The organism is Paenibacillus vini (genome assembly GCF_018403325.1).
Taxonomy (GTDB): domain Bacteria; phylum Bacillota; class Bacilli; order Paenibacillales; family Paenibacillaceae; genus Fontibacillus; species Fontibacillus vini.
Genome location: NZ_BOSL01000016.1, coordinates 1 through 57,671, shown reverse-complemented (window position 1 = coordinate 57,671; position 57,671 = coordinate 1). Strand labels below are relative to the sequence as shown.

Here is a 57,671-nt window from a genome sequence, read left to right as displayed (position 1 = left end):
GCACAAAATATCGCTCGACATGTCCGCAATCAAAGGCACGCTTCCGGTATCCGGAAAGCTTTGGAATTGAGTTCCTTCGATCGTTTCATTGGAAGTAACATGCAGGTAAGCTGCGTTCTCAGGAAGGTTCAGCTTGCTGAGATCCGGTACCGACATATATTTATCTTCTTCCGAAGAAGCTGCGACAAAAGTGTCCCCGATCAGCTTGGCTTCCTTGAGCGCCTTGTTCGCCCAGCTTCCCGTCTTCACGTAGCCGGCCGTTTTGCCTTCCGTCAAAAGGTTCATCGGAAGCATAGCGAATTGCGTCGTAGCTCCGCCTTGCAGGAACAATACCTTGTATCCCTCCGGATTCCCCAACAGGTTCAGCAAGCGGCTTGAGGCTTCATTATGAACCTCTTCATATACCTTGCCGCGGTGCGACATCTCCATAATGGACATTCCGGTACCTTTAAAATCGACAAATTCCGCTTGCGCGCGTTCCAGAACAGCAAGTGGCAGGGCCGCCGGTCCTGCGTTAAAGTTGTAAGCTCTCTTGCTCATTGCTCCCCCATCCTTTCTCCTCATTGTCTAATATGGTTCGAAGTTTTAGATAAGGATTATCATAGCAACTATTCTTTTTTCCAGCAAGCTGATATTTCGTCAAAACCCGCAGTTTGCAGAATTGACACATTAACGCTTCATCCCGTCAAAGGACCTAGTCCGGTTTCGTGAAAAATTCATATACTCTCGACCAGGTCTTTTGTTCGCCGGGAGCCAGTTTCACTTCAATAAACATTTCCGGGGATACGACATGGCCGATTCCCCAAACCGCCGCAGCCGAAACATGGAATCTGCTGATTTCACGGACGCCTGCTCCACTCGGGTGGTGCAGCAGTTCCCAGACCCAAGGGTATTTATTTCCATCGAAACCCGGAAGGCGGAAATAAAACGGGTCTTTTGGCGTATGGTCCCAGCGAACTTCGCCGGCATCTCCCTTGCCAAAGATCAGGCCGGCAAGCGTTTCCTCTTCATCCGCCCAGGGAAACAATTCAAACGGAAACTTCAATACGTAATTCGGACCTATCGGATAACCGTCGATTCCAAAGAAATTATGACAATATTCCTCGGTAAGGATAGGCTTCGTCCCTGTATTGTGAAGCAGATACTGTACCGTAAGCCGATTTTCGTCTATCGAAACCGATTTGGTAACGGCAACCGCGTATCCACGGCAATCTTCCGGAGTTATCCGAAACGTAATTTTCCGGGTGCCTTCCATTTCGATTTCAGTAGCAAAAGGTTTGATCGGATACGCTCGCGAGAAGTCATATTCCCGGTCATCCGGCCGGGTTAGCAGCCCGACGCCGAGTTTGGGAAACGCTCCACCTACTGGCGCGTCCTCGTAGCCGATCGGTTCCTTAATTCCGAACTCATTGCACAGGCCCGCGCCTCCGGTGCCCTGACCGGGCACCAGGCTTTCGGGAACGCAGTATGAGTGATTTCCATCGAGTAATGTAACGTCCGTAATAAATCCGTTCCAATCAAAACGGGATCCCCGATAATCTCCGGGCTCAGCGATTTCAATCACCAGTTGTTCATTCTTAAGTTGATAAGCCATTGCTGAAATGCCTCCCAAAATCACTAACGGGCTTTATTGCCCCAATACAATTTCAAGCTCATGCAATCCGTCTTCCGAAAGCTTTTCGATCGCGCTCCGTTGAATCAGGCAGCCTTCTCCCGAAACGACGAAAGGAAGCGACTCCCCGTTCAAGGTAACGGATTGAATGCGATATGCTCCGTAATCGGCTCCTTGAGGATTACAATAAACGAGACGCAGCATACGTCCGGCAAACAACGTCTCAACGGAAGCTTTACCGTCCACGTCAAACTGCGGTTTCATCAATTTCGGCTCCAACTGCAAATCGCCGTAATAGCCCTTGACCCCGAACACTTCCGTCAACTGGGTCAGCAACAGCCAACTGGCCGATCCGGTCAGATACGTGTACATGCCGCGTCCTTTTTCGTTGATATACTCCGGGATTCCCGGATACATGCGGCTTTGCTCAAAGTCGGCGGACAGTTTGTATATGGAGTCCAGGACGTCGAAGCCCTCCTTCACAAAACCGCGCTTATACAATGCGTTCGCATACATCACGGTCATATGACTGAACATTGCGCCGTTCTCCTTATGTCCGAAGGCGAAGCCAAACGCCCGTCCCAGATCCTGCTGAATACCACCAAACCGGGAATTCAAACGGTATCCGATCTTGTCGTCTTTCAAATAACGGTTCACGGCGGAGGATATTTTACCGATCTGTTCTTCAGTGGCGACGCCGCCCATGATCGTGAACACTTGGCCCGTCAATGTCATCCGTACCCCGCTAGGCTGATCTCCCTCTACCCGCTCGGCATGATCGTTATAGTACCCGTTAAACCATTCATGGCCTTCCTTGTTCTTGATCCATTCGTTCCGGCGCAGATGCTCCATCGCCCATTCGCCCTTACGCTTCAAGTCTTCAGCGACCTGACGGATATCCAGCTTCACCTTCGCTCCGGAAACAGAAGGAACAATGGAATCGTAATAACGCTGCAGCAAAGCCCGTTTATCGGCAATGCTGTCGTAAGCTACCGGATTACATAAGGTGTCGAACAGAACCGCCATTTCTTCGGCGATCTCCACGGAATCCTGGCCGGTCTTCTCATTCATCTCTAGCAACAGCTCAGAAAGCTCAAGCAGATTGCTCGCATAGAAAGCCGTAAACGCCACGCTTTCGCCGCGGTTCGGCGCCAAGTCAAGGCCGTCGTTCCAATCGGCGCCCTCCAGCAGGATGTTGCCGTGTTCTCCAACATGGAAGAACGGAGTCACATTTTGCAGCAGGATATGCTCCAGGATCGTTCCTTCATAGACTTTCCCGTCCCCGGTCAGCAGCTTGTTTCCTTGCTCCGGAGTCCACGTCAAATCACGTTCCTTGCAGCGTTTGACGAATACGTCGCGGAAATAGGTCTGCGGTTGAAGCAGCAGCTCCAAGTCCCCGCTTTGATGAATGTACAGCAGCGTCGTCAGCAGCGGCCAAGCCCCATGATCCATCCAGACGCGAGGAATGTTGTTGCGGTCCGCTACGAACTCGCCGGGTTTCGATCCGATAATGGTCGCGTTGCTGCCATCCATCCGGACACCCGCATAGTTGTTAAGCAGCAAGTTCCGGACCTCCGCAGGCTCCATGACCATAAGGGCCAGGCAATCCTGCCACAAATCGCGCCAGCCTCTTCCCCCACGGCCATAGTCATGGTAAGGGAGGAAGGAGTTGCCGTAGAGACGCCGCAAAATCGGCTGAAGGGTTACCCATTTCATCCACATATCCTGCTCTTTATCGCCGGTATGGAAGGTAACCGTATCCAGCTTGGCCTGCCAATAGGCTTCATTCTGACCAAGCAGTTCATCGAAACGCGCTTCCGACAAATAGTCGGCGGCAATCCGCTCCTGATCGATCCGGTCATCGGCGATGATCATCGCGATAACATAGGACACAGCTTGCCCCGGAGCAAGGGTAACCTCTTCGAAACGAAGAGCCCCGGTCGCTTCAAAGCCTTCGAGCTCGGCTCCGGCCTTTACAGCCGGTTCCAGGTTTGCTACTACGGCTTCCGGCCAATCTAGGGCACCGCCCTCACCTGTAAAGCCTTCGGTTTCCGGGAAGAAGCCTACAGGGACCTCTCCGCTTGCACCGGCGCCGAACACGCCGTAAGTCATCTTATTGACGCGATGTCCCCGCTCGTCAAAAGAAAGCGCCGGCTGGACTTCGACACCGTGTTGCGAAGTGAAGGTGCGATGCAGCAAGGAAGTAACGTGACGATGATCGCGGAGGTCATCCGCCGACCGCCCATAGATCGGAATCGCCGCAGTCGGAGTTAGCCGAAGCGGGGATGTTCCTGTATTGGTCAGCTTCACTTTCATAAGTTCGATTTTGTCGTCCGTAACAGGCACAAAATTGACCGTTTCGGCCCGCAAGCCGGCAGTCGCATGCTCCCGGGTTACTTTATGCCAAAGAAAGCCTCCCTCAAGTTCGCTCTTCTCTTCGCTACCGGAGAATAACGCAGCATTTTGCTTGGCCGAATTCCCACTCACGGACCAGGCACCGCTTCCCTCCAGGTACACCCAAAAGTTTCTTGAAGCTTTGGAATTATGAAGATCCAGCACCGATACCGGCTCCATCAAAAACGAATTGTGGCCGGAGGTCATTTCTCCGTGTAAATTAGGCGTGATAGCGGACATCATTCCCGCTTCGTTGACCAGCGGAAAATACAAATAACTGCTTTTTTCCGGCTGCTCCAGCTTAAATTGGCCCTGACTACCTAGAAACTCCCACTTTTTGCTCTTCATGTGATTCTCCCTCTCCCTTGGATATCGTAAACATTAAATCCGTCCATATCGGCCGGACTCCTGTTTCAGGCAAAAATGAATCCCGCTCTACGAAGGTATGCGGGATTCTGTTCCGTGGAACAACTTCAGGATTTAACCGCTCCCGCAAGCGCTCCGTCCACGAGATATTTTTGAATGAAGGTATACAGCACGATTAACGGGGCTGCCACAATGGTGATACCGCAGGCCAAGAGCGGCCAGTTGTTGCCGTATTGACCTTTGAATTCCTTCAGACCGAAAGTGATTGGATAGTTGACTTTACTTGGCAGATACATGATCGGGCCGACAAAGTCATTCCAGATACCGATAGCCGTCAAAATAACGCCGGTAGCGATAACCGGTTTCATCAGCGGCAGAATCATTTGGAACAAATAACGGAGATAACCCGATCCGTCCATCCCGGCCGCTTCATCCAGTTCCCGGCTGATCGATTTGATATAACCGACAAACATCATGAAGACGACGCCGGTACCTGACGTTTTGAGAATGATATATCCCAGCTTGGTGTCATAGCCGAACATGTCCAGACTTTCGCGCATCGATAACATGAGCTTATACTGGGCAACCATCGGGTTGGGCAGAAATTGGGACAACAGGAAGAACAAATAGATGAACCCGGCCCATTTGACATAACCGCGGGCTACCGGGAAAGCGCCCATAACAGACACAATGATGGTCAACACGGTTGCCACCCCGGTATAGATCACGCTGTTCAGGAAATAGTTAGCAAAATTCCCCTCTGTCCATGCGGTAGCGTAATTGCTCCACTGGATTTCTTTGACGAGGCCGATCGGATTCATCAAATATTCGGGGTAGGATTTAATGGAAACATTGAGTACGAGAATTAGCGGTACCACATATAAAACCAGCAATAAAGCAATGACAGCGTAGGACAGGACTGTAAACGATTTGGAATTTTTCATGATTAATATTCCACCTCTCTCTTACGCGTCTGTCTCACCGCAACAACGACGAAGACGAGAATGATCAGGAACTGAACGACAGACAATGCGGATGGAAGTCCCATCTCAAGGCTGCCTCGGAAGGTTTCTTTATAAACGTCATAAGCCATCGTTCTTGTGTTAAATCGTCCATCCGTCGTAGCCAGAATGATATCGAACGTGGACATCGCGCCGATAATCGAAAGCAGCATGTTTACGGTAAAGGAAGGAGCGATCAACGGGAATGTGATATGACGGAAAGATTGCCATTTGTTCGTACCGTCGATATAACCGGCTTCATACAAATCCTTCGGCACCGACTGCAAGCCAGCCAGGAAGATCAGCATGGAGTAGCCCATGTACATCCAGATTTGCACAAAAATAATGTATCCGAACGCATGCGTAAAGCTGGCAAAAAACATATCTTTATATCCGAACAGCCACTCGTACAGCATATTTACCGGACCGCTCATCGGGTCGAACATCATGCTCCAGATCAGAGCAACGACAGCTACACCCAGTACGACCGGCAAGAAGAAGACGGCACGGTAGAAATAGTCGCCGCGAAGCCGTTGGTTAATCAGTACGGCAATGAACAAAGCGACTCCGTTCTGAACGATGGTAACGATAAACATGAAGATTAATGTATTAATAATGGAGCGCCAGCGTTCTCCAGAGTTTCCGGAGTAAAATAGATCATAATAATTTTCCAGGCCGACAAATTTCATGGAACTGCCGGGGATGTTTTTTACGTCGGTAAAGGAATAAATCACGGTCATTACGGAGGGTCCAAAATAAAAGACAAGGTACAATCCCATAGGGATCAGCAGTAATAAAAACGGTATATATCTTGCAAAGCCTTTGCCAAATGGATACATCTCTCTCACCTCGCAGGTCCAAATCAAATAAATGATCGGGGTCTGCCTACGCAGACCCCGAGGGCAGTATGTTCTTTATAATTGTCTCTCTAAGTTATCTTGGAGCTGCTGCTTCCCATTCTTTTTGTTGCACATCAGCCAATTCCTTAGCGGTCTTAAATTGTCCGCCCGGTGCCAGATATTCTGTATGCACGCCTTCTGCAGCAAGATGTTCGCCCACGTTTTCGCGGTTGATCATCATGATTTCGTAAGCCAATTCAAAATCGCCCAGGTAAGGAGTCAGTTCGTTATCGATAAATTCGCTGTCCGTGGAAATATTGTCTTGGGTAGGAATAAAGCCTGCCGCTTTGACGAATTTAGTGTAGTTTTCAGGCTGCGAGAAGAATTCCAGCCATTTGAGTCCGCCTTCTTTGTTCGGGCCTTTCTCAGCAACATACCAGGTTACATCGTATTTACCTACGAAAGAAGCGTTTTTCGCAGCATCTTCAGTAGCCGGAACCGGGAAGTATCCGAATTTCAGATCCGGGTTAGCCGTAGCGATTGTAGGAGCATCCCACGATCCGTCAGCGAGCATAGCTACTTTACCTGTAGCAAAGATCGCAGGAGCGGAAGCGTAGTCGATTCCCATGAATCCATCGATCATGTAGTTGTCTTGGATCGTTTTCATTTTGTCGAGTACTTCAACGGCTTCAGCGTCATTGAACGCTGTTTCGCCCTTCCAAACGCCTTCGATCCATTTTTGTTGGTCGCCGCCACCGAGGATTTTCGCTTGAAGCGCAAATACCGGCAGTTTCAAAGGCCATACGTCCTTACCGGCCACCCCGATCGGAGTGATTCCTTTAGCCTTCAAATCCTCGCAAAGCTTAAGGAATTCAGACCAGGTTGTAGGCACTTTCAAACCGTTGTCTTCAAAAATCTGTTTATTGTAGAACAGACCCGACATGGCCACTTTACCGGTAGGAACGGCATAAACCTTGCCATTATATGTACCGGCTTTTTCGATATCGTTCGCGTTCCAGTTCTTCACCAGCTCTTGACCCGAAAGATCAGCGATCAGGCCGGAATCGATCCATTGCTGCCAATCCGGAGTTTTCGCGCCTGGTGTCCAGTCTTGCGGCGAAAGTCTCATGCCCGACAAGTCGGCCAGAACGTCGACATCGTTAGCTGTGATTCTGGCTCTCTGTGCTTGTTTATATTCGTCATCCGGACCTGTAGTCGTGTATTCGACTTTATATTCCGGATATTTCTTTTCGAAATCAGCGTTGATTTCTTCCATCGCTTTATTAATGTTTTCTTGCTTCCAGTGGAGAATTTTCACGACTTTCTTCTCACCGGATGATTTGCTTCCGCCTTCATTGGAAGGTGCTGCTTTGTCGTTATTGCCGCCACATGCAGCAAGGCTGAGTGTTAGAGCGCCTGCCAGTACCAAGGCTGAAATTCTCTTTACCATGTTGTTACCCCCTAATTTGGTAATTAAATTGACTGCTCTTTCGGGCGTGGTTTGCGATTAATCTACGAAAATTTTCGTTAAAACTGTGCTGTTGTTTCGCAAATCCTCATTTTTCTCCGAAAGCGGTTTCGTCAAAACACATTATTGCATCATTCCAAACGTTTGTAAAGATATTTTTTGTAACTGGTTTCATCCTGCTTAAGACCGCTTGTCCTTTCGGGAAAGATAGCGCTTCAATCCTTATCCCATCAACAGATATAGTTCTCCCCTTAAGGAATATAAACATCGTTTTTTAATTGACTTGCTTAAAGGTAGCCTGTAAACTTAAATTACGAAAATAGTTTCGAAACCTATTTCGCAACAAGAATAACCCGATTTGATTCTCTTTCAAGAGAGGGGGCAAAATTTTTGTCGGTCAATATAAAAACGATTGCGGAAATGGCGGGAGTTTCAGTATCTACCGTATCCAAAATCATTAACAACTATAGTGACATTTCCGTAGAAACCAAAGCGAAAGTTCACGAAATCATGAAACAGACAGGGTATGTCCCTTCCAACTCAGCGAAAACACTGGCCACCAAGAAATCCAGTCTGATCGGAGTGATCTTTGCCGGTAAACTGAATATCGACTTTACCCACCCGTTCTTTGTTGAGGTGCTTAACTCCTTTAAGAAACAAATGGGCTTTCTGGGCTATGACCTCCTGTTCTTCTCCAACGAAAAATCTCATGCTGTTGACGGTGATTATTTGGCCCGTTGCCGACACTTTCAAGTCGACGGGTGCATCATTGTTACAGGGCAGCAAGTGGAACCGTCGATCAGCGAGCTGGACCACAGCGAAATTCCATGCATTGGCGTCGATATCGAACTGAAGGGTAAAAGCTCCGGTTATATTATGTCCGACAATTACAAAATGTCTTATAAGGTAGTTGAACATTTCTACCTCCAGGGATATCGGGAGCTGGGATACATCGGAAGCACACTGGAATCGGATATTTCGAATATGCGGGAGAAAGGGTACAAGGACGCCATCGAAAGTTTCGGGCTTCCCGTTTTCGATAACTGGTTCGTGAATGGAGAGAACTTTTTCGAAGAGAGCGGTTATGAGGCTATTAATAAAATGATCGAATCCGGCAGCCTGCCTCGGGCCATCTTTGCCGCTTCCGACCTCATTGCCATCGGTGCCATGCGGGCATTGAAGGAACATGGATTCCGCGTTCCCGAAGACGTCGCTATCATCGGTTGCGACGACATCGAAGCTTGTAAATACACAAGCCCTGCCTTGTCCACCATAAGGCAAAATAAAGATAAGATCGGCAGACTTGCCGCCTCTTTATTGTTTGATCTGATGAATACACAGTCCGTAACCAGCAACGTGGTTGTGGAGCCGGAGCTTGTCATCCGGGAGTCCTGCGGGAATAAATTAAAAGTACAGCTTTAATAAAAGGCCGCCGAGTGTTTATCCGGGCGGCTTTTTATTATGATCGGCAAAAAAGCGATTGGACTGAGGGGTGAAATCCCCCTGGTCCAATCGCTTTTTTGATTCTAACCGGTTTACAGATCGTAATAAAGCCCGAATTCGTAAGGATGAACACGGATAGCTACCGATCTGGCTTCCGCCCGTTTTAAATCGATGAAATTATCGATGAATGCTTTAGTAAATACGCCGCCTTCCGTCAGGAATTCATAATCGGATTCCAGAGCGCTCAGCGCTTCGTCGAGTGAACCGGGAACACTGCGGATACCCGCCTTTTCTTCATCCGACAGTTCGTAGATGTTCTTGTCGAACGGTCCGTAGCCTTCTTTGGTCGGATCGATTTTGCGTTTGATTCCGTCAAGGCCCGCCATCAACATCGCCGAAAAAGCGAGGTACGGGTTCGCCGTCGAATCCGGAGTACGGAATTCGATCCGGCAGCCTTTAGGCGTTACAGCCGCAATCGGAATACGTACGGCAGCCGAACGGTTACCCTTCGAATAGACCAGGTTGACCGGAGCTTCGTAACCCGGAACCAGACGTTTAAACGAGTTCGTACTCGGATTCGTAAACGCGATCAATGCCGGCGCATGGTGCAGGATACCGCCGATATAATGCAGCGCCGTTTCGCTCAAGTTGGCATAGGCGCCTTTTTCGTAAAAGAGAGGTGTGTCGCCGTTAAAGATAGATTGGTGAACATGCATTCCGGAGCCGTTATCGCCAAAGAGCGGTTTCGGCATGAAGGTTGCTGTTTTGCCGAACTGGATGGCCGTGTTGTGCACGATATATTTGTAGACCATCAAATTGTCAGCCGTTTTCAACAAAGTATCGAAACGGAAGTTGATTTCAGCTTGACCGGCGGTAGCCACTTCATGGTGGTGACGCTCTACGCGAATGCCCGCCTCTTCAAGAAGCCGGCACATTTCGCTGCGAATATCCTGCTGCTTATCAGCCGGCGCTACCGGAACATAACCGCCCTTGACCGGAATTTTATAACCGAGGTTTCCCCCTTCTTCCGTACGTCCCGTATTCCAGAGTGCTTCCTCCGAATCAACCGAGTAAAAAGTTTTGTTCATTCCGCTCTCATACCGTACATCGTCGAAAATAAAAAATTCGGACTCCGGTGCGAAGAAAGCCGCAGTACCGACACCGCTCGCGTTCAGGTATTCTTCAGCCCGGACTGCGATGCTGCGAGGATCTCTTTCATATCTTTCCCCATCCGGCGTAAAAATGTCGCAAAATACATTCAGTGTCGGATGCGAGGTAAACGGATCCACATATACTGCGCCATGGTCCGGCATCATGACCATATCGGACTCTTCAATCCCACGGAACCCCGGAATCGAAGAACCGTCAAAAGCGACCCCGTTTACGAAAGTATCCTCATCGACCTCTTTAGCCGGAAGAGTGATGTGGTGTGCGCGACCGGATAAGTCAACAAAACGAAAATCGACCCACTCAATTTGTCTTTCCTGAATTGTTCTTAATACCAACTCTGCTGACATACAAATTCCTCCCAATCACGAACATTATGCCGAGAAATCCGTTCTAATGTTCACCCTTTTTGTTTATTCTGTCGTCATTATAAAACCGCACGGGGAAAGCCGTCAATAGCCATGTAAGGTATTTTTATATCAGATGTTAGGTTTTATGACATTGAGTACAAACTAATCGACAAAAAGTATAAAAGCCCTCCCGCTTTAATATGCGGGAGAGCTTTTATAGGATAGTAAAACGCTTATTTCCGGTTAAATTTGCACTGCTTCTTTTAGGGTATCAAAACGCTTGCCTACCAATGGTGCCAGCTTCTCCAAATCCCGCAGCAACGCTGCAAATTGGTCCGGGAACAGAGACTGCACGCCGTCCCCTGTCATAGAGTTGTCCGGATCGGTATGCATCTCGATGATAAGTCCATCCGCACCGGCAGCAACAGACGCTTTTGTCATAGGCTCAACCAATTCCCTGCGTCCCGTTCCGTGACTCGGATCAGAAATGACCGGCAGATGACTTAGACTTTGAAGAACCGGAATAGCGGACAAATCAAGCGTATTACGTGTATATGTCTCGAAGGTGCGGATTCCGCGCTCGCACAGCATGACATTCGGATTGCCGCCGGCCAAAATGTATTCAGCCGCATTCAAAAACTCGTCATACGTCGCGCTGAAGCCTCGCTTAAGCAGCACTGGCTTGCCGCAAGTACCAAGCTTGCGAAGCAAATCGAAGTTTTGCATATTGCGGGTACCGACCTGAAGAATATCGGCATATTCGGCACAGACATCCACATATTCCGGCGTCATCACTTCCGTAATGGTCAGAAGTCCATGTTTCTTGCCCGCTTCCGCCATCATAACGAGCCCTTCTACCCCGACGCCCTGGAAGCTGTAAGGCCCAGTACGCGGTTTAAAGGCACCGCCGCGCAGCACTTGACCTCCGGCGGCCTTCACCAAGCTGGCGATCTCGTCGATTTGCTCAGGAGATTCCACGGCGCACGGTCCGCCCATAACGACCAGGTCGCCGCCACCGATGTTGACATCGCCGATCGAGATGACAGTGTTCTCCGGATGAAAATCGCGACTGGCCAGTTTATAAGATTTTGAAATCTTAATGACGTTCTCAACATCCTTCATCTGACGTAAATGCTCAGCCAGCTTTGGCTCGATTGCGCCGATCAATCCGATGACCGTCCGGTCCTTGCCGCGGGATACATGGGTTTGCAGTCCTTCCTTTTCAATAACGGCGATAATTTCCTGAACGCGCTCCTCGGGCGTTTGATTCGAAGTAATAACGATCATGATTCATTCATCCTTTCATCTTAACGGAATATACCCCTAGTGGGGATAGCCAATTTATTAACATTAATAAGTTCACATGGAGTACGCTATCGCGCTTGAACGCTTGTTCGCTTTTATGCTTTTATCCATTAAAGTAAATATAGCTGTTTTTGCCCGTTTCGTCAACCCCTTACGTCATTCCTTTTAGCCGAATTGATTACCATGCCTAATTAATCTATCTAATTACTCTGTCTAATTACTCTGTCTAATTACTTTGCCTCTCTACTGGCAGCTTGATTGGATAATTGACGAGTTGATTGGAAAATTTCCAATTAGATTCAGCCCAATCTCATTTTCATTGACGCTGATTGGATATTATCCAACCATTTTAACAAAACCTTCGCCTTATCCGGCATACTTGGCTTTTTCATTGGATTTTATCCAATTAGCGATGGTCATACCCTCTTCTCCTGGAGTTTCATTGGAATATTTCCAATGAAGGCAGCCTTACCTGCCTATAATAAATAAAAAACGGCGCGGAAGTATCCGCACCGTCGTTCATATTCGCATTACATTGCATCGCATTACTTATGGCTGAACCAACATTTCCGCGCACAATCTCTTGCTTATCTGCCTACGAACTCTTGCGCCCAGTATCCGTTATAATAACCGACGCCGATCAAGTTGTAATTCGCATTCATAATATTGGCACGATGCCCTTCACTGTTCATCCAGGCTTTTACAACGTCCGCAGGAGTTTTTTGTCCCATGGCAATGTTCTCTCCAGCATAGCTGTAACTAATTCCAAACTTCTTCATCATATCGAACGGAGAACCGTAGGTCGGGGAAGTATGGTCAAAATAATTGTTTTGGCTCATATCCTTCGCCTTCGCCAATGCCATATTGTTAAGTTCGGCATTTCCCGCGAGCGGCTTCAATCCCTGCTTCGCGCGCTCCTGATTCACCAGCGTGATCACCTGGGTTGCAAACTGCGATTTATCGGTGCTGGCCCCCGTGTTTGGTTGAGTTGGTTGAGTTGGTTGAGTTGGTTGAGTTGGTTGAGTTGGTTGAGTTGGTTGAGTTGGTTGAGTTGGTTGAGTTGGTTGAGTTGGTTGAGTTGGTTGAGTTGGTTGAGTTGGTTGAGTCGGTTGAGTCGGTTGAGTCTGGGAACCGGAATTACTGTCCGGCTTAGTACCTGGCTGGCTAGTCTCATTTTGCGACGAACCATTCTGGGTTGTTCCATTCTGAGTAGAGCCATTCTGGAAATTCCAATTCCCGTTAGTTCCGTTTTGAGCCGGTATTTGCTTATATATCTCATTCCAAGGAATCGAGTTGAAATAAGTGTTCCAGTTCGAAGAGAACGTGGTCTTAGAAGTATAAGTTGTATACGTTGTATTCGATTGTGCCGAAGCCGGCACCACAAGTCCAGCGGCCAAAAGAGCAGTCAATCCGCCAGTCATCATAAGTTTATTGAATCGATTTGTTTTCATGCTGTCATCTCCTTGATAGCTAGATTCATATAGTGGTTGTTCAAAAAGTCATCTTTCCATGACGAAGGAGATCATGAAGCGGATTCGACGTCGAATCTTGAATTCAGACGGGCCTTCCGTTGCTCACGTACCCCATACGCAAATGCTTACGAAGTCGTTTTCTACGAAAACGTTTAGCTCCGCTACTCAGTCCCTATCTTCATCCAACCTTCTTGGTCCTGCAGACTGACTTTTTGAACATGAACATATAGTAACAATTTTGTAATCTTTCTATCAGGAGTATAACATGAATCCCGCCGCGGGGGACCCCGCAAAACTTGGAAATGCACCCTGTCCCTTCTCGGCAAACAAAAAAACAGCCGCCCTTCGAAGAACTCTTGGGACGGCTGTTGATCGATATGATATTAAAACTGCAGGTTGATCTGGCGGGTTCTGAACCGGTCAGCCTACTGACTAACCTGTTCGGTTTTGCTCTTTGCACCGGCTTTAACCGGAGGCAGCAGCTTTTGCATATTAACCGTACGAACGATCTCCCACGTTTCCGGGTCCTCAGCATCGTATTGCTCCAGATAGGCGATGACTTCTTTTGTAATCGGCGTAGGCGTCGATGCACCGGAGGTTACCGCAACTTTTTGAATGCCTTTAAGCCACTCGGTCTTCAATTCGGACACATCCGCAATACGGTAGGCTGTCACGCCTGCAATCTCTTCTGATACCTGAGCCAAGCGGTTCGAGTTGTTGCTTCGAGGATCGCCTACAACGATCACCAAATCCGCTTGACCGGCTTGTTCCGCAACCGCTTCTTGCCGCACCTGAGTAGCCAGGCAGATTTCGTTATGGACTTCGGCGCCCGGGAATTTCTCCAGCAATTTTTTCATGATATGCTTGATATCCCATTGGCTCATCGTTGTCTGATTCGTAATTACGATCTTATCCGCCGTAATTTCCAAGGCTTCGATCTCTTCTTCCTTCTCGATCAAATGCACTCGATCGGGCGCAACGCCAACGGCGCCTTCCGGCTCAGGATGTCCCTTCTTGCCGATATAGACGACATCATACCCTTCGGCCACCTTCTCCTTGATCAGAACATGCGTCTTTGTGACGTCGGGACAGGTGGCGTCCACGGTAGTAAGCCCCTTATCTCTGGCAAGCTTGCGAACCTCCGGTGACACGCCATGCGCCGTGAAAATCACGGTGCCGCTCTCCACCTGATTCAAAATCTCCATCCGGTTAGGACCATCCAGAGTGATGATGCCTTCGTCCTCAAAGGAATTCGTGACATGACTGTTATGGACGATCATGCCCAATATATAGATCGGGCGCGGAAGATCGAGGTTTTTGGCGGCCTGTCTGGCCAGTACCATCGCATCGACGACCCCGTAGCAATATCCGCGCGGCGAGATTTTAATAACTTCCATTGTCGTATCCCTGCTTTCTCGTTCCCGGTTTTCCTGACGGAGGGAACCTCCTCTATTATAGCTTATTCCGGCAAGGCGTTAAAGACGGCCGGAAGCCAGATAATAAATGTCGTTCCCTCACCAAATTTGGTCATGACCTCAACCGATCCGCCATGCTCATCGATAATCCATTTGGCGATCGACAGTCCCAGACCGATGCCTGGCGTTACGCCACGGGATGGGTCGGCCCGATAAAAGCGATCGAAAATATGAGGAACTTCGCTCCGATCCATGCCGATTCCGGTATCGGCGACCCGGATCCCGATTTGTTCTCCGGCCCGGATCGCATCGATCGTCACGCTTCCTTCGGCCGTATACTTGAACGCATTCTCAATAAAAATAAAGAGCATCTGCTGCAAATAGTCCTTGCTTCCGATGATGCTTGCCCCTTCAAGAACTTTTAGATCGCCCTGCACCCAAACTGCTTCCCGCGGCAGGAACTGAGCTCTGCGGACCACTTCTTCAACGAGAGGGAGAAGCGGCACCATGTTCCGTTCAATCGTCTGTCCGGCATCCGCCCGGGCAAGGGACAGCATGTCGTTGACGAGCCGGCTCATCCGCTGCGACTCATCTGCGATATCGCTCACCGCATCCAACGACAGACTGCGAAGCTGTTCTTCGTCCATAGGAGGGCGCGCCCCTTCTTCGCCGGACCATACCTTTTTCAGCAGATCGACATTTCCGCGAATCGTCGTCAGCGGGGTCCGCAGCTCATGGGAGGCATCCGACACAAACCGCCGCTGCGCGGAATACGCTTCATCCAGTTCATTATAGAAGCCTTCCGTTCTGGCGAGCATGCTGTTGACCGTACCGATTAGTCGTCCGATTTCGTCATTCGGACCGTCATAATCGATCCGTACGCTGAGGTCGTTCCCGGTCTGGATTCCGTTCGCCGCCTCGATGACCTTGCCGATCGGCGCCATCGATTTCCGCGCCAGGAATAGCCCAAACGTACTCGCCACTAACAAGGTTATAGACGAGCCGATCAACAGAATCGTTTTCATCCGCTCCATCAGCCGGTCCTCGGCGTTCGTATCCGCGGCTAGCTGGAGCAAGCCGACAATCGTATCATCCAGATAGACGGCCCGTTCGTACAAAATATATGAGTTTCCATTAATCGTAATCTTTTGGAACAGGCCTTTCTTGCCAATATCTTCGATAGCCGGTACAGGAAATGCAATGTCCCGTTCCTGCAATCCTTGCGAGCGGCGCATCAATCCCACCGCATAATTGTTGAGCTGCCAGAAGATGCGGGCATCCTCCAACCGAAGCGCCTGTTTGGGGGTCAACTGAAGATCCCATCCCTGCGTCAACGTGACATTTTGCGAACTAAGGATTTGATCGGCCTGATCATCGACCTTCTTTTTGACCTCTTCATAAGTATAATAACGAACAAATCCATAAATCGAAGCGCCGAACAAGATCAGCGTAACTGCCAAAATTCCCGTATACCAAGCGGTTAGCCGCCATCTCATGGACATCTTCTAGGAGTCTCCTCTCAGTATGTAGCCTGCGCCGCGGATTGTCTGGATCACCCTTTTGCCGCCATACTCCTCCGTTTTTTGCCTTATCATCGCTATATATACTTCCAGGACATTGGACTCTCCGCTGTAATCATAACCCCAAATTTTATCCATAATTAAGTCGCGGGTAAGCAGCCGCCGCGGATTTTGCATGAACAAATGAAGCAAATCGAATTCTTTGGCCGTCAGCTCCAAACGCTGTCCGGACCGCAGTACTTCACGGGAGTCCAGATCCATTACAATATCTTCAAATATCAGCCGATGATCGGCCGATTCTCCGGCCGGTTCTTTTCTCCGCAACAAGGCGCGTACCCGGGCGAGAAGCTCCTCCAGCGCAAACGGCTTGACCAGATAATCATCTGCCCCCGTATCCAGGCCCTTCACCCGGTTTTCCACCTCGTCTTTGGCGGTCAGCATCAATACAGGAACCGTGCTTCCCCCTTCCCGTAACCTGCGGCACACCTCAAAACCGTCGATTTGCGGCATCATCACATCCAGAATGATCAAATCCGGATCAGCCGTCAGAACCATCGACAAGCCTTCCGCTCCATTTCGGGCCGTATGTACGTCATACCCCTCAAATGCCAATCCCCGCCGCAGCATAGAGGTAATTTTCTCGTCATCATCTATAACCAGAATTGCGGATCTCATCTAACCCTCACTCCTTTAATCAGCAGATCATCATTCCTGCCGCCTTCAATACATCTATCTATATTCTAGCAAAAAGCACCGGGCTTTTCCGCTTCATCAGCGATTTGGATCAAAGCCCCCACAGCTTAGAAAAAGCGGCAGGCTATAGCCTGCCGCCTCTCTTCCAAGCCGGATTAACGGCTCTCCTTGCTATTCGAGATTCGCGAACTCATTTTTGTCGCCGATCGTAATGTCCAGATCCAGCTTCCGGCCGTCGCGAACAACGTTAAATGTCACCTTGTCGCCAACCTGCTGTTTCTGAATGTACTCGATCAAAGCTTCCTTGGTTGCAAACCCTTTGCCGTCCGCACCGGTAATGATGTCGTAAGGGCGAAGGTCGGCATTATAGGCCGGGGATTTGAATACGATGTCCGATACGACGGAGCCTTCCTTCACATCGGTCCCCATTTGCTTCGCAACTTCATCAGTCATCGTCATCAGCGTTGCGCCGATAAACGGAACCGGTTTTTTCGGGATTTTCTCATTGTTCTTCAGCTTGTCGAGCACTTCCGTGATCGTGCTTGTAGGAATCGCAAACCCGATGCCCTGAGCATCCGAGCTGACCGCCACGTTAATCCCGACCACTTCCCCGTTCAGATTCAACAGCGGGCCGCCGGAGTTGCCGGGGTTGATCGATGCATCCGTTTGAAGCAGGTGCTCATATTCGCGGTTCTTTTCGCCGTTTTCTCCGGCAATCGTGATGCCGCGTTCCTTCGCGCTAAGCACGCCGGCCGTTACGGTGTGGTCAAATCCTTGCGGGTTCCCGATGGCGACCAGCCACTCGCCGACTTCCGTACTATCGGAATTCGCGAGCGGGATCGAAGGGAAGTTGCCGTCGCCTTCAATCTTCAATACGGCCAAATCCAATTCATAGCTTGTGCCAAGCACCTTGGCTTCATACGGTTTATCCGTATCCTGCACCGTGACTTGAACGACATCGGCGTTATGCACGACATGCTCATTAGTCAAAATATAACCGGTCTTATCGAAAATAAAGCCCGAGCCAATGCCTGTTGGAACCAGTTGATCGGAGCCCGAGGATGATCCGTTGTCTCCCGAGCCGCTGCCACCGCCGGAGTATCCATCACCGAAGAAATAGCGGTAGAACGGATCGTTGCTGTAAGGACTCGTCGAGCTGCCCTGTTTGCTGGAGTTGACCAAGGTTTCAATCTTCACGACCGCAGGTCCGGCCTGCTGGACAACATTAGTTACATCACCGGGATTCGTAATCGGATAAAGCGCCTGCGTAGCCTTTGACGAAGAGGTACTGCTTCCGCTCTCCTTCGTACTGCTGCTGTTAGTAGAAGCAGGAGCGGATGCCGACACACTAGCCTCCGGCTGATCCCCTGTGAACAGGTTCTGGTGATCCGCATACACCATCGCACCTGTCATAATCAGCATTCCTGCCAGCACGCCGGCAATCACCGATTTGACCGAGGATTTCTTAGGCGGTTTGTTAAACTGCCAGTTTCCCGGATTTTTAGACGAAGCGGCTCCTCTTCCGTCCCCGTTCGCTCCGCCTCCGACTCCGCCCGCAGAGGAACGAATTTCATAAGAAGCGGGAATCGGGCGAACCGGTTGCGGTCTTGTGATTTCCACTTCTTCCGGCTGCCGGCGGTCATAAGAAGGACTTCCTTGATCGCTGCCTTCGCCGTTTCCATAGGATTGGAATGGTCCGTACGAGTAGTAGTATGATGAGCCCGAACCTTCCGATTCCCGGGACTTGTCGTAATTATTTTCATTTGCGTTAGTATTATTGCCATCCCCGAAAGGCTGACCTGATTTGTTTCTTTCCTCGTCCATGGTGATATTCCCTCCTTCCCCCGCACGGTGCAGGGGGTATCTTGTTTTCTTGTTCTTATTTTGTACTATAAACCTTAAGCGTACCTTAAAAACAATTAAAAAGAAGATAAAAGCGAAAGAATAACATATAAGATCAAATAATCAGAAATTAACTGCCGGAGACCCATCCTTGTCGATGCGCATGGATCGCCAGCTGTGTCCGGTCCTCCAGCTCACATTTCATCAGCAGATTGCTGACATGGGTCTTGACCGTTTTAATACTGATATGAAGTTCCTCGGCGATATCTTTATTGCTCTTCCCTTCGGCAATCAGCAAGAGCACTTCCTTTTCCCGCTCGGTCATGCCCGAATCGTCGCCCTGAACGCTCCGCTGGCGAAGCCCCCGGGTCAAAGCCTGGGCCACGTCCCCCGTCATCACCGGCATCCCCCGGTAAGCTCCTTGCAGGGCATAGATCAATTCTTCCGCGGACACGGTTTTCAGCACATAGCTGACCGCTCCCGATTCCACAGCCTGTACTACCAGGTCATCCTCCAAAAAGCTCGTCAAAATTACAATCTTCATCCCTGGGAAGCGGCTAAGCACTTCCTTGGTGGCTTCGGCGCCGTTCATAACAGGCATCATTAAATCCATCAGAATGATGTCCGGCTGTCCTTGAGGAATTCCCCGCTCCAATACGGCAACCGCATCCTGGCCGTTCGCAGCCTCGGCGATCACCTCGAAACCCGGATCAAGCATCAGATAAGTTTTAAGTCCCATTCGCACCATATCATGATCGTCAACGATCATTACTTTAATCTTATCGCTCATTCCCGTTCTCCCCTTTTGCTATCTTCGAACTTTGGAATATGTACCCTGATCGTCGTTCCCGCACCGGGTTTACTTATGATTTCCACATGTCCTCCGAGCTTTTCCGCCCGCTCTCTCATCGTGGTAAGCCCGTAGGAACCCTGCTTCTGATAAGTACTGCTGAATCCTTGCCCGTCGTCGCTGATACTGAGCACCACCTGCCTAGGCCCCTCGCGCAGCGACAAGCTTACCAGCTTGGCTCCCGCATGCTTGACGATATTGGCCATGGCTTCCTGCACGATCAGGAACAATTGATGCTCCTTCGCTTCGGACATGTCGCCATGCAAATCCATATCCTTGATTCCCTTAAGCCCGTTCTGCCTGCAATAGTCGGGGAACCACTGATCCAGCGCCTCCGCCAGCGTTTTGCCGACCAATTCCATCGGACGGAGCTGGGCGATCAAAGCTCGCATCTGTTTTTGGGCCGTGTTGGACATCAGGATCAGCTGGTCCATCACAAGATGAGCCTGCTCCTCGTTATTTTCCAGCACTTTTGGAAGGGAGGAAGCGGCCATATGAATCGCAAACAGCTGCTGGCTAACCGTATCATGCAGATCACGGGCCAGTCTCCTGCGCTCTTCCAAAACCGCCTTTTCCGCGGCCTGTTCTTTCTCCATAACTTCCTTCTCGCCCAATTGCTGCAGCAACTGCATCTTTTTCTCTACCGCATCCGTCATATTGTTGAATTCCTGATAAACCCCGGCAAATGTCTGATCGACAGTCTCCGGCATGCGTACGGATAAATTCCCCTTAGCCACTTGGAGCATGTTCAGGTGCATCGGATCGATCCGGCCTTGAATACGCCGCCCTGCGACATAACCAATAATGAGCGTCAAAACGACGACCCCCGCCACATCGTAAATCCATACCCGGGAGTCATGGACGACAATGACCCCGGTTATGGTTCCGATATAGAGAGTAATCGCCGCCAAACTGCCTGTCAGTAAGAAGAAAAGCAGAAGCTCCCATTTTGTATTCTTTAAAATCCGCTGTACTATCATATTCTTAGCCCACCATATTCACTTTTACATCGCCAATGAATACGCTCACGACCAGTTTTACCCGTTTGCTGGCCTCGCCGTAGTACGGAGATTGGGCATCGACATTGCTCATGAATCCGCCCTGCTTCTGGTTCAGCACCTTCAAATCGCCGATAAATGCGCTGGAATTTGCGGTAATTCCGATATCCATATCTTCAGGAATGAATACTTTCACGTCCCCGATAAAAGCGGATACGTTGATTTTCGTTTCACCATAAGGAATCTGTGCTTTCGTTAAATCGATGATCGTGTCCCCGATAAAATGGGAAATGTTCGTCGGATGCAGTTCAAAATAATCCTGCCCCAAGTGAACGTCTCCAATGAAACCCGACTTGTTCACGATCTCTGGCTTGCCGGTTGAACCGTTGCCCATCCCGAACGAGTCATAGCGCTGTTTCTCATGCTTGTATTTGAATTTGTCTTCTTTCTTCGCCTCGTCCTTCTCAAGCCCGCCAAAAATCGAATCCAGCGGGGATTCCATCTCCGGAATGTACTTATTATTCAGCGGTGGTACCGGTGGTCTCGATGGCGGCGGCGGTGGCGGTGGCGGAAAATTCCGATCACGGTCGTTTCGGCTGTGGCCTGGTTTAAACAGGACGAACAGTCCTCCGACGATAAGCGCAAGCGGGAAAAAGAATTTAAAGAAATCTCCCGGCGACAACGAGATCAAATCAAGATTATTGGCCAGAAAATAGCCCCCGATAACGATCAATATCGCGCTCCCGATGAAGCTCGATCCTCTCCACTGCCCATTTCCGAGCTGGCTAAGCCCGCCTAGTATTAAAAACACGGGCCAGTAGGTTGAGAAAAGATAACCCAGGCTCAGGTCAGTAATTCCTAATTGGTTCAATAAAAATATCCCGCCGACAGAGATCAGCACCAGGCCTCCTATCAGCCGTCCCAACAATCCGTTTCTCATTGCATTTCCCTCCAAATGGTTCATTCCTGAATCTGTTAAACCTATTGTAACGGATTCCCGGGAAGGGCAACAGCGGCGCGAGGTGGAACCTTGTCTCGGTCTCGGGACCGAGGGGTTTTACTTTTTTATCCAAATAAATAAAAAGAGACGCTTCCGGCCCACTTAAAAATGGGCGGAAAACGTCTCTGGATGCTTCAATATTATTGTTGTTGTTGTCCTGCACCCTTGTTCATTGCAGCATTACGGGATGCTTTTACTTTTTGAGCAATCGTTGCATTGGATTCTTCAGCGAACTCGGCATTATACTTCTCGTTCGGTGTTTTATAGCCAGGAGAAGCTGCCTTGTTTTTTTGATTCGGCATGAAATTTCACCTCCCTTTGCATAAAGCGCAGGCATTGGATATGCCTTGGCGGCCGTTTGTTATGGCCACGTCCCTTATTATGCTTACAGGTAAAGTGAAATATTCAGGCTCAGGTCTCTAGATCGCCTGGTCCCATACCTTATCGGAAAACTCCTTGTCGACTTCCATCGCTTTGCCCAATTTGTTAAGCATCGCTTCCGTCAGCTTGCCGTTTCCTTTACGAATAACCTGGACCTCGACTTCCTTCTTGCCCCATTCTTTGAATACCTGTTTGGTCGTTTTGAAGTAAAGGTCAATTTTGTTGCCTTTAATTGCCGATCCTTTGTCCGCGACTACGCCGTAGCCGTACCCTGGAATATAAAGAATGGTACCGAGCGGAAATACTTTTAAATCCGCGGCAATCGTAGATATCGTATCTTTATCCCGGCGAACCTTTACCCCGGAATACGTGATCCCGTATTGAGGATGACTCGGCTTCTTGCCTGTCGATTCAAACCCGGCTGTATAACCGGTAGCCATAACCTTGACCGTTTGAACCTTCTTTTTGGCCGCCTCGGGCTTGACCTCTTGGGTCTTCTTCTCCAGGAAAAGCGAGTGAATCGAACCGTACGCTCTTTCTCCCTCCGGCTGGATGTGCTTAAGTATTTCCTGCTGTCGGGCATGCTCCCGGTATTCCTGGAGCACATATTGATTATATTGACTCTTCGACATTTCGGCCGTAGTGGCATAAGTTGTACTCTCTGCGGCTATTCCATGGAGTAGAAAAACGACTACAAAACTTAGCGCAACTCTCCGCCACAAATTAAATTGACGCATATGAAAACCTCCCCCTTATTCCGAAGGGTTTCCACATGCGCCACAGTTTATACATTATAGATTGTGATCAAACGAAAAACTTCAAGATCAAAAGACGACTTTTTGAACTACCTTTTTTAAATCAATGTTCAAAAATCGGCTTTTCAGCACCGAGAAGGCTCTGCTGAATTCAAGATTCGATGCCGATTAAGCTTCAACGAATTACTTCGTGATCAAAAGCCGTTTTTTTGACTTCCGCTTAGATTACGTGATTGCGGATTTCGTCTTGGAGGAGTGCCAGCACCTCATCCAGTGCCTTCGCGCCGAGGTTCCCTTCGCCGCGTTTGCGGACGGAGACGCTGCCGCTGCTCTTCTCGTTTTCGCCGACTACGAACATGTAAGGGATCTTTTCCAGCTGCGCTTCACGGATTTTATAACCGAGCTTTTCGTTACGCAAATCGCTCTCAATCCGAATACCACCAGCGCGCAATTTGTCTTCAACAGCACGCGCATAATCATCGAATGCTGTAGATACCGGAATGATTTTCGCTTGAACCGGCGCCAGCCAGAGCGGCAGGTTACCTGCAAAGTTCTCAAGCAGGAAGGCCGAGAAGCGTTCCATCGTACCGAGGATGCCCCGATGAAGGACAACCGGACGGTGCTTCGCGCCGTCGTCTCCGACATACTCCAGCTCAAAGCGTTCCGGAAGCAAGAAGTCGATTTGAATCGTAGACAATGTTTCTTCTTTTCCGAGAGCTGTCTTAACCTGTACGTCCAGCTTCGGACCATAGAAAGCCGCTTCCCCTTCGGCTTCAAAGAACGGAAGCCCCGCTTCCTCTACTACTTCACGCAGCATGCGTTGAGCGGTATTCCACATCTCGTCGTTCGCAAAATATTTCTCCGTATCCTGAGGGTCCCGGTAGGACAGACGGAAACGATACTCTTTGATACCGAAGTCGCTGTAAACCTGCTTGATCAGATCCAGCACGCGTGTGAATTCGCTCTTGATTTGATCCAAACGGCAGAAGATATGAGCGTCATTCAAAGTCATGGAACGTACCCGGTGAAGCCCTGTCAAGGCGCCGGACATTTCATAGCGGTGCTGCATGCCGAGCTCGGCGATCCGGATCGGAAGATCACGGTAGCTTCTCATGTCGCTCTTATAAACCATCATGTGATGCGGGCAGTTCATCGGACGAAGCACGAATTCCTCCGTGTCGATCGTCATTTTCGGGAACATGTCATCCTGGTAGTGCTCCCAGTGTCCCGAAGTTTTGTACAGGTCCACATTCCCGAGAACCGGAGTGTAAACATGTTGATAGCCGAGGCGTTCTTCAATGTCAACGATATAGCGTTCCAGCGTCCGGCGCAGCGTAGCGCCTTTTGGCAGCCAGATCGGCAGGCCTTGTCCGACAAGATTGTTGAACGTAAAAATGTTCAATTCTTTACCAAGCTTGCGGTGATCGCGTTTCTTGGCTTCTTCCAGCATATGCAAATGATGATCCAGCTCCGCTTTCTTTACGAAGGCAGTTCCGTAAATCCGCTGAAGCATCTTGTTGTCACTGTTACCGCGCCAGTAAGCGCCCGCCACGCTAAGCAGCTTGAACACTTTGATTTTGCCGGTGGATGGAACATGCGGTCCGCGGCAAAGGTCGAAAAATTCGCCTTGATCATAGATAGAAAGAACGCTATCTTCAGGCAGGTCACGGATCAATTCCAGCTTGTACGGATCGCCAAGTTCGGTAAAGATCGCGACAGCTTCTTCCCGGCTGACTTCGCGGCGGATAATCGGCAGATTTTCTCCGATGATTCGCTCCATTTCTTTTTCGATCTTTTGCAGATCTTCGGGATTGAGCGGATGCTCCAAATCCATATCGTAATAGAATCCGTCCTCAATAACAGGGCCGATTCCGAGCTTCACTTCTTTGCCGCCAAACAGGCGTTTGACCGCCTGCGCCATCAAGTGGGCTGTGCTATGGCGCATAATTTCCAGACCGTCCTGGGAATCCAAGGTAATAATTTCTACCTTTGCCCCGTCTTCCAGCTTCGTATTCAAGTCAACGGCCTTACCGTTGATTTTGCCGGCTACCGCATTCTTGCGCAAGCCGCTGCTGATGGAGGCAGCTACATCCTCCAGAGTGCTTCCTTCAGCGTATTCCCGGACCGAGCCGTCCGGCAGCGATACATTAATTGCCATAGTTAATTCCTCCCGTAAATGATTAATGATTATAGTCCGGGAATCGGACAACAAAAAAAGCCCGCCCCGGAAAGGGACGAGCATGATTTACCCGTGGTTCCACCCTAATTCGGCGTCAGTGCTTCCGCAAAGACAACCCTTATTCGGCATTATGTAACGGTAATGAACCGGCGGTCCCTAATGTGTCCACAGGCAAGGACTGGTTCGGAATCGCAGCTACAAAGGGGTAAACCAAAACCGGAGCATAAGGGAATTTCAGCCGGGTTCCCTCTCTCTGCACTGTCCGTTGTTTCTGGTTCATGTCTTTGTCAACGCTGTTGCTCAATGTAAGCAAATTTGAATCACGTGTAATTATAAAACGAATACGTTGCCTCGTCAAGAACCCTATGTCCCTTGATCCAGTCGTCTTGATTCCTGATGAAACATCTGGCATGGAGGGCAGTGCAAACAAACCTCTGCACGGTCACCGAAGATGCGGCGGATCGTCGAAATGATCTGTGCCTCGGGATGAAGCGTGTGGATCATGATCCGATTGGGGGCCAACGAGATAAGGGTGCTGACGATCATATCCTCCATCTCCATCTCCTGATCTGCTATATTGGCCACCACCCCTCCACAAGGAGGCGCGCTGATCTTAGTGAATTCCTCATTCAGGATACTGAATTCATGATCTTGCTTATGCATCAAATGGATAAGCGGGGTTAGCGGTTCTTGAAAATGAACAAAATATTGCAGCAAATGGATGAATTCCTCGTACTGCTGATCCAGCAAATATTCCTCCATGGCGACATCCACAGTTTCGCGCAGCTTGTCCCTATAATCCTGAAGCCGGAATGCAATAAACCCGTCCAGATCCAGGTACGAGTTCTCCTGCAAATATCCCTTGAGAACATGATAAATCCCGTCCATCCGTCTCCGTCTTGCCGCTTGATCGCCCTCTTCCGGGCCCGCAAGCAGCTTTCGGCAGGACTCTTCCGCTGCAAGACCTTCATCGCGTGTAGCAAACGAATACTGGGCCCATGCGATTTTCAGGGCCAAGCTTTCCTCCAGCACTTCCACGATATATCTGGAGATCCCTCGAGCGAGTCCTTCCTTAATTTTATGATCCAGCTTCATATCGCCAGAGGGTCGGGATATCGTCAAATTCATTACGTTCCCTTCCGTGGTGTACCGGAGATCCCCCCGGGCGGCCGCTTTATGTAATGCACTTCCGGGTTCGCCGATACCGATATAATCAAGGAGCTGTTGTTCCGATTGTAAGCTTTTCATGTCCGCACGCAACGAAAAAAAATCCATAAGCTCTCCCCTTTCGCTTCCTTCCCAAAGTATATGGCGGGAGGGAAACGGATATACGGGGCGGGCCTATGGAAAGATAGCCAGCATTACCAAATGAATAATTAATTAATTTTGCATGATAAAGTCGCGTTCAATACTGGAGTCCTTATCAAATACGCGAAGGATTTCATATTTCGTATTCCGTTGGGCCGGCGTTTTGCCTGCCGAGCGGATGATCGACAAGATCGACTCGATGTTAACCTTGTACGTAGCACCGGCGGAGGATACGACATTTTCTTCAATCATCGTACTTCCAAAATCATTGCAACCATACTGCAGGGACAACCTGCCGACTTCTGGTCCCATCGTAACCCAGGAGGACTGCAGATTCTTAATATTGTCGAGGACGATCCGGCTGATCGCTACGGTCTTCAAGTAAGATTCCGGCGTCTGGCGGTCCACCTTGAGATTGGTGTTGTCCGGCTGGAACGTCCAAGGAATAAAGGCAAGGAAGCCTTCGGACGGATATCCGTTCTGAATGCACTCGTCCTGCGCTTCGCGGACACGAAGCAGGTGAAGCGCGCGCTCTTCCATCGATTCACCGAAGCCGATAACCATGGTCGCGGTTGTATTCATGCCGATCCGGTGAGCCGTCTGCATCACATCCATCCAATCGCGCCAGGAACCTTTCGCCCGACTGATTTTACGCCGGGTACGGTCATCGAGAATTTCCGCTCCGCCGCCGGGCAGCGAATCCAATCCCGCCGCATGAATCTCGCGCAGCACTTCCTCGAGAGAAAGTCCGTTAGAAACTTCCTTCATTTTCAAAATTTCCGCAGGAGAGAACGAATGCATCGTAATTTCCGGGAATCTGGCCTTGATGGCTTTCAACAAATCCGTGTAGTAGCTGAACGGCAAATTCGGATTGGTTCCGCCCTGCATCAGAATTTCGGTTCCGGCAACATCGATCGTTTCCTGGATTTTTTGAAAAATAGTCTCATCGGGCAGCACATAGCCTTCTTCCGAGCCCGGACGACGATAAAATGCGCAAAACCGGCAATACACGTCGCAAACATTCGTATAGTTTACGTTCCGTCCAATGACGAAGGTCGTCACCGGGTCGGGATGCTTCCGCTCCATTAAAATGTTGGCCACATGACCCATTTTCTCCACTTCGTCCGACTCAAACAGCTTGATCGTATCTTCAAGGTCGAGGCGCTCCCCTTGCAGCGCCTTGTCTAAAATATGATTAATTGCGGTCATTTGGCTGCCTCCTAGCGTTTTCCTAATAGTGTGAGTTCAAAAAGTCGACTTTTTGAACTACATCTGATAAATAATCAAAAAATTCCAAAACCATACCAGATAATCGTAACACAATCATCTTCATTATAAAATAACCTCCCGGAATTTAGAACAGCACCCGATCCAAGCTCGGGTGCTGTTAAGGAGGCGAATGTATTAGCTGTTCTTCAGCGCCTGTTCCAGATCGGCGATCAAATCGCCGATATCTTCAAGACCGACGGAGAAGCGCAGCAAGCCGTCGGTAATGCCGCGCTCATGCCGGACTTCCTGCGGCATGGACGCATGTGACATCATGGCCGGGTACGACAGGATGCTTTCGACAGCGCCAAGGCTGACGGCCACAAGCGGAAGCCGGACCTTGCTCAGCACTTGCTTCGCCCGCTCGCCCGAGCCGACGTCGAACGATACGACCGCGCCGTAGCCGGTCGATTGCCGTTCCTGAATTTCACGACCCGGGTGTTCAGGCAGGCCTGGATAAAACACGGCGTCAATATCGTCCCGCCGGCTCAACCAATCGGCAAGCTTGCGAGCACTGATTTCGCTGTGCGCCATTCGCGCGCCAAGCGTCTTCATGCCCCGCATCAGCAGCCAGGAATCCTGGGCACCAAGCACGGTGCCGAGACCGTTCTGCAAGTATTTCAGACGGTTCCCCAACGACTCGTTCCGGGCCACAGCCAGACCGGCCAGAACATCGCTATGCCCGCCCAGGAATTTCGTCGCGCTGTGCAGCACGATATCTACGCCAAGCTCAATAGGCCGCTGGTAGTACGGTGTCATAAATGTGTTGTCAACGATGCTGAGCAAGTCATTTTCCTGAGCCCACTTCGCGATCATGGAGAGGTCCGTGATTTTAAGGGTCGGATTGGACGGCGTCTCCATAAACACGGCCTTCGTATTCGGCTTCAGCGCCGCTTGAACTGCGGCAAAATCCGTCATGTCGACGAAGGTCGCCTCAATGTTCATCCGGCTTAATATATTGGTAAGCAACCGATATGTACCGCCGTATACATCTTCCGTCACAATCAGATGATCGCCGGCCGAAAACAGCATGAACGTGGTCGAGATCGCCGCCATACCGCTGGCAAACGCCAATCCGCGCGAACCGCCCTCGAGAACCGCTATATAATCTTCCAACGCCTGACGGGTCGGATTGCCCGAACGGCTATAGTCGTATTCCGGCGGGTTAAAGATGTCGTGATGATGGAAAGTGGATGCCTGGTAGATCGGGACGCTGGACGCCCCCGTAGCGGCGTCGACTTCATTTCCGAAGTGGATCAGCTTCGTATCGAATTTCTTGGCCGGTAATTCCGGCGATCCGCCTTGCTGAGATTGTCCGCTATCACTCATTCCCTTGACCTCCTTCGACTTCCAGCCGAGCTGCCTCGAGTGCCTGACCCAGGTCCGCGATCAAATCCTCAGCATGCTCAATACCTACCGAGAAGCGGAGCAACCGGTCGTCTACACCGACCGCTTCGCGGATTTCCACAGGAATGTCGGCGTGGGTCTGAACTGCCGGATAAGTCATCAGCGATTCCACACCGCCCAGACTTTCCGCAAAAGCGATCAATTCCAGGTGCCGGAGCACGGGCTCAACATAACGGGCATCGGTTACTTTAAAAGCAAAGATCCCCGTATTGCCGCTGGCTTGCTTCTTTTGAATATCATGACCCGGATGATCCGGCAGTCCGGGATGGAACACCTCCGCGATTTGCGGATGCTGCTGCAAGTATTTCGCGACGGCGAGCGCATTGCTCTCATGGCGTTCCATTCTCAGTGCCAAGGTCTTCATGCCGCGCATAAGCTGATAGGAGTCGGTTGGGCTGAGCACTGCACCGATGGAATTGTGAAGAAAAGCGATCTCGCGTGACAATTCTTCACCCTTCGTGATAATCAAGCCGGCAAGCACATCGTTATGGCCGCCCAAATATTTGGTCGCACTGTGGACGACAATATCCGCGCCAAGTTCAAGCGGGCGCTGAAAATATGGCGTCAACAGCGTATTATCCACAACGGTCAGCAGCTGATGACGCTTCGCCCAAACAGTAACCGCCTCAATGTCGGTAATCATCATCAACGGATTGGTCGGAGTTTCAATGAATACCGCTTTCGTATTCGGTTTGCGCTCGCTCTCAAGGGCGTCCAAATCGTTGGTATCCACATAGGAAGCGCTAATTCCGAACCTGGACAATATCCGCTCCAGCAACCGGTAAGTTCCTCCGTACAAATCAAGCGATACGATCAGATGATCGCCCTGGGAAAATAAGCTGAATACAGTCTGCAGCGCGGCCATACCCGAACTGCAGGCAAATCCCGCGTCCCCGCATTCGAGTGCCGCGGAAGCTTCTTCAAGTACGGTTCGGGTCGGGCTCTTCGTACGGGAATAATCAAATCCCGTGCTCTGACCGAGCCGCGGATGCCGGAACGCTGTCGCTTGATATATCGGGTAGTTTACCGCACCCGTGACCGGCTCTTCTACCGAACCGATTTGTGCCAATCTGCTCTCCAAATGCCATTTGTTCTCTTTCACCTTGAATACCCCTCCACTTTAGATCTGATAAATAAATTCGGCCAATTGATCGATATCATAGGGTGTTTCCTGATACACATAGTAATTCAGCCAGTTGGAGAATAATAAATTAGCATGCGCTCTCCAGCTTGAAGCGGGAGTTTTGGAAGGATCGTTATTCGGATAGTAGTTGACCGGCAAGTCGATGTCGAGTCCTTTAGCGACATCCCGGTCGTATTCCCATTTGAGTGAACATGGATCGTACTCCGAATGGCCGGTTACAAAAATCTGCTTCCCGTCCCGCGACGCCACGAGATAGATGCCGGCTTCTTCGGATTCCGCCAAGATTTCAAGCTCAGGCACGCGTTCGATATCTTCCCGGGAGACATCCGTGTGACGGGAGTGGGGCACCTGGAACACTTCGTCAAAGCCGCGCAGAAGTTTCACATGCGGATTGTTGACCGTATGCGGGAACACGCCGAAGCACTTTTTCTCCAAGTTCAATTTCCGGACGCCGTAGTGATAATAGAGACCCGCTTGGGAAGCCCAACATATATGCATCGTCGAAGTTACGTGGCTTTTGCTCCATTCGAAGATTTCCTTCAACTCTTCCCAATAATTCACTTCTTCAAATTCAAACTGTTCGACCGGAGCACCCGTCACAATCATACCGTCAAAGCGGCGGCCTCTGATTTCATCAAAGGTTTTGTAGAACATGTTCAGGTGTTCCGCGGACGTGTTCTTGGAAGTATGTGACCGGGGGTGAAGCAAAACGATCTCGACCTGAAGCGGCGTATTGCCAAGCAGACGCAAGATTTGAGACTCCGTCGTTTCCTTGATCGGCATCAGATTCAGAATGGCGATGCGCAGCGGACGTATATCCTGCTGATAGGCCCGGCTCTCATCCATCACAAAAATATTTTCGTTCGTAAGCACTTCCTTGGCCGGCAAATGATCCGGTACTTTAATCGGCATAATTTTTCACTCCTTCTGACGACTAGACTGGAATTTTGCTTGCTGAAAGCGGGCGTTGACAAGAAAAAAGACCTCACTCTTAACATAGAGAAAGGTCATCATTTATTCCTGAATGCTCCTCTCTCATCTCTCAGAGACCGGGTGCAGACAAATCGCACTACTCGGTTCCGCAAGAATTAGCACCGTGCGACGTATCGCCGGTTGCCGGGTATCATCGGGCCAGTCCCTCCACCTACTCTTGATAAGAAAATCGTCTAAGTATTTAGTTTTGTAATCAAATTTAAATATACTGATTTTCATTATACATGAAATGTATATTTTCACAAGCCAAATGCCCTTATTTGTCCACAACTTTTTGGCTTGAAACAATTCACACCCCGGCGTTATACTAGACAAGTGTTTAAGAGGCACTATATCCCTAATAACAAAGAGGTGAATCCGAGGATGGAAGGCGACCCGAGTCCGCAGTGTAGTATCCTGAAGCAACAATCGCATAGGAAACCGATCAGCAGGCGCCCTGCGGGTAATAACGGGCACTTTCTTTTCCCGGTGTTTTCATAAAACGCCTTATTCGGCGTTCCCGCACCGCCGCTGTATCACCTTCCTGTGCTCAGCCAGACCAAAGTGAGCATAACCGGCTGCTTCCAGCCGGAAAGGGAGTGAAGAGCATGAAAATCCGTCATGTAGTCGCCGGTGTATTTACTCCGGTAGCAGATGTAGAAATGACAACAACACCGCCTGAGCAAGGGTTCTATTGGATCGATGCCGATGTTGAAGACCTGGCCCTGCTTCAGCCGCTGTTCTCATTGCACGATCTTGCGGTGGAGGATTGTCTTACCGAAGAAGAGCAGCGTCCAAAAATCGAAACTTATGACAACCACTATTTTATTGTAGTCAACAGTATCCGTTATGATGACGAGGAAATCTTCTTGCGGGCGCTGAACGTTTTTCTGGGCCGGCATTATATCATTACCGTAACCAAACAAAAAATCAACGAACTCCGGGCTGTAAAGCCGATCCTCTGGGAACAGGAGGTCAGCGAGCCCGACCGGTTCCTTTATTTCCTTATCGACCTTGTGGTTGACAATTATTTCATCGTCGGTGACCGGATCGAAGTCAAGATCGAAAAGCTGGAAGAAGACATTCTCATGCATACCAAGCGGTCCCATCTTAACGAAATTATCGGTCTACGAAGCGAAATACTCTGGCTTAAGAAAGTGCTGGGTCCACAAAAAGAAGTTATTAATATTCTAAACAAAAAAGATCTGCGGCTGATCGACGACCAATTGCAGAAATATTTCAGCGACATCTATGAGAACGCCGTTAAGATTTCCGAAAACTTCGATACCTTCCGGGAACTCGTAGGAAACTTACGAGAAGCTTATCAGGCCGCCATCGCCAACCGTGCGAACGAAATCATGCGCGTGTTTACGGCGATTACGACGATTTTCATCCCGCTTACGCTAATTACCGGTATCTACGGAATGAACTTCGACCATATGCCTGAACTTCATTGGAAGTACAGTTACTATGTTGTCCTAGGCATTATGATCGTGCTTGGAGCGGGAATGTTCTATCTGTTCCGGAAACGGGACTGGATCTAAAACTAAAATCAGCAAAGCCGGCAAACGGCGAACCATGAACAGGTTCGCCGCTTGCCGGCTTTTTTAGAAGGAATTAACCCGCCTTAGGAGCTCGCTCCTTCTGTCGGCGATATGAGATCCGCAGAAGCCGCAGCCGTTCGTAAAGCTTGTCCAGGCCTCCGGCATCAAGCGTCTCCTGATCATAAACCCGCTGTAGCACCGGCTTTAAGAAGCTGTCGCCCATTTCCTCGAACGCCTTCCACACCTCATTCTGCTGCTCCGCCGGCATGTCCTTGAGTTCTAATTGAACCAATGAATCCGTCGTATACCCGTCCTTCTCAAGCAATTCAAGTAATTCCACGGCCTCTCTTCGGTCCAGGTTCGTCCGTACGCAAATCTCCTGCAAATCAAGACCTTGGGCCAGGGATTCCAGCACAACGCGGCGGGTACTGAACTTCTCCATCTCCAGCTTGAACTTCGCCTCCTTCTGCTTGTACATCCAGGATCGGAATACATCCTCGTCGATATTCTGCTCCACCCAGCCAAGCGGGAAGTCACCCGGCCGTTCGCCCCCCTGGGCCTGAGCCATTTCCAGCAGTTCTGGTCCGTATTCGGCGGCCTTGCTTTCACCCACGCCGGGAAGCTGCAGCAATTCTTCAGTCGTCCAAGGCTTGAATACGCTGATCAGCCTCAGCAGCCGGTTACTGGCAATCATATACGGCGCCTTGCGGTCAGCGGAGGCCTTCTTACGCCGCCAGGCACAGAGTTCGTTGTAAAACTCCTCATTCCCGTGCAGCTCACTGTAGCAAATCAGCTTCTGTGCCGCCATTCCCCGCCCTTGGAACTCCTCTCGCTCATCCCAGATCCCTTCAATCACCGGGCGATAGCCTTCACCCAGCTTAACGACAAGACGATGGCGGTACACATGCAGCATTTCTGACCAGGAGCCGCCCTCATACCAAATGGTCTCCTGCTCCCCCTCCGCTGTCGTTTCGTTCCAGCCCATCCGCCATAGCCCTTCCTCTTCACCGATCCAGACTTGAGCTCCGCCAGACACCGCATCGCTGCTCTTCTTTTCCAAACTGTTCAAAAAAACAATCCGCATCCTATTTTCCCCTCCCAATTCACGTCAGCTACGACAATCCCATGTTTATGAACACGCAAAAAAGCACCCCTCCTGAAAAATTCAAGAGAGGTGCTTCCCCTAGTCGTATACTGTTATTCCTAATCATACCATTTTTTTCGCAGCTGTCAATCCGTTATCATTTCCCCGCCGCTCCGTTTTTCGGCTATAATGACAGAAGACAACTAGTATCCGAGGAGGCTTTGCAAATGAACGAACAGCACCACGATTTGGACTTTTTATCAGACAGCACGGAAAGTACATCCACCCGATTTGTAACTTTTATAGGCAACGCCTCTCTAAAGCGCTTCGATCTGGCCGTTACGACCACAAACCGTTTTTACGGGAAAAAGCTTGTTACGGATCTCCAGAACGGCAAGACTGCTATCCTGGGTACGGACGATCTGGAGGAAGAAGGCTATCTGGAGCACGTTTTCGGTCTGAGTGAAGAAGAGAGCCACGAGCTCAAATCGTTTCTGTATCAGGTGGTCGGCGAAGCCTATTTCACCGATTGATCTGTGATTGGCATCATAGGCATCATGGTGATGGACCTCTCTACTCCTCTTTTTCCGAACGCCGACCACTCAAGGCCAGAAGAAGAAACGAGATCAGAATCATGAAGGCAGCCCATGCCCATGCGGTAGTCGTGTCACCGGACTCCACCGCCATATAGATGGCGGTCGGCAGTGTCTGCGTCCTGCCGGGGATATTCCCGGCCAGCATCAGAGTGGCGCCAAATTCGCCAAGCGCTCTGGTAAACGACAGCACGAAGGCGGTTGTCAGGGAACGCTGGGCCAGCGGAACGGCGATGTAAAACAAGACCTGCCACTCGGAAGCGCCCATGGAACGGCCGGCGGACAGCAGGTCCCGGTCAATAGAGGCAAAGCCGGCCTTGGCCGATTGATAGGCTAACGGGAAGGCGACGACAGCCGCGGACAGTACGGCGGCCCCCCAGGTAAATACGATCGGCAGCCCGGCAAGTGTTTCGAACAGCTTGCCGACCGGGCTCCGGCGGCCAAACGCCATCAGCAGCAAGAAGCCGACGACGGTAGGAGGCAAAACCATAGGCAGCATAAAGATCGTCTCCAAGATCGTTTTGCCCCAAAACTTCTTGCCGGCCATCAGCCATGCTATATAACCTGAGATCAAAAAAGCGATGATGCCCGCTAGCAGCGACACTTTCAAGGATAATCCGACAGGCGACCAAAAATCGCTCCATTCCATCTCAGGCATCACTCCGCCACGCTGAAACCGTAATTCCGAAATACATCGCTCGCTGCTGCCGATTGCAGAAATTCAAGGAATTGGTCAGCTTCATCAGGATATTTGGTTGCCGCAACAATTCCTGCGGGATACAGGATGGGCGTATGGCTCTTCTCATCGAGCACCAGCGCCGTTTTCACCTTGGATGTAAGTTTCGCATCGCTCTCGTAGACGAACCCCGCATCCGCATTTCCCGATTCTACATAAGTCAGCACTTGAGTTACGTCTTTGGCAAACACCATTTTAGGCTGGAGCATCGTCCATAACTGTCCGTTCTCCAACGCCTCCTTCGTATAAGAACCCGCCGGGACCACTTCCGGTTCGCCGAGTGCGATCATACCAAAGTCTTTCTCCTGCAAGACTTCTAAAGATACAGGGACAACGGAAGCATCCGACGGAACGATTAGGACAAGACGATTGCGCAGCAAATCAACCTTGCTGTCGGCATTTACGAACTTGCCATCGATTAGAGCCGTCATTTGCTTTTGTCCTGCCGACAGAAACAAATCGGCGGGCGCTCCTTGCTCAATTTGTTTTTGCAAGGATCCCGAGGCGCCAAAATTCATCGTTAGCTTAATATTCTCATGCTCTGCTTCGTACAGCGCGGCAATCTCTTCCATGCTCTCTTTAAGACTTGCTGCCGCCGATATCGTCAGCGTGACTGAACTCTTAGGATTATTTGATGACGTTTGTTTGCTGTTGCTTGAGGTCTCGGCTTTATTCCCTGCGTTGGCGTTGGCGCATCCGGACAAAATTGCGATCAGCAGCAATGTTCCGATTAAAGCCCGGCCGCCAAACATAGATTTTAAACCTGATGGCATTATTAACCCTCCAAACATGTACCAATAATAATTCATTTTATTATATCTAGATATATTTGAATATAACTAATTATAATTAGACATAAAGTTGTCAATGGAGGATACCCATGAACGATGTTTCCTACACTACTGAAGAAGTCGCAAAACTGCTTAAGGTTTCCAAATTAACTGTATATGATCTGATCAAAAAAGGAGATCTTCCTGCCTACCGGGTTGGCAAACAGATGCGGGTCGATGCGGACGATCTGGAGATGTACAAGCAGAATGCGAAAAGCGGCGGCGGAGCGGCGGCCTCCCGTTCCAAGCGTAATAACAACCTGAATGCCGATCGGGAGATTCCAAAGGAATTCGCCAAAGATGAGCAAAGCTCCTCCGGCCGTGAACCTCATCCAGGAACCCTGGTCATTACCGGTCAGGACCTTAGTCTGGATCTGCTGGCCAAGCATCTTGAGCGGGCTAATCCTTCGCTGCGCCCTCTCCGCTCGCATGACGGAAGTCTCGATAGCCTGATCTCCATGTATCACGGAAAGAGCGACATCGTCAGTACCCATTTGCTGGACGGAAGCAGTGGGGAATACAATATCCCTTATATCACCAAAATTCTGACCGGCCATTCCTGTGTCGTCGTCAACCTGCTTCAGCGTCAAGCCGGGTTATACGTCAAACGCGGCAACCCCAAGCAATTGCTGACATGGGCGGATTTAGGCAAAACCGGCCTGAAATTGATCAATCGGGAAATTGGCTCCGGGGCCCGTGTACTTCTGGATGAACAGCTGCGCATCCACGGGATTTCACGCTCAGGCATCGAGGGATACGAGGACGTGGAGACTAGTCATCTCGCCGTGGCGGGCAAGGTCGCTGCCGGCCAGGCCGATGTTGGCGTTGGGATTGAGCATGCGGTTTCCCTGATCAATACCGTCGATTTCGTACCGTTGATCAAGGAACGGTATGACTTGGTCATGTTAAAAACAAAATCAAACACCGAACGGGTCCAGCTTCTGCTGCAAACCTTGCAATCTCCCGAATTCCTGCAGGAGCTGGGTTCGATTCATGGCTACGATTTATCGCTGACTGGACAAATTTTGTATGATACGGATAAATAAAAAGAAATGACGGTGCATTAGAGATCCACTCTCCGCACCGTCATTTCCTGTTTTATTCTGCCATTACTTAAGGCGTTGCAGCGAGAGCGAGCCCCATCAGCGAGCTGATGCTTGCCATTTCCAATTCCTCGAATTTGGATGCGACCGCCGCAGCGTTCAATTCAAGCCGGCAGGAGTCGGGAATGCACACCACATCCACATCGCAGCGGATTTCCGCCAGCTGTCTCGATAAATGGAGCATGTCCAGATCGGCTTCAATTTTGCCCCGGACCGACTTGCTCAGAGAATCCAAATTGCCCAGAATTCCCTCCACGGATCCGTACTCCTGTACGAGCTTCAGCGCCGTTTTCTCACCGATTCCCCGCACGCCGGGATAGTTGTCGCTCGTATCGCCCATCAGCCCCTTCAGGTCGATGATTTGGCGCGGTGTCAGTTGCTTCTCTTCCATCAGACTTTCCGGCGTATAAACCATATAATTGCCATGTCCTTTTTTCATAATAATGACGCTCGTCCGCTCGCTGACCAGCTGCAGCATATCATGATCTCCCGTAAGAATGTACACCTGCATATCCTCGCTGAATTTAGCGGCCAGGGTGCCGATGCAATCATCCGCTTCATAACCGGGACAGCTGACATTTGGAATCCCGAGGCTTTCCATCACGTCCCGGATTACGGAAAACTGCGGAATCAATTCGTCGGGCGCTTCCGAACGGTTGCCTTTGTAGGCCGCAAACTGCTCCGTCCGGAAGGTTTTGCTCCCAAGATCCCAACAGCAGGCGATATGCGTCGGGGCAAATTTCTGCACGGCATCCCAGAAGTAACGCATAAACCCATAAACCGCATTGGTCGGAAGGCCTGCTTTGGTTCGGCGGATGTATCCCGTGGCGGCAGATGCATAAAACGCCCGGAACATCAAAGCCATCCCGTCAACCAGCAGAATGCTTTCTTTTCCGTTCTGATTTATTGTCATGTCTGATTCTCCTTCCTGATTGTTATCTATTTGTGCCAAGCCTGCTCGTAAGCTTCCTCTTTGAAGCCTACCGTAACGGATTTCCCATCCGACACCAGCGGGCGCTTAATCAGCATTCCGTTGGATGACAGCAGGTTGATCTGATCTTCTTTTGTCATGGAGGACAATTTATCTTTTAGTCCCAATTCCTTGTACACTTCTCCGCTGGTATTGAAAAATTTCTTCAACTCCAGCCCGCTAAGCTCAACCAATTCGGTCAGCAATGCCGGCTCAGGCGGATTCTCCTTAATATTTCTCAACTCCAGCTGGTGCCCCTGAGCTTCAAGCCATTTAACAGCCTTGCGGCAAGTGCCGCAGGGCGGATAGTGGTACACAATCAAATCACTCATTAAACAAGTTCTCCTTCACTTTCTTATTCTCCATATTCCAGCTTCCGCCGCAATGTCTCCATGTCCGGCGGAAGAGGCGCACGAAACAGTAAATCCTCGCCAGTCAGCGGGTGCCGAAATCCAAGCTCCGCCGCATGAAGCGCTTGACGGCCGATCGCCGCATCCAATACCGATGCGGACATGTTCTGTCCTTCCGTTCCCTGGGCTGTGCTCCAGGTATACAGCTTGTCCCCGATCAACGAGTGGCCGATCGAAGTCATGTGAACGCGGATTTGATGCGTCCGCCCCGTTCCCAGCCGCAGTTCCACCAGTGCTCCCAATCCGTAACACGCGGAGACCTTGTAATAGGTCAACGCCGGATATCCGCTTGGGGTAACGATGCGCCGATGCGGCTCCAGCGGGTCACGATCGATCGGCCCGTCGATAAGCCCGTCGGGCGAGGCGGGGCAGCCGTGCACAAGCGCGGCATACTTCTTCGTAACCTGACCCGCGATCAACTGTTCGGAAATATGCTGATGGATATAAGCGTTCTTGGCGATCGCGATAATCCCGCTCGTTTCCTGATCCAAGCGATGTACCGGACGAAAGCGGACGGCCTCCCCTTTTTCCCGCCAGTAATGCACCACACCGTTAGCAAGCGTGCCCGTGTAATGTCCGTGCGTCGGGTGCACGATGATCCCGGGAGCCTTGTTTACGATCAACAGGGCTTCATCCTCGTAAACAATATCAAACGGAATAGGTTCCGGTAAAATATCCTCCGAGGTTTCCTGCTCCAGCGAGATGGAGACCATATCCCCCGGTTTGACCGGGACGCTGATAAACACCCGCTCCCCGTTCAGCATGACGCCCCGTTCCGTCAGCTTGATGCGTGACAGCAGCTTTCGGGATACCCCGAGCCTGCGTTGCAGCACGGTTTTTAACAGCCAACCGTCCTCTTGTTCCGTAACCTTATATGTTATTGGTTTATAGTAAGCGGTCATAATTAGTTGCGAAACACCTTCCCACTGCGAATGTACTCCACATCGGGAGTTTGCTGGCGCGCATTTGCCGTCCGGGCCGCCGCGAAGAAAAAGTCGGAGAGACGGTTCAAGTATTTCACGGCCTCCCAATTTACCTCGGCTTTCCGGCTCAACGTTACCGCTTGCCGCTCTGCACGACGGCAGACGGTCCGGCAAACATGCAGCAAGGAGGCAAGTTCTGTCCCTCCCGGCAGAATGAATTTCTCGATCACCGGATTTTCCGCTTCGTAACGGTCAATCCATGACTCGAGCCGTTCAGCCATGTCCGGGGTAACTTTAAAACGCCTTTCATCAACTTTTGCAAAAGCGAGGTCCGATCCGCAGTCAAACAGCTCCTGTTGAATCTGCTGCAAATCCTCTTTCAAATCGGCAAACTTCGCTTGATCCGCACAGCTCCCGGCTAATCCTACAAAGCTGTTCAGTTCGTCGATCGTGCCGTAAGCCTCCACCCGTTCGTCATCCTTATATACTCTCCCGCCGATAACCGACGTCTGCCCCTGGTCACCGGTACGTGTATAAATCGTCATAAACAACCCCCTTTTCCTATTTTCAAATATACCATAAATTTAAAAAAGAAGATCCTTGTAGGATCTTCCCTGGAATAGTCTGGTTCATTTAATTTCTATAATTTCGCTTCTTTGTTTTTCCGGTGACTCTTCATAAATTCATTGATCTTTAAATCCAGCAAGCTGCTGATCTCAATGACGATATCCGAAGTAAAGGAATTTTCCTGCTGGAATATCTTTTCCATTTTACTGCGAAGCAAATGGATCTCATCCTCCAAGGAAACCGCTTGTGGTGAAGTCTTGCGACCGACTTCGTCTATCCATTGATTTCTATCGTTGCCGTCTGCGATCACAATTCCGGCTAGTTCGAAAGGCAAATTGTATTCACCACAACCCAAAAGTAATCCCTCCCTGAGAAACTAAACCCTCTTCCAAAATAAAATTATACCATGTCAATTGGACAGTGATCAATTAAAATATGAAAGAAATGTTAATTAGCCCCATTTTCCCGGGTGAGGTACTTAAGAATCAGCCTTGTTTCAATTTATGAATGAATTGTCCCATCCGGTGGAGCGCCTCGCTGATCTGATTTACGGAAGTCGCATAGGAGCAGCGGAGGAAGCCTTCACCGCCAGCACCGAACACATTTCCGGGCACAGCCGCAACTTTGGCCTCAACCAATAGCCGGGTAGCAAATTCATCCGAGCTCAGGCCGGTTGACTCGACGCTCGGGAATGCATAGAAAGCGCCTTGAGGCTCATGACAAGACAAACCTACATCACGCAATCCTTGAACGATCAATCTTCTGCGTTGGTTGTAGGATTCGACCATAAGGTCCTTCTCCTTCAGCCCATTTTTGAGGGCTTCAAGCGCTGCTACCTGACCCATAACCGGAGCGCACATGACAGTGTATTGATGAATCTTCAGCATGGCGTAGATCAAATCCGGATGGCCGCAAGCATATCCCATGCGCCAGCCTGTCATCGCAAAAGCTTTGGAAAAGCCGTTGACCAGAATGGTCCGGTCTTTCATTCCGGGAATGGAAGCAAAACTTACGTGCTTATCGCCATAAGTCAATTCGGAATAAATTTCGTCGGAAATTACGATTAGGTCGTGTTCTTCCACGATTTTCGCAATCGGCAGCCAATCCTCATAACTCATGGTGCCGCCGGTCGGGTTGCTCGGATAATTCAGAATCAAAACCTTGGATTTCGGAGTGATTGCCGCTTTAAGCTGTTCCGGCTTCAATTTGAAATTGTCCTTGGCGAACGTCTCGATTTCCACCGGTACACCGCCGCCGACTTCGGTAATCGGCGAGTAAGAGATGTAACAAGGCGCCGGAACCAGAATTTCATCTCCAGGTACGATCAGCGCGCGCAAGGCCAGATCAATAGCTTCGCTCGCACCCACAGTCACAAGGATTTCATCTTTCGGGTTATATTTCACTTCGTAGCTGTTATACAGATATTCCGCAATCGCTTCACGAAGCTCGGGAGTGCCTGCATTGCTTGTGTAGCTCGTAAAGCCGCGCTCCAGAGAGTAGACGCAAGCTTCCCGGACATGCCATGGAGTAATGAAGTCAGGCTCCCCTACCCCCAGCGTAATAATATCCTTATTACCGCTGGCAAGGTCGAAGAAACGGCGAATCCCTGAAGGCTTAATATCTCTAACCCGCGGAGCTAAGTAAGAAGTCATTGAATTTTCGTTCTGTTCTGCCTGTCCTTGTGATTTTACGCTCATAACATTACTTCCTTTACGGAGAAATCATCAGGCGGCGGTCTTCTTCGGGATCTTCGAAAATGATGCCGTCTTGTTTATATTTTTTAAGAATAAAATGCGTTTTCGTTGAAAGTACGGATTCCAGCGGTGACAGCTTGTCGGAGACAAAACTGGCCACTTCCTTCAAATTGCGCCCTTCCACTTCCACCAACAAATCGTAAGCTCCGGACATCAGATAGACGGACATCACCTGCGGGAACAGGTAAATCCGTTCCGCGATGGCTTCGAAGCCTCTCCCGCGTTCGGGCGTGATTTGCACTTCGATCAAGGCGGTTACTTTCTCGTCGTCCAATTTGCTCGAATTGATCACGGTCGCATATTTCACGATGACGTGATCTTCTTCCAATTCGGCGATCGCGGCTGCGACTTCTTCCGAAGATACGCCCAGCAAGGTTGCCAGCAGCTTCGGATCCCGGCGGGCGTCCTCTTTCAGGAGATCCAGCACTTTCAGCTTCAGTTCGCTCAATTGTTTCATGCTTCACCCTCCAGCGCTGTTCCGGCGGCGTCGGTAGACGTTTGCCTCCGGAATCTAAATTTAATACTTATATTACATGAATTTGGGCATCCTGCAAAGAAAAACGTCCACTCCATGGAAGATTCCAGGAGATGGACGTTTTGGGTTACGGTCTTATTTTCCAGTCAAACGGTTTAAGTGTAATAAGGATTCTGGATATTGGTTTGATGGTATGGGACATTAGCGGGATGCATATACGAATTCGAACGGGTTGTCTGCTGCTGCACGAACTGATGCACCTTCTGGTGCGTCTTTTCCGCCTCCTGGATTTTCTTATCGATTTCCTGGCGGGTAGCTCCGGCAGGAGGCGAATAAATCTGATGCCGTTCAAGCAGCGTGTAAAGATCGCCCTGCAGACGCAAGGTGCTGTCCGTCAACTCGGCAAACGTCCGTCTGATCGACGGGCAGGACGACTCCGTGGTCGCCGTGGTATACTCTCGAACCGTACGCCGAAGATCGGCAAGAATTATTTTCAACAAGTCGTCCTGGGACATTTGCCCTGTGCTGGTTTGTGGGTTCACGAAAGATTCCTCCTATGGTTTTGTTGGATCCGCAATTTACTGGGCTTGGCTTGGAGCAAGGGGCTGATGCTGTTTCAGCGCGTTAATCAGCGTGTGCAGATGATGCTCGTGAACCCGCATATGCTCCGAAATCGCCTGCTCGATTTGTGCATTGGTCGCTACGGCGGCTGCAGCCGCGCACATCTTGATCAACATGTCTTCATTAGCCACAGAATCCGCAATATAGTTGACTTCTTTGCCGGACAGCGGCTGCATTTGCGTATAGTTCATCTCGTTTCCTCCTGATAGATGGTTGCATTCGGGCATATTATGTCCCGCTTCGAAATTTTTATCATAGGTCAGAGGTTATACTTGTGGCGCCGCGGTGAATATTGGATTAGGGACACTATACAAGTCCACTTGCTATCACTGTTGGAGGGATGGAACGATGAAATTACATTCGGGCGAACACGTCTGGCCCAGGACGATCGGTCCTGTCCCCGACTACCCTGCTTTAGGGCAAGATATTTCTTGCGACTGTCTCATCATTGGGGGCGGAATCAGCGGGGCTCTTTGCGCTCATCTTTTGACCGATTTAGGCATGAATATCGTTTTAGCCGAGAAAAATGAAATCGGCTCGGGCAGCACGCTGGCGAATACGGGAATTCTTCAGTACGCCAATGATAAAACCTTGACCTCATTCATTCATACTTTTGGTGAAGAGACGGCGGTTCACTTTTACAGGCTCTGCAGGGATGCCCTCGTCCGTTTAAAAGAACTGGGAGGAAAGCTGCATCCGGATCTCTTACCGAAGGAGAGAAGCAGCCTGTATATGGCGAGCACCGCTGAGGATGTTTCCATGCTGAGGGAAGAATACGAGAATTTAAAAAAATACGGATTTCAGGTGGACTGGTGGAACGAAGAAGATTTCTCCGGACGGTTTCCGTTCCGCAGGCCTGGGGCAATTTACACTCAGGGGGACGCCGAGATCAATCCGTTTGCCCTCGTTCACGAACTCCTGAAGAAAGCGACGACCAAAGGGCTGCAAATTTACGAGCATACGCCTATTACGGGCTGGACATTCCATAGTGACGGGGTTAGCTGCCGTTCCGGACAGCGGGTCATTCGCGCCAAACATGTCATCGTAGCTACCGGTTATGAAACCCAGCTTCTGAAACGGGAACCCGGAGCTTATTTAACGAGCACCTACGCGGTCGTGACAGAACCGGTAAACCATTTCAAGGATTGGCACGAGCGCTGTCTGATCTGGGAAACCGCCCGCCCCTACCTTTATATGCGGACAACCCCCGACGGCCGGATTATGGCTGGAGGGCTGGATGAGCCTTTAACGGGCAATGTGTTAAAGGAAGGCCGGGAAATAAAAAAAGGACAGGAGCTTCTCGAACTCATTCACAACATGTTTCCGGAAAAATCTGGACTACGTGCCGCTTATTCCTGGGGAGCCGTATTCGGGGAAACCCGGGACGGATTGCCTTATATCGGAACCCATCCGGATTATCCCCATTGTTTCTTCCTTGAAGGTTATGGAGGAAACGGAACCGTATGCAGCATGCTCGCCGCCGAGATGATTACGGATGTGCTTGCCGGCAAACCGCGCAGCGATATGGAACTGTTTGCGCTGACCCGAAGCACCAAACCCGCTCCTTAAACGGAGCGGGCTAAGTATACGATTCCACTGCCTGCGATCACCAGGATTGTAACTTCCTGTCCGGTCAAGCGGCATCAACCGGGTGCTTAAATAATTTACGGATGAGAACCCAACTGAGCAAAGGGGTTGCTCCAAGACCCAGCATAAGCCAAATCACCGTCTTCATATGAGGAGACCAGGTAAATATGATAATGAACAGGAGCGTGCCAAGGAGTCTCCCTACCATGATGCTCAGTTCGCGGAGTACGATCAATTCGACGCGCTGCTCTACGGTATCCTCATTTTTCCCGATAAGATCGAACACCGAGGAGATGACCGGAAGCAAATACAGCGGCATGAACAGGGAAGTCCCGATCCCGAAGAGCATCAGCGTAACATAGTTGACGTCCCACAGAAGCGGGCCGATGACCCCCGTAATGAGTACCGCTCCAACGAGCATTCCGGCATACCGGAAGCGAATGTGGAGCCATTTTCCGACCGCCCAGAAGCTGACCAGGGAAACAAGTGAAGTAACCAACGAAAACTGGCCGACTTTCCTCTCTGCCGAAGTGCTGATAAATACGAGCAATGTGACCAGAAACGAAAAGACGCCCTCCCGCACTCCATGAGCCGCGGATGCCGGGACGGCCTGCCGCCAGGGACTATTCTTGCCAAACTGCCGGAAAGGTTCCATCCACCGGTAGGGACCGCCGCGTTTTCTTTTTTTCAGCCAAAAGCTAAGCAGGATGCCGATTCCGTAGACGATCAGCGAAACCGTGAATATGACGCGATATCCGAGATTTCCCTTCATCGCGGAAATAATCCAACCGGAAGTCCACGGACCTAAAATGCCGATCACGGAGCCCAGAATCCCGATCCAGCCATTGAACAAATCCCGGGTATCGACATCCGTCACTTCAAAATAAACGACATTAAAAGCTAGCCAAAACAGCCCCGATCCGATGCCGAACAGAAATCCAAGCGGCCATATATAATCGACGGTATGCGCTCCCGCCCACAGAACCAGCAGATAGAATATTCCTGAAACGACGATCCCCAGCCGGAGGGAGATCATCTTATCCTGCTCCTTCACCCATTTGCCGGCGATCCAAAACGTAAGCCCGAGCGCTAGCTGTTGACTGAACGTGAACCATCCGATCATCGCAAAATCCTGTTTGACCTTCCATAAATAGACGTTCAAAAAAGTTCCCGACAACGCCCCGGCCAAAACGAATAATCCATTCACGGCTAACAGCAGCCTGGATTGGCCGTTAAGAGAACTGCTCATGCATTTTGCTCCTCCAACGATTCAGTGTAAATGTAAGATACCCAATCTGCGGGGAAGCATGACATAACGACGCAAAAATGGAGTGAGCCCCTTATCGTCAAGTTTTCTTTGAAATGTAAAAGGAGGCCTCCCTCCAGCCATAATGTATGGCCAGGGAAGCCCCCAAGTTCACAAAAATCAATCTTCACTTACTGTGCGAATCAATGCGTTCCGGTCATCCTCCGATAAGAAGGAACCGACATGGAAGCAAGCGGTGCAGACATAGACGTTTAGCTTGGCTGCCGGTTTCAGCAACGGCCCTTTTGCACCCTCGGGCACGACAGGAGCATAATCCGCACCTAACGTCTGAACTCCCGCAAACATCATATATTCCCGGCAATGCGGACATTCGGGAACTTCTTCCTGCCTGTCCAGAATCTTTTCGACGCCGGATTCATAAGCAAGCAGATCTCCTCCGTCCGTTGCAAAAGCTTCTACCCGCCGAATCGCATTCAGATGGCTTTCGTCATCCTCTTCCCAAAGACCGAGGCCTTCTTCTTCCGCCTCCAAATCCTCGTCTTCCTCCAATTCATCTTCCTCGCCGAGAGAAATATTCAAAGTACGGTATCCCTTAAGCTCATTATGGCAATAAGGACATTCCTCTTCGGGTCCCAGTTCTTCATCCCATACAATTTCGGTTTGACACCAAGGGCAGATTGTCGTTTCCATTTCAGCCCATCCTTCCATTAACAAATTAATTATTCATCCAACCCGTCATCACGATCTAACCAAGAAAATGATTCCGGCGATCAAGAACAGCATCGAGGCCACGAATAAAACCCGGACCAGGTTTTTCAACATGCCATACTCCTCCTAAACGATACAGGCTCCGATCACAAAGGACACAGAAACCGAAACGGCCATAGCGATAAAGCCCACCGCCACATTGCCCGCTGCGATCTCCTTGTCGATCTGAAAGACCGGGGTCACAAACTCAAACATCATATAAGCAAGGAAAAACAGAAACGCTCCGACAAAAGACCACCCGATAAACTCATAAATGGATGAACGTTCGGTCGCAAAACGCAGAATATTGCAAATTCCGAAGATTTTGCCCCCCGTGGCCAGCGATGCCGCCATATTTCCCCGTTTTATCTCATGCCAGCACCGATACTTCGTTACAAGCTCAAAGCAGGAAAGAAACACGATCAGTTCTACAACCGCTACGGAAAAATATCCCGCCATCAGCCCGATCGGCTGCTCAAGCAGCGGATCAATGGTTCCTTTCAATCCGTTCTCCTCCCCGTCACTTCAGTTCGGCTACCGTGACTCCGGTACCGCCTTCCCCGTAATTTCCGAGACGATAACTCTTTATATGCTTGTGCCTGCGCAAATAATCCGAAATACCGGTACGCAATATTCCCGTTCCTTTGCCGTGGATGATATAGATCTGGCCCAGATTGCCCAAATAGGCTTCATCGATGAAGCGGTCAACTTCGATCAGCGCTTCTTCCAGATTTGCACCGCGTAAATCCAGCTCGCTGCGGACCTGATCGTCTCTGGTCCGCTTCAGATTGGTTACGGTCCGCTGTGCCGGCTTAGCCGATGCTGCCGATCCGATCAACTCGAGATCGTCCATAGCCACCTTCATTTTCATGATTCCGAGTTGGACGATCGCTTCTTTGCTGCCGGACAATTCCACGATATGGCCCTTCTGATTAAGGCTGTATACCATCACTTCATCGCCCGGTTCAATTTGGCGCGGCGGTTTGGCTGTCTTCTTGCCGGCCGCCTTCTTGCGTTGCTGCGGCTCCGCCTCATCCAGCTGTTTCCGGGCGGCGATCAGTTTATGCTCCTTGACCGAAGCGCCTTCCTCGAGCGCCAGCTTCCGTAAATCTTCGATAATCTTCTCGGCTTCGCTGCGTGCCTTGGCGATGATCGTTCTCGCCTCTTCTTCGGCCTTCTCCAGCCGGCGGTCTCTTTGCTGCTCCAGCTTCTCCAGTTCGGCCGTATGGCGGCTCCGCAAAGCCTCCAAGTCCTTTCGCAGCTTCTCTGCCGTCTCCCGCTCCTGCTCCGCGACGTTCCGGTTCTCTTCCAGCGAGGCAATCATATGCTCGACCCGCTGATCCTCTTCCTTCACCTCGCCCCGGGCATAGTCCAGGATTGCTCCCGGTAAGCCCAACCGTTCGGCGATTGCGAACGCGTTGCTTCGGCCCGGAACACCGACCAGCAGCCGGTACGTCGGACTCAGCGTATTAACGTCAAACTCCATACTCGCGTTAATAACGGCCTTTCGTTCATAAGCGTATGCCTTCAGCTCGCTGTAATGCGTTGTGGCCACCATCCGGCAGCCCTGGGAATGAATATGCTCCAAAATCGCAATCGCGAGAGCGGAGCCTTCCGCAGGATCTGTACCGGCGCCGACCTCATCCAGCAGTACGAGGCTTTTAGGGGTCATTTTGCGCAGAATTGAAATAATATTGGTCATATGGCTCGAAAAAGTACTGAGACTTTGCTCGATGCTCTGCTCATCCCCGATATCTGCATATATGGCGTCAAAGACACACAACTGGCTGCCTTCCTCCGCAGGAACAAACAAGCCGGACATCGCCATGAGGCTCAGCAGGCCGATCGTTTTGAGCGTGACGGTCTTACCGCCGGTGTTCGGGCCGGTAACGATAATCGTCGAATATTGGTTGCCCAATTCCACATCGATCGGGACAACCTGGTTCGCCGGGATAAGCGGATGACGTCCCTTCTTCAGCTTCATAAATCCGCGATCGTTCATGCGCGGCAGCGTAGCCTTCATTTCCCGGGCCAAGCGTGCTTTGGCAAACAGAAAATCAAGCTGTGCAAGCACGTCGCTGTCATAAAACAGCAGCTCCGCCTGTTCACCGACCAGAGCCGTCAGCTTCTGCAGAATCACTTCGATTTCCCGTTCTTCCCGAAGCCGGGTTTCCCGCAGCTTGTTATTCATCGCCACGATGGATTCGGGCTCAATGAACAGCGTCGCGCCGGAACCGGACTGATCGTGTACAATCCCGCCGAAGTGGGATCTGTATTCCGCTTTAACCGGAATAACAAACCGGTCGCCGCGGATCGTGATCAATTGGTCCTGCAGCATCTTCGATATGCTGGAGGAACGGATCATCGCATCCAGCTTTTCGCGAATGCGTACCTCACCGCCGCGCAGTTCCCGGCGGATCTGCGACAGCTCGGCGCTGGCGGAGTCGAGCACCTCGGCGCTCTCGTCAATGCACCGCTTGATGGCCTCCTCCAGCGGCTTCTGCTCGCTAATGGCATCGCTAAGCGTGAACAGGAGCGGGATCGGCTGGTCTTCATGCATGGAAGCCAGGAATCGCTTGATTCGGCGCCCGCCTTCCAGCGTAGTCGCAATGCCGAACAGCTCATGCGGATTCAACGTACCGCCAATTCGCGCCCGCTTGACGGCCGGCGTTATGTCGACAATGCCGCCGAATGACGGGTACCCTTTTAACCTGTCGACGGTAAAGGCTTCTTCCGTTCCTTGCAGCAGCCGTTTCACTTCCTCAAGGTTGGAATCCGGAGACAGCGCTTCAGCTTCGGCTCTTCCGAGCGGCGTCTGCGTATATTTCGCCAATTGCTCTATAATTTTTCGATATTCCATCGTTTTTAAAATTTTCTCGTCCAAGAACTTTCACAACTCCCCTCGGGCTATGATTTCATTATAGCGAAAGCGGTCATTTTTCGCCATTTCAAGCATTCGCACATAAAAAGGACCTGTGCGGAACAAGATAAGTGGGGATTATGACACGCATTTTCGCAAAAAAAGGAGGCCAAGTGCCATGCATTTTCTGGGACATGTTGTACGTTTTATTGTCTCAGCCCTAGTATTGCTCGTTGTCGGATGGCTCGTTCCGCAATTCAGTATCGGCGGCTTCGGCAGCGCATTGATGCTTGCGCTAGTCATCGCTTTACTGGGTTGGGCCATTGAAGGCATCTTCGGGAAAAGAGTTACACCGTTCGGGCGCGGCATCGTCGGCTTCATCACCAGCGCTCTGGTGATCTGGCTGGCTCAGTTTATCGTATCCGGGGTTTCCGTTTCCATGATCGGAGCCCTGCTGGCCGCACTGGTAATCGGGATCATCGATCTGTTTATCCCGGTATCCACGCCATTCGAAGCAGCTAAGGATTAACCATTTCCTTCGATCCGATTCCAGCAGCATATAGATCCACCCTCAGCAATCCGCCCGGAGTTATCTTTCCGGGCGGATCGTTCTATTTATAGAGAAGAATCTAACGTATCAACATACAATTATATGGAAGAAGTTCACCAATTCTTCAAACCTTGCTTACATCGTCTTTATCCAACTGCGATATAATATTCTTGAAATTGTCATAAATATTTTTATATTGCGAGGGATAAATGTGAAAAAAACGATTGCATTTATGGCTTGTTCTGTTCTCTTGTTGATTTTGGCAGCTTGCGGAAGCGGTTCGGGATCTGGCAGCAGCTCTGAAGTAAGCAATGTCGAACCGGAAGCGGAACTGGTGATCGAAGCTACAAATTATAAATTTGATCAGGCCGAGTATCATTTAAAGAAGGACGTGCCTGTAAAGGTTATCTTCAAAAATGCGGAAGGCAATCACGGCATGCTCGTGCCCGGTTTAAAGCTGCAGCTTAGCGGCAAGAAAGATTCCGCGGTAATTATTCCGAAGGAAACAGGGGAATTTGAATTAGCCTGCTCGATCATGTGCGGATCCGGCCATAGCGCCATGGTCTCCAAAATCATCGTAGAATAAACGGTAACCATCAAGAGCCCCCGGCGGGAACGCCGGGGGCTCTTCCGTTTCCACGAACATAAACCGGATCACAACGAAGCTTAAATTAATTCTGATCCTGCTCGATCAGTTCAATCCATTCGTTATACTCGGTCTGCAGCTTGGCATAATCTTCTTTTAACCGCTTGTACTCTTCTTCCTTAGCCTGTACGTTCTCCCGCTCCACTTCCCGCTCCGCCTGAAGCAAGCGATACTCGTGGGATACGATCTCATAGCTGTCGGAAATTTGGCGCAGCTGTTCGGCCATTCGGTCCTTTTCCTGCTCAAGCTCACGATAATCGGTCGACAGGTTCAACACCTGCTCCCCTCCGCTTGCGCATTCCTGCTGCCATTCGGCAAGCTGACGCTGCAGTTCCGCCTCGGTTTCGCGCCAAGAATTCAATTCCTGCTCAGCCGACGCAAGCTGCTCTCTCCATTCGCGTTCACGACGCTCGGCCGCCTGACGGGATTCATCCTGCTCCTCGGCCAGTGCCGCATATTCCTGCATCTCCCGCTCCAATTCCTGAAGCCGTTCCTCCAGCTTGAAGGTCTGTGCCTCCAGACGCTGCTTGTCTTCACCGGCAGATTGCGCCGTAAGCCGCGCGGATTCCCGCTCGCGTTCCACCTGCTCCAGTCTGGCCCGGAGCTTATCCAATTCATCTGCCAGTTTTGCAGATTTGTCCTTCTCTGCAGCAAATCTCGACTTGGCGGATTCCAACTCGCCGCTTACCGCGTTAAGCTGTTCCTCAAGCTTCTCCGTCCGGCTTACGGCTTCCAACTGGCTAATCTCCAGCCGGCTTAACTCTTCGTTTCGCCGATCCGCCAGCTTATGCCACGAGTTCTCATTTTGTAAGGCGGCGGCAAGCTCCGCACGCAGCTTGTCTTCCCGCTCCTTTGCCTCCTGAAGAAGACGAACCTGTTTCTTGGCTTCCGCGTCGGCGGCCTGAAGCGATTGCTGTGCCAGCTTCGCCTGCTGCTCGGCCTTCGCCGCCTCCTCCTTAGCCCGCTGCTGAGCGCTTTGAGCGGTTTGCTCCCTTTGCCGGGATGACTTAAGTTGTTCAGCCAGCTTCTCGAGTTCTTCCTTCTCTTTGCGATTCTCCTGTTCAACGGTCCGCAATTTCGTCTGCAACTGCGTATTGCTTCCACGCTGTTCACCAAGCTGCCGCTCAAGCTCCTGAATTCTGACATTCAGCTTGCGGCATTCCTCGTCGCGCTCTTTCAGCGAGCTTTCGCCTTGCGCCACCTGCTCTGCGAGCAGCTTCTTGTCGCTCTTCAGTTGGTGGTGCTCTTCCTGTAGCCCTTTGTGGTCATTCTCCTGCTTCGTATGGAGCGCCTGCATCACCGAGATTTCCTGCTTCAGTTCACCGTTTTCCTGCTGAACCTGTTTCAGTTCGCTCTGAAGCTGCTCCGTTCTCAGGGCTTCTTCAGCCATACGTACAGCAGCCAACACCGCGAGGCGCGGCGTATCCAGATGGGAATACATTTTGGAGATTGAACGCATATGCTCATCAACACGGCGGGCAACCTGCTTCATGTATTCGGCATTACTGCCCACAATTTTATAAGAAGTCCCATATATATCGACATTTACACTAATACGGTTTGGGGTATTCACAGCCAAGTGCCTCCTTCGGTCCGAGTTTGATCATAGATGTCTGTATTTGCACGAAAGTCACATCGAATCGTTACTAAAGAAAGATTCGATGTGACTCGGTTCAATTCCTGCTATTTTCTCAATTCAGCAGCAAAAGTTTGCTCCAGCGCCGCAACGACCGATTCATGTACTTCGGAAACTTCCTCATCGGTCAACGTCCGCTCTTTATGACGGTATACAAGGGACAAAGCTACGCTCTTCTTGCCCTCTCCCAGCTTGGCTCCCGTAAATACATCAAATACTTCCACGGATTCAAGCAGTTCACCGGCAGATTTCCGGATCGAAGACATCAAGGCTTCCGCCTCGACGTTTACATCCACGACGACTGCGATATCCCGCTGCATCGCCGGGAACCGCGGAAGATCACGGTAAGCTACAGTATCACCCGCATATTGATAAAGCGGCTCAAGCATTAGCTCTGCTGCATACGTATCGTCAAGATCCATCTCGCGCTGCAATTCCGGATGCAGCTGGCCGAGCGTTCCGATCCGCTGGCGGCCTTCCGGCACCTCCAGGTAGACGGACGCCGAGCGTCCCGGATGGAAGCCTTTAGGAGCGTCTGCTTCGTAGGAAACGCGGCCGTTCACGCCGAGATATTCAAATACGCTTTCCAATGCGCCCTTAAGGTCGAAGAAATCCACCTTCTCGGCCGAAGTATTCCAGCGTTTGACGCCTCTGCTGCCGGTAAGCAACAAGCCGAGCACAGGCAATTCCCGCGGCTGCTCCTTCATATGCTCATCCTTGCCGTGGAACACCGTACCGATTTCGAACAAGGCGAGATCGTCGTGCTTACGGTTTCGGTTATACTGAGCCATATCGATCAGACCCGGCAAAAGGCTGCCGCGCAGCACGCTGCGGTCTTCGCTCATCGGCATCGCCAGTTTCACTTCATGTCCGCCTTCGCCCGGCGCTGGGAATTTGCCGCCGGCTCCTTCCCGGATAAACGAATAGCCCATCGTTTCCTGCCATCCGCCATGGACTAGCAGACCGCGCAGCGCCCGCCGCAAAGCCTGCGGCTTCGTATAGCCTCCCGCCGTCGACGGACCTTCGATCATCGTAACCGGAATATTGTCATAACCGTACAAACGGGCAATTTCTTCAATCAAATCCACGTCGCGGGTAATATCCCCGCGGCGGCTTGGGACGCGAACTTCCAGTGCATTCCCATCCAGATCACCGCATTCGAAGTGCAAACGAATCAACAGAGCTTTCGTTTCGAGCGACGAAATGTCCGTGCCCAGATATGCGTTCATTTTATCCAGCGATAAAGTAATCGTATGGTCTTGCGCTTCCGCCGTAACGGACTGAACTACGCCTTCCAACACTTTGCCGCCGGCGATTTCGACCATCAGCGCCGCCGCGCGGTCCAGTGCCGGAAGCACTCTTGCCGGATCCACTTCCTTCTCGAACCGCAGTGACGCTTCGGACCGGAGACCGAGCTGACGGGATGTTTTGCGTACGGAGCCGCCGTCAAACTTGGCCGATTCCAGCACGATGTTCGCGGTGGTTTCCGTCACTTCGGAATCCAGTCCGCCCATTACTCCAGCCAGGCCTACCGGCCGGTCTTCTCCGTCTACGATCAACAGCGAACCCGCATCAAGCTTGCGTTCCTGGCCGTCCAAAGTGACCAGAATTTCGCCTTCCTTGGCTGCGCGTACGCCGATGGCGTTCCCGGCGATCTTGTCGGCATCAAAAGCATGGAGCGGTTGCCCGTACTCCAGCATCACATAATTCGTAATGTCCACGATATTATTAATCGGCCGGACACCCGCCGCCATCAGACGGCTTTGCATCCAGAGCGGCGAAACGCCGATCTTTACGCCCGAAATATACCGGACCGCATAACGGCTGCAAAGATCCGGGGATTTAATACTCACGGAAATCCGATCGCTTGCCGGCTCAGTTACTTCGATCAGATCGTTCTCCGGCTGAGGAAGCTTCACGTCCCGGCCCAAAATCGCGCCAACCTCATAAGCGGCCCCGAGCATGCTGAGACAATCCGAGCGGTTCGGCGTCAAGTCGAAATCCAGTACCTGATCGTCCAGGTGCAGCAGGCTGGTGATCGGCGTGCCGATCTCGCTGTTTTCAGGCAGTACCAGAATGCCCTCCTGTTGTTCCTTTGGCAGCAACTTATCATTCAAGCCAAGTTCTTTGGCCGAGCAAATCATGCCTTGCGATGCGATGCCGCGGAGCTTCGCCTTCTTGATTTCAAGCCCGCCCGGAAGCTTAGCACCGACAAGAGCTACAGGCACCTTTTGTCCGGCGTCCACGTTCTTTGCGCCGCAAACGATTTGCAGATCTTCTGCTTCGCCGGCATCGACGATGCAGACGTTCAATTTATCGGCATCCGGATGCTTCTCCTTGCTTTTCACGTAACCTACTACTACTTTAGTAACACCTTTATTCCGATTCTCGACCGAGTCAATTTCGATGCCGGAACGCGTAATCATCTCGGCAAGCTGCGGAATATCCACATTATCCAGTGAAACATATTGTGATAACCATTCGGTTGATACTTTCATGTCATTTCCCCTTCCTTTTCCGTGGCCTATACTCTGGCAAACTGCTGCAGGAAACGCAGATCGTTATTGTAGAAGTGACGGATGTCGTCGACGCCGTATTTCAGCATCGCGATCCGTTCCACACCCATTCCGAACGCGAAGCCGCTATATTGTTCAGGATCGTATCCGCTCATTTCCAGCACGCGCGGATGAACCATCCCGCTGCCCAGAATCTCCAGCCATCCGGAGTTCTTGCAGACCCGGCAGCCGTTTCCACCGCATTTCACACAGGTAACGTCAACCTCGACGCTCGGCTCGGTGAACGGAAAGAAGCTTGGACGAAGACGGATCTGGGTGTTCGCTCCGAACATCTTGCGGGTGAATTCCAGCAGCGTTCCCTTGAGATCGCTCATACGAATTCTTTTGCCAACCACCAGGCCTTCGATTTGATGGAACTGGAAGGAATGGGTCGCATCGTCGTCATCGCGGCGGAATACGCGTCCCGGACAAATGACCTTGATCGGAACTTCCCCTTTCATGGCTTCCATCGTACGAACCTGTACCGGAGAAGTCTGGGTACGCATCAGCAAGTCTTCGGTCAAGTAGAAGGAATCCTGCATATCGCGTGCAGGGTGGTTCTTCGGCAAATTCAGCGCCTCGAAATTGTAATAGTCCGTCTCTACCTCGGGACCTTCCGCAATCCGGTATCCCATCCCGATAAAAATATCCTCGATTTCCTGAATGACCTGATTCAACGGATGTACGGCCCCCTGCTTAAGCGGGCGTCCCGGCAAGGTAACATCCACCTTCTCGGCTGCAAGCCGGCCCTCGGTTTCTTTCCGCTGGAAATCGTTCTGCTTCTCTTCGATCAGCGCTTCGATCACTCCGCGCACTTCATTGGCCACCTGGCCGATCACTGGCCGTTCCTCGGCGCTAAGCCCGCCCATACCGCGCAAAATCTCGGTGAGGGCACCCTTTTTACCCAGATATTTAACCCGCAGGTCGTTGAGATGAATAGCATCGGCCGTTTTGCCAAGCTGCTCCATCGCTTCTTGTTTGAGTGCCTCCAAACGTTCTTTCATCGACAAATCCCCCTTAAGCTTTATAAATCGTACTTGTTTCTGAAAACAAAAAAGGCCTCTTCTCCCGAAAGGGACGAAAAGACCGTGGTACCACCCTTGTTAGAGTCTCCGTTACCGCCCGGCGCAAGCTTCAGAATAAAACTAGGCATCCTGGGAGTAAGACTCTCACTTTATCGGCATAACGGGCCGCAGCCGGTATCCTCTACTGCACCGCCGGCTACCACCGTTTCCGGCCTGAGCGGGGTTCAAGGAACTGCTCCGGAGCGAACTTCAGCAGCCTGATTCCGTAGAGACGTTCTCAATCACTGACGTCTCTTCCCTGTAAGGAGGCTTCTGCTTACTCTTCTCCATCATCGCATTTACTTTTTGACTTACCTGATATTATATGCAAAGTTCCGGACATTGGCAAGCCGATGTCTTGTCTCCTCCCGCATAGTCCTTGTTCCGTTGGATTCCGGGTCAGCTTATGGTATCCTAAAGGATAACTTTTGAACATGCCCTATAAATCCAACACCGAGGAGATTTACCCGAATGAATGGAACTGTACGCAATAATATTGCCCCGGGCCTGACCGTCGACATCGTACTAAAAAAAGACCAATCCATCGGCCGGCTTACACGCGGCATCGTTAAAGACATTTTGACCAACTCGCCGAATCATCCCCATGGGATTAAGGTGCGGCTTCAAGACGGCCAGGTGGGACGGGTTAAAAATATTATCCGGGACGGAAGCAAATAAACATGTGAGCCCGCCAGCCTGTGAAAATGATAAAAGGACAGCCCTTAGGCTGTCCTTTTATTTGATTGCCATCTTCACCCGGGTAATTAGCGGTCGAGCTTTTCGTCTCCCCGAACTCTAGGGTTCCCGGTCTGATCCAATCGGGCTTCTTCCTTCTTCAAGATATCCTGCACCTGCTCCGTATCTTGAACTTCCCGTTTATGAATCTCCACCTCACCGGTCACGACCGGGCGTTTGTTGACCTCCACCCGCTCCTCCGAGACCGGAATGCGAATCGTTTCATCACGGCCTACAGGCTCGCCTGTAGCGTCGTCATGAATCACCTTTTTCTCAACGACTACTTCCTCACGGCTTACAGGCACGTTGATCGTCTTCTGCTCTTCGATTACTTCTTTGCGCAGATTCACTTCACCGGTAGTTTCCCGTGTCTTTGAAATATCAAGCCGTTCCTCGTGCAGACGCATCGTACGATCATCAATGTCTTGATCCCTTACTTGCCCCTCTGGACGGTCAAGCGTCGCCAATTCCTGATAGAAGGCACCCGCGGGTTCACGGGTTTCCCGCATTTTTGACTCATCCACGCTGCGGTTGATCCCGTCATTCTGATCATATCCGTTGCGGTAGTTATGGGCATTCAGGGAATGATGCTCCCGGAATACGTTGTAAACCTGTCCTTCCTGAGCATCCGTCGCATCCACCATCACCAGGATGCGGCCATGCTTGACGAAGCTGTTGTATTCTTCGGCTTCATCCTCAGGAATGCCAAGGCCAACCAGACCGCCTACCAGACCGCCGGCTCCGGCTCCTACAGCCGCCCCCGTCAGCGTGGCTGCGATCGGACCGGCAGCGATGATCGGACCGATCCCCGGAATAGCCAGTGCACCCAGGCCCGCCAGCAATCCGGCTACGCCGCCCAGCACTCCGCCTGTCGCAGCTCCGGAAGCAATTCCTTCCGGCGCCTTCGTTCCAGTCTCATCATGAATGGAATTGATGTCGTCCTTGTTTCTTCCGATAACGGAAATATCATTCGTATCATATCCTAAAGCTTGTAAATCCCGAATCGCATTAGAAGCATCCTGATCTGAAGAAAATACACCAACTATTTTTTGTGTCATATCGATTACCTCCTGAATGTGAATTGGGTTCAGAAGATAATTAACCACTGACTACATATTCAAACTTCCAGAATTTGCGTTTACTAGAGTAAAGGGCAGATGATTTCTGCCCCTCCTCATCAAACCGTACATGAGGTTTTCCCTCATACGGCTTTCCGATGTTCGTCATTCATGCGCATGCGATTTATAAAAGCGTCCTTAGTCCATAT

The 57,671-nt window shown here is 50.7% G+C and carries 52 protein-coding genes, 1 riboswitch and 1 other annotated feature (1 of these 54 running past the window's edge); of the genes, 8 read left to right on the top strand and 44 right to left on the bottom strand.

The genetic code is table 11. The annotated features are described in order from the left end of the window. The 6 genes from serC to KJS57_RS20745 form a co-directional block, all read right to left on the bottom strand. Nucleotides 1-540: the start of a 3-phosphoserine/phosphohydroxythreonine transaminase gene (gene serC, locus KJS57_RS20770; RefSeq protein WP_211025251.1), read on the bottom strand. It extends 549 nt beyond the left edge of the window; 540 of the gene's 1,089 nt are visible here — the first part of the coding sequence; its start codon is at nt 538-540; its stop codon lies beyond the left edge, outside the window. 154 nt (nt 541-694) lie between these two features. After that, nucleotides 695-1,594: a hypothetical protein gene (locus tag KJS57_RS20765; protein ID WP_213656213.1), complete on the bottom strand. Its 900-nt coding sequence runs from the start codon at nt 1,592-1,594 to the stop codon at nt 695-697. A gap of 33 nt (nt 1,595-1,627) precedes the next feature. Further along, complete coding sequence (locus KJS57_RS20760; protein WP_213656211.1) at nt 1,628-4,354, bottom strand: GH36-type glycosyl hydrolase domain-containing protein; 2,727 nt, start codon at nt 4,352-4,354, stop codon at nt 1,628-1,630. Between the two features lie 125 nt (nt 4,355-4,479). Beyond that, nucleotides 4,480-5,316 carry a carbohydrate ABC transporter permease gene (locus KJS57_RS20755; protein WP_213656210.1) on the bottom strand — a complete coding sequence of 279 codons (837 nt, stop codon included), beginning with the start codon at nt 5,314-5,316 and terminating at the stop codon, nt 4,480-4,482. Nucleotides 5,317-5,318: 2 nt separating this feature from the next. Beyond that, nucleotides 5,319-6,212 (bottom strand): carbohydrate ABC transporter permease, encoded by an 894-nt coding sequence (locus tag KJS57_RS20750; RefSeq protein ID WP_211025243.1) that lies wholly within the window; start codon nt 6,210-6,212, stop codon nt 5,319-5,321. A 94-nt stretch (nt 6,213-6,306) separates the two neighbouring features. Beyond that, nucleotides 6,307-7,662, bottom strand: a complete 1,356-nt coding sequence (locus KJS57_RS20745) for an ABC transporter substrate-binding protein (protein ID WP_211025241.1) — start codon at nt 7,660-7,662, stop codon at nt 6,307-6,309. Between the two features lie 438 nt (nt 7,663-8,100). Between KJS57_RS20745 and KJS57_RS20740 the strand changes: the two genes are divergently transcribed. Next, entirely contained in the window at nt 8,101-9,102 is a 1,002-nt protein-coding gene (locus KJS57_RS20740) for a LacI family DNA-binding transcriptional regulator (RefSeq protein WP_373316848.1), read from the top strand. Nucleotides 9,103-9,215: 113 nt separating this feature from the next. Here the strand turns inward: KJS57_RS20740 and glnA are convergent, their stop codons facing one another. The 18 genes from glnA to metA form a co-directional block, all read right to left on the bottom strand. Continuing rightward, nucleotides 9,216-10,640 carry a type I glutamate--ammonia ligase gene (gene glnA, locus KJS57_RS20735; RefSeq protein ID WP_213656208.1) on the bottom strand — a complete coding sequence of 475 codons (1,425 nt, stop codon included), beginning with the start codon at nt 10,638-10,640 and terminating at the stop codon, nt 9,216-9,218. A gap of 243 nt (nt 10,641-10,883) precedes the next feature. Further along, on the bottom strand, nt 10,884-11,927 hold the full coding sequence (aroF, locus tag KJS57_RS20730) for a 3-deoxy-7-phosphoheptulonate synthase (RefSeq protein ID WP_211025235.1): 1,044 nt from the start codon (nt 11,925-11,927) through the stop codon (nt 10,884-10,886). A 605-nt stretch (nt 11,928-12,532) separates the two neighbouring features. Continuing rightward, nucleotides 12,533-13,396 (bottom strand): CAP domain-containing protein, encoded by an 864-nt coding sequence (locus KJS57_RS20725; protein WP_213656207.1) that lies wholly within the window; start codon nt 13,394-13,396, stop codon nt 12,533-12,535. A 446-nt stretch (nt 13,397-13,842) separates the two neighbouring features. Next, nucleotides 13,843-14,814 (bottom strand): 4-hydroxy-3-methylbut-2-enyl diphosphate reductase, encoded by a 972-nt coding sequence (locus tag KJS57_RS20720; RefSeq protein ID WP_213656205.1) that lies wholly within the window; start codon nt 14,812-14,814, stop codon nt 13,843-13,845. A 62-nt stretch (nt 14,815-14,876) separates the two neighbouring features. Next, nucleotides 14,877-16,334 (bottom strand): sensor histidine kinase, encoded by a 1,458-nt coding sequence (locus KJS57_RS20715; RefSeq protein ID WP_211022145.1) that lies wholly within the window; start codon nt 16,332-16,334, stop codon nt 14,877-14,879. 3 nt (nt 16,335-16,337) lie between these two features. Further along, nucleotides 16,338-17,027, bottom strand: coding sequence for a response regulator transcription factor (locus tag KJS57_RS20710; protein ID WP_211022144.1), 690 nt, complete (start codon nt 17,025-17,027; stop codon nt 16,338-16,340). Nucleotides 17,028-17,216: 189 nt separating this feature from the next. Further along, nucleotides 17,217-18,869: a S1C family serine protease gene (locus tag KJS57_RS20705; protein ID WP_213656204.1), complete on the bottom strand. Its 1,653-nt coding sequence runs from the start codon at nt 18,867-18,869 to the stop codon at nt 17,217-17,219. Between the two features lie 148 nt (nt 18,870-19,017). Then, entirely contained in the window at nt 19,018-19,677 is a 660-nt protein-coding gene (locus KJS57_RS20700) for a response regulator (RefSeq protein WP_211022142.1), read from the bottom strand. Beyond that, nucleotides 19,674-20,717: a sensor histidine kinase gene (locus tag KJS57_RS20695; RefSeq protein ID WP_211022141.1), complete on the bottom strand. Its 1,044-nt coding sequence runs from the start codon at nt 20,715-20,717 to the stop codon at nt 19,674-19,676. Before KJS57_RS20695 ends, KJS57_RS20700 begins: the two co-directional genes overlap by 4 nt. Nucleotides 20,718-20,721: 4 nt before the next feature. Then, nucleotides 20,722-21,675 carry a cell wall-active antibiotics response protein LiaF gene (gene liaF / locus KJS57_RS20690; RefSeq protein WP_211022140.1) on the bottom strand — a complete coding sequence of 318 codons (954 nt, stop codon included), beginning with the start codon at nt 21,673-21,675 and terminating at the stop codon, nt 20,722-20,724. A gap of 200 nt (nt 21,676-21,875) precedes the next feature. Then, nucleotides 21,876-22,037, bottom strand: coding sequence for a hypothetical protein (locus KJS57_RS20685; protein WP_213656203.1), 162 nt, complete (start codon nt 22,035-22,037; stop codon nt 21,876-21,878). Nucleotides 22,038-22,154: 117 nt separating this feature from the next. Then, complete coding sequence (locus KJS57_RS20680) at nt 22,155-22,853, bottom strand: 3D domain-containing protein (RefSeq protein ID WP_244861651.1); 699 nt, start codon at nt 22,851-22,853, stop codon at nt 22,155-22,157. Nucleotides 22,854-23,091: 238 nt separating this feature from the next. After that, nucleotides 23,092-25,029 carry a threonine--tRNA ligase gene (thrS, locus tag KJS57_RS20675; RefSeq protein ID WP_213656202.1) on the bottom strand — a complete coding sequence of 646 codons (1,938 nt, stop codon included), beginning with the start codon at nt 25,027-25,029 and terminating at the stop codon, nt 23,092-23,094. 384 nt (nt 25,030-25,413) lie between these two features. Then, nucleotides 25,414-26,325, bottom strand: a complete 912-nt coding sequence (locus tag KJS57_RS20670; RefSeq protein ID WP_213656200.1) for a putative sporulation protein YtxC — start codon at nt 26,323-26,325, stop codon at nt 25,414-25,416. Between the two features lie 105 nt (nt 26,326-26,430). After that, nucleotides 26,431-27,567: a cyclic dehypoxanthinyl futalosine synthase gene (mqnC, locus tag KJS57_RS20665; RefSeq protein WP_211022134.1), complete on the bottom strand. Its 1,137-nt coding sequence runs from the start codon at nt 27,565-27,567 to the stop codon at nt 26,431-26,433. Between the two features lie 195 nt (nt 27,568-27,762). Then, the gene (locus KJS57_RS20660; protein ID WP_213656198.1) at nt 27,763-28,953 is read right to left on the bottom strand and encodes a trans-sulfuration enzyme family protein; all 1,191 of its coding nucleotides are present in this window, start codon (nt 28,951-28,953) and stop codon (nt 27,763-27,765) included. Further along, a complete protein-coding gene (locus tag KJS57_RS20655) occupies nt 28,946-30,133 on the bottom strand; it encodes a PLP-dependent transferase (protein WP_213656197.1) in 1,188 nt (395 codons plus the stop codon). Before KJS57_RS20655 ends, KJS57_RS20660 begins: the two co-directional genes overlap by 8 nt. An 18-nt stretch (nt 30,134-30,151) precedes the next feature. Then, a complete protein-coding gene (gene metA, locus KJS57_RS20650; protein ID WP_211022131.1) occupies nt 30,152-31,087 on the bottom strand; it encodes a homoserine O-acetyltransferase MetA in 936 nt (311 codons plus the stop codon). A 120-nt stretch (nt 31,088-31,207) separates the two neighbouring features. Further along, nucleotides 31,208-31,335: riboswitch (SAM riboswitch) on the bottom strand. Between the two features lie 420 nt (nt 31,336-31,755). On the opposite strand from metA, the gene corA reads away from it, so the two are divergent. Beyond that, complete coding sequence (gene corA, locus KJS57_RS20645) at nt 31,756-32,691, top strand: magnesium/cobalt transporter CorA (protein WP_213656196.1); 936 nt, start codon at nt 31,756-31,758, stop codon at nt 32,689-32,691. A 73-nt stretch (nt 32,692-32,764) separates the two neighbouring features. Here the strand turns inward: corA and KJS57_RS20640 are convergent, their stop codons facing one another. Beyond that, complete coding sequence (locus KJS57_RS20640) at nt 32,765-33,775, bottom strand: HRDC domain-containing protein (protein WP_211022128.1); 1,011 nt, start codon at nt 33,773-33,775, stop codon at nt 32,765-32,767. A gap of 227 nt (nt 33,776-34,002) precedes the next feature. Here KJS57_RS20640 and KJS57_RS20635 point away from each other — a divergent pair, with 227 nt between their 5' ends. Further along, complete coding sequence (locus KJS57_RS20635) at nt 34,003-34,308, top strand: DUF3055 domain-containing protein (RefSeq protein WP_211022125.1); 306 nt, start codon at nt 34,003-34,005, stop codon at nt 34,306-34,308. A gap of 40 nt (nt 34,309-34,348) precedes the next feature. Here the strand turns inward: KJS57_RS20635 and modB are convergent, their stop codons facing one another. Beyond that, nucleotides 34,349-35,026 (bottom strand): molybdate ABC transporter permease subunit, encoded by a 678-nt coding sequence (gene modB / locus KJS57_RS20630; RefSeq protein ID WP_213656195.1) that lies wholly within the window; start codon nt 35,024-35,026, stop codon nt 34,349-34,351. Further along, nucleotides 35,026-35,877, bottom strand: a complete 852-nt coding sequence (gene modA / locus KJS57_RS20625; RefSeq protein ID WP_244861650.1) for a molybdate ABC transporter substrate-binding protein — start codon at nt 35,875-35,877, stop codon at nt 35,026-35,028. Before modA ends, modB begins: the two co-directional genes overlap by 1 nt. Before the next feature lie 107 nt (nt 35,878-35,984). Here modA and KJS57_RS20620 point away from each other — a divergent pair, with 107 nt between their 5' ends. Further along, nucleotides 35,985-36,980, top strand: coding sequence for a helix-turn-helix transcriptional regulator (locus KJS57_RS20620; RefSeq protein ID WP_213656194.1), 996 nt, complete (start codon nt 35,985-35,987; stop codon nt 36,978-36,980). Between the two features lie 67 nt (nt 36,981-37,047). Here KJS57_RS20620 and KJS57_RS20615 read toward each other — a convergent pair whose 3' ends face one another. The 9 genes from KJS57_RS20615 to KJS57_RS20575 form a co-directional block, all read right to left on the bottom strand. Further along, nucleotides 37,048-37,950 carry a 5'-3' exonuclease gene (locus KJS57_RS20615; protein WP_373316845.1) on the bottom strand — a complete coding sequence of 301 codons (903 nt, stop codon included), beginning with the start codon at nt 37,948-37,950 and terminating at the stop codon, nt 37,048-37,050. A gap of 26 nt (nt 37,951-37,976) precedes the next feature. Beyond that, complete coding sequence (locus tag KJS57_RS20610; protein WP_213656193.1) at nt 37,977-38,339, bottom strand: arsenate reductase family protein; 363 nt, start codon at nt 38,337-38,339, stop codon at nt 37,977-37,979. A 23-nt stretch (nt 38,340-38,362) separates the two neighbouring features. Then, on the bottom strand, nt 38,363-39,319 hold the full coding sequence (locus KJS57_RS20605) for an RluA family pseudouridine synthase (RefSeq protein ID WP_213656192.1): 957 nt from the start codon (nt 39,317-39,319) through the stop codon (nt 38,363-38,365). A 2-nt stretch (nt 39,320-39,321) separates the two neighbouring features. After that, nucleotides 39,322-39,885 (bottom strand): cob(I)yrinic acid a,c-diamide adenosyltransferase, encoded by a 564-nt coding sequence (locus KJS57_RS20600; protein WP_211022115.1) that lies wholly within the window; start codon nt 39,883-39,885, stop codon nt 39,322-39,324. Nucleotides 39,886-39,980: 95 nt separating this feature from the next. Continuing rightward, on the bottom strand, nt 39,981-40,184 hold the full coding sequence (locus tag KJS57_RS20595; protein ID WP_373316847.1) for an aspartyl-phosphate phosphatase Spo0E family protein: 204 nt from the start codon (nt 40,182-40,184) through the stop codon (nt 39,981-39,983). A 208-nt stretch (nt 40,185-40,392) separates the two neighbouring features. After that, entirely contained in the window at nt 40,393-41,604 is a 1,212-nt protein-coding gene (locus KJS57_RS20590; protein ID WP_211022112.1) for an aminotransferase class I/II-fold pyridoxal phosphate-dependent enzyme, read from the bottom strand. A gap of 13 nt (nt 41,605-41,617) precedes the next feature. Then, on the bottom strand, nt 41,618-42,118 hold the full coding sequence (locus KJS57_RS20585) for an Lrp/AsnC family transcriptional regulator (RefSeq protein WP_211022110.1): 501 nt from the start codon (nt 42,116-42,118) through the stop codon (nt 41,618-41,620). Between the two features lie 173 nt (nt 42,119-42,291). Next, the gene (locus tag KJS57_RS20580) at nt 42,292-42,678 is read right to left on the bottom strand and encodes a spore coat protein (RefSeq protein WP_244861649.1); all 387 of its coding nucleotides are present in this window, start codon (nt 42,676-42,678) and stop codon (nt 42,292-42,294) included. Between the two features lie 36 nt (nt 42,679-42,714). Next, entirely contained in the window at nt 42,715-42,948 is a 234-nt protein-coding gene (locus KJS57_RS20575; RefSeq protein WP_211022108.1) for a hypothetical protein, read from the bottom strand. Between the two features lie 157 nt (nt 42,949-43,105). Here KJS57_RS20575 and KJS57_RS20570 point away from each other — a divergent pair, with 157 nt between their 5' ends. Further along, complete coding sequence (locus tag KJS57_RS20570) at nt 43,106-44,326, top strand: NAD(P)/FAD-dependent oxidoreductase (protein ID WP_213656191.1); 1,221 nt, start codon at nt 43,106-43,108, stop codon at nt 44,324-44,326. Nucleotides 44,327-44,390: 64 nt separating this feature from the next. Here the strand turns inward: KJS57_RS20570 and KJS57_RS20565 are convergent, their stop codons facing one another. From KJS57_RS20565 to KJS57_RS20550, 4 genes are all read right to left on the bottom strand, one after another. Beyond that, nucleotides 44,391-45,593 (bottom strand): MFS transporter, encoded by a 1,203-nt coding sequence (locus KJS57_RS20565; protein WP_211022105.1) that lies wholly within the window; start codon nt 45,591-45,593, stop codon nt 44,391-44,393. 177 nt (nt 45,594-45,770) lie between these two features. Next, complete coding sequence (locus KJS57_RS20560) at nt 45,771-46,301, bottom strand: hypothetical protein (protein WP_211022103.1); 531 nt, start codon at nt 46,299-46,301, stop codon at nt 45,771-45,773. 144 nt (nt 46,302-46,445) lie between these two features. After that, entirely contained in the window at nt 46,446-46,862 is a 417-nt protein-coding gene (locus KJS57_RS20555; RefSeq protein ID WP_211022101.1) for a DUF350 domain-containing protein, read from the bottom strand. A 16-nt stretch (nt 46,863-46,878) separates the two neighbouring features. After that, nucleotides 46,879-49,242, bottom strand: coding sequence for an endonuclease MutS2 (locus tag KJS57_RS20550; protein ID WP_213656190.1), 2,364 nt, complete (start codon nt 49,240-49,242; stop codon nt 46,879-46,881). Nucleotides 49,243-49,396: 154 nt separating this feature from the next. Between KJS57_RS20550 and KJS57_RS20545 the strand changes: the two genes are divergently transcribed. After that, a complete protein-coding gene (locus KJS57_RS20545) occupies nt 49,397-49,747 on the top strand; it encodes a phage holin family protein (RefSeq protein ID WP_211022097.1) in 351 nt (116 codons plus the stop codon). Nucleotides 49,748-49,979: 232 nt separating this feature from the next. Further along, on the top strand, nt 49,980-50,354 hold the full coding sequence (locus tag KJS57_RS20540; protein WP_211022095.1) for a cupredoxin domain-containing protein: 375 nt from the start codon (nt 49,980-49,982) through the stop codon (nt 50,352-50,354). An 85-nt stretch (nt 50,355-50,439) separates the two neighbouring features. On the opposite strand, the gene KJS57_RS20535 is transcribed toward KJS57_RS20540, so the two are convergent. From KJS57_RS20535 to pheS, 3 genes are all read right to left on the bottom strand, one after another. Further along, on the bottom strand, nt 50,440-51,987 hold the full coding sequence (locus KJS57_RS20535) for a cell division protein ZapA (protein ID WP_213656189.1): 1,548 nt from the start codon (nt 51,985-51,987) through the stop codon (nt 50,440-50,442). Nucleotides 51,988-52,097: 110 nt separating this feature from the next. Then, nucleotides 52,098-54,548: a phenylalanine--tRNA ligase subunit beta gene (pheT, locus tag KJS57_RS20530; protein ID WP_213656188.1), complete on the bottom strand. Its 2,451-nt coding sequence runs from the start codon at nt 54,546-54,548 to the stop codon at nt 52,098-52,100. A gap of 26 nt (nt 54,549-54,574) precedes the next feature. Then, nucleotides 54,575-55,609, bottom strand: a complete 1,035-nt coding sequence (pheS, locus tag KJS57_RS20525; protein WP_213656187.1) for a phenylalanine--tRNA ligase subunit alpha — start codon at nt 55,607-55,609, stop codon at nt 54,575-54,577. Between the two features lie 66 nt (nt 55,610-55,675). After that, nucleotides 55,676-55,972: a binding site (T-box leader), on the bottom strand. Between the two features lie 168 nt (nt 55,973-56,140). Here pheS and KJS57_RS20520 point away from each other — a divergent pair. Continuing rightward, entirely contained in the window at nt 56,141-56,347 is a 207-nt protein-coding gene (locus KJS57_RS20520) for a YwbE family protein (RefSeq protein WP_213656186.1), read from the top strand. 86 nt (nt 56,348-56,433) lie between these two features. Here KJS57_RS20520 and KJS57_RS20515 read toward each other — a convergent pair whose 3' ends face one another. After that, complete coding sequence (locus KJS57_RS20515) at nt 56,434-57,462, bottom strand: YsnF/AvaK domain-containing protein (protein WP_213656185.1); 1,029 nt, start codon at nt 57,460-57,462, stop codon at nt 56,434-56,436. Nucleotides 57,463-57,671: the final 209 nt, after the last annotated feature.

Excerpts from the sequence above, each read along its gene's own strand:
- KJS57_RS20765 (WP_213656213.1), bottom strand. The coding sequence starts at position 1,594 with ATGGCTTATCAACTTAAGAATGAACAACTGGTGATTGAAATCGCTGAG.
- KJS57_RS20760 (WP_213656211.1), bottom strand. The coding sequence starts at position 4,354 with ATGAAGAGCAAAAAGTGGGAGTTTCTAGGTAGTCAGGGCCAATTTAAG.
- KJS57_RS20755 (WP_213656210.1), bottom strand. The coding sequence starts at position 5,316 with ATGAAAAATTCCAAATCGTTTACAGTCCTGTCCTACGCTGTCATTGCT.
- KJS57_RS20750 (WP_211025243.1), bottom strand. The coding sequence starts at position 6,212 with ATGTATCCATTTGGCAAAGGCTTTGCAAGATATATACCGTTTTTATTA.
- KJS57_RS20745 (WP_211025241.1), bottom strand. The coding sequence starts at position 7,662 with ATGGTAAAGAGAATTTCAGCCTTGGTACTGGCAGGCGCTCTAACACTC.
- KJS57_RS20740 (WP_373316848.1), top strand. The coding sequence starts at position 8,101 with ATGGCGGGAGTTTCAGTATCTACCGTATCCAAAATCATTAACAACTAT.
- glnA (WP_213656208.1), bottom strand. The coding sequence starts at position 10,640 with ATGTCAGCAGAGTTGGTATTAAGAACAATTCAGGAAAGACAAATTGAG.
- aroF (WP_211025235.1), bottom strand. The coding sequence starts at position 11,927 with ATGATCGTTATTACTTCGAATCAAACGCCCGAGGAGCGCGTTCAGGAA.
- KJS57_RS20725 (WP_213656207.1), bottom strand. The coding sequence starts at position 13,396 with ATGAAAACAAATCGATTCAATAAACTTATGATGACTGGCGGATTGACT.
- KJS57_RS20720 (WP_213656205.1), bottom strand. The coding sequence starts at position 14,814 with ATGGAAGTTATTAAAATCTCGCCGCGCGGATATTGCTACGGGGTCGTC.
- KJS57_RS20715 (WP_211022145.1), bottom strand. The coding sequence starts at position 16,334 with ATGTCCATGAGATGGCGGCTAACCGCTTGGTATACGGGAATTTTGGCA.
- KJS57_RS20710 (WP_211022144.1), bottom strand. The coding sequence starts at position 17,027 with ATGAGATCCGCAATTCTGGTTATAGATGATGACGAGAAAATTACCTCT.
- KJS57_RS20705 (WP_213656204.1), bottom strand. The coding sequence starts at position 18,869 with ATGGACGAGGAAAGAAACAAATCAGGTCAGCCTTTCGGGGATGGCAAT.
- KJS57_RS20700 (WP_211022142.1), bottom strand. The coding sequence starts at position 19,677 with ATGAGCGATAAGATTAAAGTAATGATCGTTGACGATCATGATATGGTG.
- KJS57_RS20695 (WP_211022141.1), bottom strand. The coding sequence starts at position 20,717 with ATGATAGTACAGCGGATTTTAAAGAATACAAAATGGGAGCTTCTGCTT.
- liaF (WP_211022140.1), bottom strand. The coding sequence starts at position 21,675 with ATGAGAAACGGATTGTTGGGACGGCTGATAGGAGGCCTGGTGCTGATC.
- KJS57_RS20685 (WP_213656203.1), bottom strand. The coding sequence starts at position 22,037 with ATGCCGAATCAAAAAAACAAGGCAGCTTCTCCTGGCTATAAAACACCG.
- KJS57_RS20680 (WP_244861651.1), bottom strand. The coding sequence starts at position 22,853 with ATGCGTCAATTTAATTTGTGGCGGAGAGTTGCGCTAAGTTTTGTAGTC.
- thrS (WP_213656202.1), bottom strand. The coding sequence starts at position 25,029 with ATGGCAATTAATGTATCGCTGCCGGACGGCTCGGTCCGGGAATACGCT.
- KJS57_RS20670 (WP_213656200.1), bottom strand. The coding sequence starts at position 26,325 with ATGGATTTTTTTTCGTTGCGTGCGGACATGAAAAGCTTACAATCGGAA.
- mqnC (WP_211022134.1), bottom strand. The coding sequence starts at position 27,567 with ATGACCGCAATTAATCATATTTTAGACAAGGCGCTGCAAGGGGAGCGC.
- KJS57_RS20660 (WP_213656198.1), bottom strand. The coding sequence starts at position 28,953 with ATGAGTGATAGCGGACAATCTCAGCAAGGCGGATCGCCGGAATTACCG.
- metA (WP_211022131.1), bottom strand. The coding sequence starts at position 31,087 with ATGCCGATTAAAGTACCGGATCATTTGCCGGCCAAGGAAGTGCTTACG.
- corA (WP_213656196.1), top strand. The coding sequence starts at position 31,756 with ATGAAAATCCGTCATGTAGTCGCCGGTGTATTTACTCCGGTAGCAGAT.
- KJS57_RS20640 (WP_211022128.1), bottom strand. The coding sequence starts at position 33,775 with ATGCGGATTGTTTTTTTGAACAGTTTGGAAAAGAAGAGCAGCGATGCG.
- KJS57_RS20635 (WP_211022125.1), top strand. The coding sequence starts at position 34,003 with ATGAACGAACAGCACCACGATTTGGACTTTTTATCAGACAGCACGGAA.
- modB (WP_213656195.1), bottom strand. The coding sequence starts at position 35,026 with ATGCCTGAGATGGAATGGAGCGATTTTTGGTCGCCTGTCGGATTATCC.
- modA (WP_244861650.1), bottom strand. The coding sequence starts at position 35,877 with ATGCCATCAGGTTTAAAATCTATGTTTGGCGGCCGGGCTTTAATCGGA.
- KJS57_RS20620 (WP_213656194.1), top strand. The coding sequence starts at position 35,985 with ATGAACGATGTTTCCTACACTACTGAAGAAGTCGCAAAACTGCTTAAG.
- KJS57_RS20615 (WP_373316845.1), bottom strand. The coding sequence starts at position 37,950 with ATGACAATAAATCAGAACGGAAAAGAAAGCATTCTGCTGGTTGACGGG.
- KJS57_RS20610 (WP_213656193.1), bottom strand. The coding sequence starts at position 38,339 with ATGAGTGATTTGATTGTGTACCACTATCCGCCCTGCGGCACTTGCCGC.
- KJS57_RS20605 (WP_213656192.1), bottom strand. The coding sequence starts at position 39,319 with ATGACCGCTTACTATAAACCAATAACATATAAGGTTACGGAACAAGAG.
- KJS57_RS20600 (WP_211022115.1), bottom strand. The coding sequence starts at position 39,885 with ATGACGATTTATACACGTACCGGTGACCAGGGGCAGACGTCGGTTATC.
- KJS57_RS20590 (WP_211022112.1), bottom strand. The coding sequence starts at position 41,604 with ATGAGCGTAAAATCACAAGGACAGGCAGAACAGAACGAAAATTCAATG.
- KJS57_RS20585 (WP_211022110.1), bottom strand. The coding sequence starts at position 42,118 with ATGAAACAATTGAGCGAACTGAAGCTGAAAGTGCTGGATCTCCTGAAA.
- KJS57_RS20575 (WP_211022108.1), bottom strand. The coding sequence starts at position 42,948 with ATGAACTATACGCAAATGCAGCCGCTGTCCGGCAAAGAAGTCAACTAT.
- KJS57_RS20570 (WP_213656191.1), top strand. The coding sequence starts at position 43,106 with ATGAAATTACATTCGGGCGAACACGTCTGGCCCAGGACGATCGGTCCT.
- KJS57_RS20565 (WP_211022105.1), bottom strand. The coding sequence starts at position 45,593 with ATGAGCAGTTCTCTTAACGGCCAATCCAGGCTGCTGTTAGCCGTGAAT.
- KJS57_RS20560 (WP_211022103.1), bottom strand. The coding sequence starts at position 46,301 with ATGGAAACGACAATCTGCCCTTGGTGTCAAACCGAAATTGTATGGGAT.
- KJS57_RS20545 (WP_211022097.1), top strand. The coding sequence starts at position 49,397 with ATGCATTTTCTGGGACATGTTGTACGTTTTATTGTCTCAGCCCTAGTA.
- pheT (WP_213656188.1), bottom strand. The coding sequence starts at position 54,548 with ATGAAAGTATCAACCGAATGGTTATCACAATATGTTTCACTGGATAAT.
- pheS (WP_213656187.1), bottom strand. The coding sequence starts at position 55,609 with ATGAAAGAACGTTTGGAGGCACTCAAACAAGAAGCGATGGAGCAGCTT.
- KJS57_RS20520 (WP_213656186.1), top strand. The coding sequence starts at position 56,141 with ATGAATGGAACTGTACGCAATAATATTGCCCCGGGCCTGACCGTCGAC.
- KJS57_RS20515 (WP_213656185.1), bottom strand. The coding sequence starts at position 57,462 with ATGACACAAAAAATAGTTGGTGTATTTTCTTCAGATCAGGATGCTTCT.